This is a genomic window from Nitrosomonas europaea, from assembly GCF_900167395.1.
GTDB lineage: Bacteria > Pseudomonadota > Gammaproteobacteria > Burkholderiales > Nitrosomonadaceae > Nitrosomonas > Nitrosomonas europaea.
Map to the genome: position 1 here is coordinate 1 of NZ_FUWK01000005.1, position 57,671 is coordinate 57,671.

Here is a 57,671-nt window from a genome sequence, read left to right on the forward strand (position 1 = left end):
CCGAACGTCTGGCACAAGCCGGTATTGAACCGTCTGTCGGCAGTCGCGGTGACAGTTACGATAATGCGCTGGCTGAAACGATCAATGGCCTGTACAAGGCTGAACTGATACACAGGAGAGCTCCCTGGAAAACCAGGGCTGCTGTGGAGCTGGCAACTTTGGAATGGGTTGCCTGGTATAACCATCAACGCCTGCTTGGATCTATCGGGTATATTCCTCCAGCTCAGGCTGAAGAAAACTACCGACAAACCCAGGATAATAAGACATTGATGGATATTTTACTTTAACCAAATAGCCTCCTCGATTGTCGGGACGGTTCATTGTGATGTTTGGTGGTAATCCCTATGAAGCAACTGCTCTCCGTGGCAGCAAAGAAATGGATTACTGCATCCTCAACACCGTTGGCTTACCCGCCAGAGCCGCCCGCATCGGCAAGCTCTCGTCAGTCGCTCCGGGGCAGCGCGTTTACAGCGTTGGCTCCCCACGAGGGTTCGAGCTGACCATAGCGGAGGGCCTGGTATCCGGGTTACGCAAAAAGGACGGTGTGCCACTGTTCCTAATACAAACATCAGCAGCAATATCCCCTGGCTCGAGTGGCGGCGGACTATTCGACGAGTTCGGGCGCGTTATCGGTATCACTACGTTCCTACTCAAGGATTCGCAGAACATCAACTTTGCTTTGCCAGTCGAGCTTTCCCAAAGGTTTGGGCGTCAATGAGAACTGACCAACTGTTGCAACCCCGACGTCGCAGCTGAATGTGGGCGTCAGGCCGCAACGACACCGATTAGCATCCTGCCAATATCCGAAATGCAATTCCCCACGAGACAAACGTACTGATTCGTAGGTGACGCTCTTCTGGCACAGAGGGTGACCTCTGTCAAACCTACACATATTGCCCAGCTACGTAACCTGAAGACCAAGCCCACTGGAAGTTGAAACCGCCGAGGTGGCCGGTGACATCCACCACTTCGCCGATAAAGAACAGGCGGGGTTGTTTGTTTGCCTCCATGGTTTGTGAGGATAATTCACGTGTATCCACGCCGCCGCGCGTTACTTCTGCTGTTCGATACCCTTCGGTGCCAACCGGTTTGACATGCCAGGCGTTAACCGCGCTAGCCAGCGCTGCGAGTCGGGTATCAGATAAACTGGCCAATGGGCCGCTGCCGTTATGTTCATCGCAAATGCTTTGGGCAAGCCGCCTGGGCAGGATTTCCGCCAGTGCGTTGTTGATATGCAGCTTGGGCTGGCTTTGTTTTTGTTCTTTCAGAAATGCAAGCACATCCGTACCGGGTGCCAGATTGATCACAATCGGCTCTCCTTCCTCCCAATACGATGAGATTTGCAAAATGGAAGGGCCGCTCAATCCACGGTGGGTGAAAAGCAATCCTTCGGCAAAAACCTGTTTCCCGAAGCGTACATCCGCCTCGACTGAAAGCCCGCTCAATGCCTGACAGCACGCCAGCAATGCACCATCGAACACCAGTGGCACCAGCGCCGGACGCGGCGGGATAATATTCAATCCGAATTGTTTGGCTACCTGATAGCCAAACGGCGTGGCCCCGATCTTGGGAATCGAAAGCCCACCCGTCGCGATCACCAGTGAAGTACAGGTTCGTTCGCCCTGGCTGGTATTGAGCCGATAACCGCCTGCAATGGTTTCGATGGTACTCACCTGCACCGGGTTTTCCAGTTTCACGCCCGCTTCACGCGCTTCTGCTAACAGCATGGCGATGATCTGTTTGGCGGAATCATCGCAAAATAACTGCCCCAGCTTTTTTTCATGAAAAGTGATGCCATGCTTGCGTACCAGCGCAATGAAATCCTGCGGTGTATAGCGCCTGAGTGCCGATTTGCAGAAATGCGGATTCTGAGAGAGGTAGCACTGGGGCTGGGTATGCAGATTGGTGAAATTGCAGCGCCCACCGCCGGAAATGCGGATCTTCTCCGCAATTTTGACGCTATGGTCGATCAGCCACACCTTGCGCTCACGCTTGCCAGCCTCGATTGCACACATCAGCCCGGCTGCACCGGCACCGATGATGATCACATCAAAGGAATGAGTCATGTGTAAAAATAGTTAAAAATATGACGGACTCCATATTGATTCAAAGAAAACTGGACAATGAATAAGTGCTCTCATACCACCTTGCCCTTAATACTGGGTGTATTTCTGCTAATCGCCTTTACCAATCCGGCTTATGCACAAGTCAATGTAGTTGAAGCATTGATCGAATTCAAAAATCTGGATGGACTCGTCAAATCTCTAAAGCCAGAAGAACTGAATACCCTCGCCCGGCAGAAAACTTTGAAAGTTTTTGAAGTACACGAAGGTAGGGAGCGGCAATATAAAGTTTATCCAGCACAATCCGTTTTTGACCAAATGTTCGGTCCAAGCTGGCGAATAGCGGATGAAATCATCTTCACCTGCCAGGATGGCTACCGGCCCAGTATTCCGGTTGCAAAATTCCTCACTTACGATGCTTATCTCGCCGTTGCCAGCGCAGACAGCAAACCCTTTACACTCAGTAACGCACTCCAGAATCATGAAGTTGTAGCACTGGGACCCGCTTACCTGATATGGGATAACCTGAAATCTCCCGCTCTGCTCGATGAAGGTGCTTCCGATATGCCTTATCAGATTGCCCGTATTGAGCTGGCTTCTTTTGCGGCACGTTTTCCGGGAATGTTTCCACCAGCAGGTGCATCTGCAGAAACCAAGCGAGGGTTTCTGCATTTTCGCAAATACTGTATGGCGTGCCATACGATCAATGGCCAGGGAGGTGGCAAAGCACCCGAACTGAATTACCCGGTCAGCGTGATCGAATACTTCAAACCCGGATATCTGAAGCAATGGATCGATAACCCGGCCAGCCTACGCTACAACACCACCATGCCAGCTCTGACTGTAGCAATACCGGAACGGGAAAAGGTCATAGAAGAAATCATTGCCTATCTGACAGCCATGAGGGATGTGAAGCGCATGCGGCCTGCAGGAAACAGTAAGCAATAAACAACACTGGAAATCCTTACCGCCTGCCCGATAAACTTGATCCGGCCATTTCTTCCGTAACCGGAAGCGCATCCGGAAATCACTCTTTTAACCGGATATCAACTTTGCCATCCGTCACCTGGATGTGTTCAACGCCCTCGGAAAAAGATTTCCAGAAACCGGGATCCATACCAAATTCGCTGACCAGATCGATATTTTTCAATCCACCCAGCCAGGCATTAGGAACGGGAACTCCCATGATACTGACACCCTTGAGGATGATGACGGGCTTATCGTTGCGATAAGCCATACCGAGACCGGCGTTCAGGCGCAGCGTTTTCCCGCCCAGTACCGGAAAATCCTCATCGAGCGGAAGGAGCAGACGTGCACTTACCAGATCATCGGCAAAATCGATCGCCAGTTTTTGTGCAAGATCGGTATTTTTGGCCAGCAATGCGTTTATTTCCCGCTCGGTAAAGTTGACTTCACGTTTTGCCCCCTGCTCGGAATACGCTTGAGGTTTCAGAAAACCTTCCTCATCGATTTCACCTTTGAGATCATCATTCCGCTTTGCTGTCGGTGACGAAAATGAAAAATCGTAACCGATCGTCCGGAGCTTTTGCTCCAGCGTTTTTTCTTCCTTTTTGCTCAAAATAACCGGTTCAAAGGATGAAACAAAAACATAGGTTGTGAGCACCCAGTAAGTACCGGCCACAGTCAGCACAATCGTAGCCAGAACGATCAGCAGCACATGTGACCAGTGCAAACGAGCGTTATTACTCGTATTTCCGGTTGAATTCATCTTTGTCCGTCCAAGTTATTCAGCCGAAATTATAGCTGTTGCTCTATAAACCTGTACGCTACTATGCAAATAATGCCAACCGGTAGAATCACTACGGTAACCGGTCTTGGTAAGGCATACGAATACAGGCTTTCAAACCGGGAAATATTATCGGCAGATCAGCCATTTATTCCTATAGCACTCCGATTTTTTGTACATCTGATGTTTCATTCTGAATGCTGCCGAAAGTACGTCATACTGGACCTTAACTTCTAAATTTTTTAATACTGTTGCCGGATCTGGAGGAAAATCATAAAGAAGATTTACTTATTTCAGTTCCGGTACCATCAAATGCGTATAATTCTTGTTTGCATATAATCAGAAGATACAGGTGAATTCACGGCGGTAGGATCAGGGTTATTTCTCATCAAATGATAACGAACCCTGTAATTGATCCTTACGACAATCGTATTTTTAATTCACACAACTAAAGGAGAAAAACTGAAATGAATCTTCCATTCCAGAATGATGCACTGGGTAAATTAACCCTGCGACTCACTGTAGGTGTACTCATACTCCTTCATGGCGTACATAAAATATTTAACCCGGGTTCTCTTGACTACATCAGCACACTGCTGGCAAATGTAAATCTGCCTCAGATACTGGCTTACGGGGTTTATCTGGGGGAAGTCATTGCACCGCTGATGATCATACTGGGAATATTTTCCCGAATTGGCGGCTTGCTCGTTTTTGGTAATACCGTATTTGCGATAGGGTTGGCACATCGCAGTGAACTATTCGCATTCACTGACCATGGCGGATATGCGTTGGAGTTGCAGGCTTTCTTTTTACTGACAGGGCTCGCGGTATTCTTTCTCGGAAGTGGCAGATTCGCCATTAAACCTGATTAAATATCTGAAAATTTACCAGTAGTCGTCTGTACAAGAGTATTCAGTCAACATGCACAAACGACTGCCTGTCGAATGCCGGTTTGTGCTACGTAATAACTGGAACCATCGTCGACAACGGTGTTGCCGACGAGCCATACATTCATAGTTGTTTCAGTGGCTTGCAGGAACCGACACTGGTTTTGGCGCTGGAACGACAGTCGATACCGGTTCAGGAGAAGCCACAGATCCATTCTCCACTCCTTCCTTTGCCGCAGGCTGAGGAGGCTTGTCATCCTCGGTTTTCTGACCGTCAGCAATTTCCTCTGCAGGGGATGCAGAAGGAATCTCTTGTGCAGTACTTGCTTCTTCTGTGCCAATTTCTGCTTTATCCGACAAGAAATGCTTTTTCAACGTGTCGACAGTACCCTGATTGAGGTAGCCACTGTGAAAAAGATAAGCAATGCTTCCCAGCAGGAGCAGAACGAAAAGATAGAATTTCCACGGACGTTTTTTCTCTGCATAAGGATCGGTCAGGGAGCGCTGCGCGCCGGCAGGCAATGTCGCCATTTGAGTCAATGAGATGCCAAACGGAATATTGATGATTGCCCGTGTATTGATTGCCCAACCATTCCCGTCAAGTAACGGTGCCAGATTACGTTTTCTGAGCTTGAGAAAAGCAATCAGTACGGAAGGACCGGATATTACGAGAATCAGGCCAAGAACCGTGAGTGGCATTTGCCACCAGGCCAGACCCAGGAAGCCGGTTACGACCGATGCAATCGCAGTACCGATTGCACCGATTGCAAGACCGATCGCAGCAAAAATCCCTGCAAACTTACCTACATCGAAGGGCGCTGCCGCGGGTGGTTTACCTGCTTCCGCTTTTTGTGAAATATCCGCAATCCCTGCTGCCGCCTGATCCTGTACCGATTTTTCACGCGCACTGGCCACTTTCTCGATCTGTTCACCGATCATTTTGCCGATGCGCTTGTACGGATACCAGAAGGCCTGACGTACGCTGATGGGATGCTCGACGATCTTGACGATGGTGGCATCCCAATCCTGCCCTCTTCGATCATAGAAAATACCGTTCCGGCCAACCATCAAATTGTCTGCATCACCATTCGTAAACGCAGCCGCAATATTCATTTTTTCGCTGCCGCCCCTGCGCTGACATTCGCAATAGGCCAGATAGATGCCACTCAGACCGGCCATGCTGCTGTGCTTTTCGATATCGTCGACACGCAGGCAAAAATCACAGTTACGGCCATCCAGATACAGTGAACCTGCCTGAAAAACTGCCTTGTTCTGTGCAGTATAAAAATCACGAAACGAAACGAAATTGTTCAACAGCTGAAAAAGATTTCGCTGATAGCGAATCAGCTTTTCAACTGAATCGATCGCATCGGATGCGCTGGCAAGCGACTGATCTTTCTGCAGTAATGCACTGATCTCATCCTGATACCTTCCTGCCAGGATCGAACGAATACGATTGATTCCGAGAGATTCTACCGTTGCCCCCCGTTTGGTATCCAGCCAGGCCTGATGGGCAGTAAATCTGTCACAAAGCGCCTGCCATTCATCTGCGCTCAACTGTTCTTTATCGGCCAGTAGAGGTTGAACGACTTGTCGTTTCAGTGCATCGATCGCACCGACCCAGGCCGGATTGATGCCTTCATTGAGTGACAGTGGTTTTTTTGCCTCGATTTTTGCAAGCGGTAATGTGGCAAGTTGCTCAGTGGTGCTGGAGAGATCGGTATTGGTGAGTGCTTCATAATCCGATAACGCCGGATTCAGCGGATCCCCCGCTTTCTGGTCAAATTCAGCCAGCTTACAGCGGGTAAAGTAGTCATCTATTTTTGCTTTGACTGCATCAAAGGCCGCCTTTGCGGCTTCAGTATTTTCTCCCAGCGGTAATATGCTGGTAGCATCCCGTTCCGCATCCTGCCACCATTCCGAGTACGCTTTCGCTTCAGTAAAAAATTGTTCGATCAGTTCTGCTGAAACCCCCGGCAGACCGGATCGGTCCTGAACCGATCCGACACACTTCATCATATCTTCAATGACGGCCCGGGTTTCGGCATCGCTGGCAGCAGTGGCCGGAATGATGCCATCACCATTGAAGCGGGTACTGGCAAAAATTCTGTTGAGATCAGCCGTATCTTCGACTGTAATCACCTCTTCATCTTTTTTACCGATGTTGAGCAAAATCTGTCTGGCTGACGCGAGCAGCGCCGCACCTTCCGGAGTACTGTCATCGATCGCACTCAGTTGCAGCGCTTCTGATCCAGAAGTGAGATCCCCGGGATTTTTCAGAACGGAAGACACCCATTCGACTGCAGCAATGATTTCCGGGACACGGATATGGCCATCATGATCAGTATCAATGAACTCGAGTGTTTTATCATCGAATTCCAAATTGCTCGTCGGGCAACTGAGCGCAGCCCACAGCTTGGGATCGAGCGTTCCGAGCGATTCGACATCCGCTCCGGTTTCCAGACGCACCTGATCAAAACCACCTGATCTGAAAAAACGCCATTTATGAGCTGTATTCATTATTTTTCCTCTTGTGTGAATCAGACTGTCGGGGTGTTACTGTATGGAATAAGCCGTCCCCTTCATACGATGAAACGGCTGCGAACTGCTACTGATCGGCGTCATCGGACTGGCAACAGTTTGCCCATCCTGTTTTTTTTCACATCATGATGTGTTTCACCGGCTGCATTTCTCCTGTCCGGAAGCTCTATTGTTTCACACCAACGATACGAAACATGAATCGATTCTACCGCTCCTCCCTGTTTTCCCGGCATAAATCTTGACAAAATCATCAAATGGCGCAGGATAAAAATGCGCCACTAGAAAGTGGCAGTGTCTGCCACTTTTGAGTGCCTGTCGGTATTATCCGTTGCAAAATCAGTCAATTGCATGAAAGGAGATGTCATTATGAGTACTCCAGGCATTCAACCCGGTTTTCAGCAAGTCACAAGGCACCATACCATTTTTCAGGAACGTGTCGACGATGCCTATAAAATCAAAGGAAAGCTGCCGGAACCGACCATATGCCCGCAATGCAGTGCGTATTCCAGAAAGGATGCTGACCAGCCTTCACCGTCCATTGTGCGTGCAATCGACATGAATCGGCAGATTTATTCCCGACTTTCCAGCTGTTCCCTTGAATTTCCATCAAAGCGCTCAATATTAGCGTCAGTGAATAATTCCTGAGAATGAGTGCCATGGAACAATCCCCCTCTAACCTGCCTGAACTGCCTGCCGATGTCATCGCCCTGGTGCCGATGCGTAATGTCGTGCTGTTCCCGCACGTGATCATGCCCGTTGCCGTCGGCCGCACCCGGTCGATTGCAGCGATTCAGCATACCTTGCAGTCGAAAGTACCTGTCGGCATCGTGCTGCAGAAAAACCCTTCCGTCGATGAACCTGGACTGGATGCACTTTGCCAGATTGGGACCATTGCCAATGTCGTGCGCCATATCGCTTCCGAAGATGGCACACATCACGCTGTCTGCCTGGGAGTCGAGCGCTTCCGCATCGAAGCGCTGGTTGAAGGCTATCCCTTCCTTGCCGCACGGATCCGGCGTATTCCGGAAGCCATTCCGGATACCACACAAGTGGAAGCACTGACATTGCAATTACGCGAACGCGCAATGGAAATTGTATCGCTGCTGCCTAGTGTACCGGCTGAACTGGCACATGCACTGCAGGCGACGCGTGCACCCTCCGATCTGGCAGACATTACTGCCAGCCTGCTCGATACTGAAGTGGCCGAGAAGCAGAAACTGCTGGAAACCATCGATATCGAGGAACGGCTGCACAGCGTGCTGCAAATTCTGGCGCGACGCATCGAGGTCCTGCGACTTTCTCAGGAAATCGGCGAACGTACCAAAGAACAAATGGAGGATCGTGAACGCAAGTTTCTGCTGCGCGAACAACTGAGGACCATCCAGAAAGAACTTGGTGAAGATGGTGAAAATGAGCAGGAAGTCGTCAAGCTAGAGGAAGCCATCACTGCTGCTGGCATGCCGACAGATATCGAACAGCAAACACACAAGGAGTTGCAGCGCTTACAACGGATGCCCGCCGCATCGAGCGAATTTTCCATGCTGCACACCTACCTTGAATGGATGACAGAACTGCCATGGCAACTGCCGGAAGATAAACCGATCGACCTTGATGCTGCACGTACCATTCTCGAGGCTGATCATTTTGGACTGGAACGCATCAAGCAGCGCATCATTGAATTTCTCGCCGTACAAAAGCTGAAACCGCAAGGCCGTGCACCGATCCTCTGCTTCGCCGGCCCGCCGGGCGTGGGAAAAACATCACTCGGGCAAAGCATTGCACGCGCGCTACAGCGCCCGTTCGTCAGAGTATCGTTAGGCGGAGTCCATGACGAAGCGGAAATGCGTGGTCACCGCCGTACCTACGTGGGTGCCATGCCGGGCAATATCATCCAGGGGTTGCGCAAGGCGGGTGCACGCAACTGTGTGATGATGCTCGACGAAATCGACAAAATGACTGCCAGCGCGCATGGTGATCCAGCGGCTGCATTACTGGAAATTCTCGATCCGGAACAGAACTCGACATTCCGTGATAACTATCTGGGTGTCCCATTCGATCTGAGTCGCGTGGTATTCATCGCCACGGCCAATGTCATTGATCAGATCCCGCCACCGGTACGGGATCGCATGGAAATCATCGATCTGCCGGGTTACACCCAGGAAGAAAAACTGCAGATTGCGCTGCGTTATCTGGTGCAACGACAAAGCGAAGCCAACGGTCTGCAGACAGATCAATGCATGCTGACATCGGCAGCTTTGCAAGGCATCATTGCCAACTACACCCGTGAAGCCGGGGTGCGCCAGTTCGAACGTGAAATCGGCCGGATCATGCGTCACGCCGCCCTGCAAATTGCACAAGGCACACAGCAGCAGGTACAGATCGACGCTCAAAATCTGGAAGACATTCTGGGGCCAGAGAAATATGAACATGAACTGGCACTTCACACCGACCTGCCAGGTGTTGCAACCGGTCTGGCCTGGACACCGGTGGGAGGCGACATCCTGTTCATCGAGGCGACGCGTATCAATGGCAGTGGCCGCCTGATCCTGACCGGTCAACTTGGCGATGTGATGAAAGAAAGTGCACAAGCAGCGCTCACCCTGGTAAAAGCACGCGCCGAAGACTTGCACATTCCAACCTCAGTGTTCGAGGGAATCGATGTGCATTTACATGTGCCTGCCGGCGCCATCCCCAAAGACGGGCCAAGCGCAGGTGTGGCAATGTTCATTGCACTGGCTTCGCTGTTTGCCAACCGGCCGGTACGGCACGATGTGGCCATGACCGGTGAAATCAGCCTGCGTGGGCTGGTTTTACCGGTTGGCGGCATCAAGGAAAAAATATTGGCGGCGCAGCGTGCCGGTATTCGAACTGTACTGCTGCCAGCGCGCAACCGGAAAGATCTGCATGATGTTCCGGAAGCAACACGCACTGCCATACAGTTCGTTTTTCTGGAAACTGCCGACAATGCTGTTCAGGCAGCTCTAGGTAAATCCGACAATCTGGAATCCGTTTGAGGACTGTAGCCGCCTGCCAGCCAGTTGCGCGGCAGCGGCAATTTGTCGCATGGCTATTTGGTGAAATCCGGGTTACAGTGTGAATCACCAGGCAGATACTTTTCTTATCTGTCATATATTTGTCTGGTGCAGTTGTTATCCTTGCATTTTGAATCAATGAAAGGAGAAAGCTTTATGCGAAATGAAACACAGACTACGCATTCCCACAGCAAGCATGAGCAACACTGCCAGCATGTGTACGAAACCGGACAGTTACGGCGTGCAAAAATGCATGTCGCACGTCTGACTGGTAATTTTGACAGCAGGAAAATTCTCTCGCCGTCATTACTTCAACTGCTTGAAACCAGCATTATTTTGGAGACAACCGACTCGAAAGTGCTTGCCTCCCGGTTAAAACGTAAACCAGCCGCAATCCGTGCTGACCTGCAGAAAATCTGCCATCTCCTTGCAGAAGAACCAAGGTTATAACAATATCAACCCGGGATCATTACCCGTACTCAAGAAGTTGCAATCGAACTGCCGAAGCCAGATCATTATTTCCAGCCCGGCAAAACCCATGTACCATTCTTTCATGAAGGCTGCACCACGGTCTTAAAAAGACTCCATTTCATGAAAGAACAGGAAAAATGAAATATCTTACAATAGTAGTTTTATCATTGTTGATGATCCCTGCCTCAATCACGGCTGGCGACTTGTCTAATCTGCAGCAGCAAACCAACCAGGCCTACGAACAGATGAAGCAGGCTGAAAGTCAGCTCAGCAACGCCAGGAAGGATGTGCAGGTCAAGCAGGATAATTTGCGCTACCACCAGGAAAAGGCAGCTGAAACCGAGAAGGAGCTCCAGGCCGCACAGCAGGTTTTACAAAGGGCTGAAGAAAATCAGTCGGCAGCCAGGAAAAAATGGAATGAGAATTCCGAGGAGCTTTATCAGAAGTGGCACCGGAAAAAATGAAGTGATGAAGCCAAAACTGCCAGACATCACTGCAACATCACTGTACCTGCGCGAGTACCGTATTTATCCGAAAGGATGGTGAAAAACGATCGTTTCTGTTCGATCAGGACCGGTTGAAATCATGGATATGGGTGTCTGGCAGACTTCTTCCATACGTTTGAGATAGTTTTGTGCTGCCTGGGGCAGCTGATCGAAATTCCGGATACCTGCCGTACGTTCCTGCCAGCCTGGCAGCTCTTCATAAACTGGTTCCGCAGCAGCCAGATCATCCGCTCCAAAAGGCAGGGCGTCATACATCTCGCCTGACTGCTTTGATTTATAACCTACACCGATACGCAGTGTTTCCAATCCATCGAGCACATCGAGTTTAGTGATACACAATCCCGAAACTCCATTGATCTGAATAGAACGCCTGGCAGCCACCGCATCAAACCAGCCACAACGGCGCGGGCGCCCGGTAGTGGAACCGAACTCGTTACCGCGCTGTGCCAGGTGTTCTCCGGTTGCATCCGACAACTCGGTAGGAAAAGGGCCTGACCCCACGCGAGTGGTATAGGCTTTGGTGATTCCCAGCACGTAATTCAGCATCTGCGGCCCGACGCCACTACCCACCGAAGCCGCACCAGCGATACAGTTACTGGAGGTGACAAAGGGATAAGTGCCATGATCGATATCGAGCAAAGCACCTTGCGCCCCCTCGAACAGCAGGTTGTTGTCAGCCTGACTGGCTTCAAACAGCAGTTTTGGAACATCCGCCACCATCGGCCGGATTCTTTCGGCTTTTATCTGACAATCATCCAGGACCTGGTGATAGTCAACCGTTGCAGCGTGGTAGTAATTTTTCAGCAGGAAATTATGATAATCGAGTACTTCTTTCAGTTTGCAGGCAAGCCTTTCAGGACGAAACAGATCCTGCAGGCGTATTGCACGCCGCGCAACCTTGTCTTCGTACGCCGGGCCGATTCCCCTGCCGGTCGTACCGATTTTTTCCATCCCCTTCGCCAGTTCACGAGCACCGTCCACAGCAATGTGATAAGGCAGAATCAGGGGGCAGGTTTCGCTGATACGCAGCCTGCCGGATACATCCACTCCGGCCTGCTCCAGCATATCCACTTCTTCCAGTAAGGCGCCGGGGGAGAGAACCACACCGTTACCAATGTAGCAGGTCACATTCTCACGCAGAATTCCTGAAGGAATCAGATGCAATACAGTTTTCTCACCACCTACCACCAGCGTATGACCCGCATTGTGTCCGCCCTGGAAACGGACGACTCCTGTAGCCCGATCAGTCAGCCAGTCGACGATCTTGCCCTTACCTTCATCTCCCCACTGCGTTCCAATGACTACGACATTCCTGGCCATACACTATTGATCTCTCGAAATTATTCCAAAATAAAGCACCGCACTGTGAACAGCACGGTGCATGAGTATCCTTTTTCAGCGACTGATTACCAGCCTGCTTCTTTTAAAACAGGCAGTTGACTGAATCCGATAAACTTACACTTCCTCTGGTTGACGGGTATCAAGACTCCCCGCTTCCCTACCTCAGTACAGCCGCCCCATCTGCAGGCAAAACCGTTCTCCTCCAGCGTCGTTTATCCTGTAACCGGATCGATTTCCCAGTTACCATTACGGAAAACGAGTTTCCTGTCGCAACCTGTTACTTCCTGATTTTCTTCTCCCGGCAGCTCAGTCACCACGATATGCCCTTCAGCACGTAATTGCCGAACCATTGCTGCCAGTTTCTCATCTTCCGGCTTCCATGGCGCCAGTATTCCCGAAGGATAACCATTCATATCCGTCAGCTGCGACAACTGTTTCAAGTCGAGACTGAATCCGGTTGCCGGCCTCGCTCTGCCAAACGATTTGCCGATTTCATCATAGCGTCCTCCCAGGGCGATGGGCGCAGGACATCCCGGTGTATAAACGGCGAAAACCATACCCGTATGATAGTGGTAGCCCCGCAAATCAGCCAGATCAAACGTTATCCGGTCGACATAAGGTTGCAGTATTCTGGCAACATGTTCCAGTTGATCCAGTGCCTCACCGATTTCCGGGAAATCCGGCAAATGCTGACGCGCACTCAGAAGCACGGTACCGTCCCCATACAGCTCCGGTAACAACAGCAAAGCATTTTGCACCGATCTGGTCAGACGTTTATTCAAGCCTGTACGTACCAGTTCCTTCAGGGAGCTAATATCCTTGGCCCACAATGCAGCATAAAGCTCCATTTCGAACTCGGGCTTGATGCCTGAATCACGAATCAGGCTGCGAAAAACCCTGATATGCCCAAGATCGAGATGAATCGAATGAATGCCTGAAACTGACAGACACTCCAGTAACAAACACTGGATTTCAAGATCACTCTCGATACCGGAATGTCCGTACAATTCGGCACCCACCTGGAATGGCTCACGTGTGCGGGTAATTTCATCCGGTACCGTATGGACCACGCTGCTGGCATAACAAAGCCGCGTCACGCCACTGATATTCAGTAAATGAGCATCGATCCGGGCTGCCTGCGGAGTCATATCCGCGCGCAATCCCATCATTCTGCCGCTGAGCTGATCGACGACCTTGAACATACGCAGATTCATACCGCTTCCGCTCCCGGCCAGCAAGGATTCCACATATTCCAGCAGGGGCGGCATGACAAACTGATACCCGTGGGCAAACAACATGTCCATGATAAGACGGCGGATCTTCTCTATACGATAAGCATCACGCGGCAATACATCTTCAATATATTCAGGAAGCAGCCAGTTGCGCATTTTTCAACATTGACCGGAATGAGTCATATCCGGATCGATAGCAGGAACAATCAAAATTATCAGAGGAAAGATCGATCAGTTGACCAGAAAGAGGATAACCAGGCCGACCAGCATGGTACTGAGGCCCACGAACCTTATCTGGCTGTCTTCCAGTTGCATGAGTTTGAGAAAGGTTTCACGCCAGGCACCAGGAAATGAAAAAGGAAAGATACCTTCCAGTATCAGCATCAGTGCAATTGCTTGCAGAAAGGTATCCCACATATCAGTCTTGAACATCGATTAATGAAACGTTTCCTGATACGCTGCCACTTAAACCTGCCAACCAATATTCTCCAGAACGCCGGTTTTCAGTTTCGCAATCCAGTTTAAGAGGCCGCATATCAGGTTCAAATCTCTATTTTTTACGATCTAACGGGGTTTTCATATATTTGAAAAACTCCGAATTAGGTTCCAGGACGAGAATATCCTCCTTGCTTTTGAAGGATTTTCGATACGCCTCCAGACTCCGGTAAAATTCATAGAATTTCGCATCCTTCTGGAAAGCATCGGCATAAATTGCCGTTGCCTGGGCATCACCATCCCCCATGATTTTCTGAGCTTCGCTATAGGCTTCCGCCAGAATCACTTCATGCTGGCGATCAGCATCAGCACGGATTTTTTCCGCTTCGGCAGCACCGGTCGAACGCAGCTCGTTTGCCACCCGTTTACGTTCCGCTTCCATTCTGCGATAAACGGATTCACTGACTTCCTGGGGCAAATCTACGCGCTTGAGCCGCACATCCACGACTTCCACACCAATCTTTCTGGCATCCGCATTAGCTTTCTGACGCATGATCTCCATGATCTTGTCACGTTCTCCAGAAACCACATCGTGCACGGTCCGGTTACCGAATTCATCACGCATGCTGGAATTGATGGTCTGTGCAAGGCGAGTCTGTGCCAATGTCTCATCTCCGCGAACACTGACATAGTATTGTTTGACATCCACGATGCGCCATTTAACGAACAAATCCACCAGAACGTTTTTCTTTTCCGATGTGATGAAGCGTTCGGGTTCCTCTGAATCCATCGTCAGAATACGAGAATCGAAAAAACGAACATTCTGGGCGACAGGTATCTTGAAATAGACACCCGGAGAAGTTTTGACTCCCACGACCTCCCCCAGCTGGAACAGTAATGCCTGCTCACGTTCGTCAACAATATAGACAGCAGAACTGCCCAATACCGCCAGCACCAGCAGAAGCCCGCCAAATACAGATGAAACTGCTTTCATTATCTCATCTCCCGTTCACGACTACGAAAAGACTCACGCGAACGTGAGCCGACATCTGAGGAAAATTCCTGGGATTCATTTTGTGATCTGGCCGCTGCAACTGAAGATCTCGTCGCACTGGAATCAGCCTGAATCAGCTTGTCCAGTGGCAGATAAAGCAGATTGCTCCCGCCTTTTTCCTGATCGATCAGGATTTTGCTGGTACTGGATAAAACTTGCTGGATCGTATCGAAATACATACGTTCCCGTGTGACCTCGGGTGCTTTGGCATATTCTGTCTGCACCTGCGTAAAGCGGCTGGCATCCCCCTCTGCAGCGGCAACTACCCTTTGCTTATACCCCTGAGCTTCCTCCAGCAAACGTGCGGCTCCCCCTCTTGCTCTCGGTATCACATCATTTGCATAAGCCTGGCCTTCGTTTCTTTGCCGTTCACGATCCTGACCTGCCTTGACGGCATCATCAAAAGCGGCCTGTACCTGCTCAGGCGGCTGCGCATTCTGCATCGTTACCCGGTTGATGGAAATACCGATCTGATAACGGTCGAGAATTTCCTGCATCAGCTCGGTCGTTTTGGCTGTTACCTCTTCACGCCCTTCGTACAGGACAAAGTCCATTTTGCTGGTACCAATGACTTGCCGGATGGCTGTTTCTGCCACCTGCAAGACGGTACTTTCCGGATCACGGTTATTGAAGAGGAAATTCTCGGGACTGTTCAGAATGTACTGCACGGCAAACTGGATATCGACGATATTTTCATCATCCGTAAGTATCAGCGATTCCTTGAGTACCTTGCTGCGAACATTATTACGATAGCCGATTTCCACCGTGCGTACCTGACCAATATTGACAGACTCGACAGCTTCGACAGGCGAAGGAATATGCCAGCGCAATCCCGGCATGGTCGTTTCCACATGTTTACCGAAACGCAGTACCACACCGCGCTGACCTTCATCGACAATGTAAAAACCACTTCCTATCCATGCCAGAGCAAGCAAAGCGACGATTGCTACAAACCCCCTGCCGCTGGGAAGATTAGGGCTTCCCCCGCCAGAGTCTTCATCATCGTTACCCCCTCCCTTTTTGCCGAAAATTTCACTTATTTTCTGGTTAAAGTTACGCATAATGTCTTCAAGGTCAGGAGGCCCTGAGTTGCCTCTTCTTTTTCCCCACTGCGGATCATTCAAGCCCATGTGATTTAGTCCTTCTCATTATTTATAAAAGTGGCACGGACATTGTCGTTCATGCTTTCAGGTGTTGCTGAATGTTGCTCTAACCTCTTCAAATTCTGGTCAAACACCTCTGCCAGTGCGTCGTACAGATAACTAAAACCCGCTCCTGTCCTCGCGCTGAGATGAATGCTTTTGATTCTACCATACTCATCACGCATGTAATTCCCGGACGGATACTGTTCGAGAAGATCAATTTTATTCAGAATCAGAATCTGCGGTATCGTATCGGCACCAATTTCTCGCAATAATTTATTGACTTCGCTGATCTGCGCATCCCGATTGGAACTGGAGGCATCGACTACATGCAGAAGCAAATCAGCTTGTATGGTTTCTTCCAGTGTGGCACGGAATGCCGCAACGAGCGTATGGGGTAATTCGCGGATAAATCCAACTGTATCGGAAATTACTATCGTCCCGCGTCCGGGAAGTGTCAGCCTCCGGGTAGTCGTGTCCAGCGTAGCGAACAACTTGTCGGCAGCATATGTATCCGTTCGTACCAGCCGATTGAACAAGGTCGATTTACCGGCATTGGTATACCCTACTATGGAAACGGACAGGATTTCTGCACGCTTTCTCGCACGCCGCCGTACCTCACGCTGCCGTTTGAGCTTGGTCAGCTTCTCTTTCAAAAGTTTTACGCGCTTCGCCAGCAAACGACGATCCGTCTCCAGCTGCGTTTCACCCGGCCCGCGCAGACCGATACCACCCTTCTGACGTTCGAGGTGAGTCCATCCTCTCACCAGTCGTGTTGAAAGGTATTCCAGCTGGGCCAGTTCGACCTGCAGTTTACCTTCATGACTTTTGGCACGTTGCGCGAAAATATCCAGAATCAGACTGGTACGATCTATGATGCGGCAAGCCAGCACCATGGAAAGATTTCGTTGCTGTACCGGAGACAGCTCATGGTTGAATATCACCATTGCAGCGTGTGTCTGCGCCAGAATCTGGCTGATTTCCTCTGCCTTGCCCTTGCCGATAAAGGTGGCAGGGTCAGGTTGCTTCCGCGTCCCTTCAACTACAGCGACCACCGAGAGCCGATCGCTGCGAGCAAGCTCCCGCAGCTCTTCCAGGCTTTCTTTATCTCCTTCACCAAAATCGATGTCTACTAATATCGCGGTGTTATCAGCCACCGTTCCAGTAGCAACATCATGGCTCATCTTGCTCAGTCTGGGTGTCGGCAGGTATCGGAATTGAAATAGCTTTGGCCGGAACTATGGTGGAGATGGCATGTTTATAAACCATCTGCGTGACAGAATTTTTCAACAGAACGACATACTGATCAAAGGAATCAATTTGACCTTGTAACTTGATGCCGTTGACCAGATAAATGGAAACCGGAATACGCTCCTTGCGCAAGATATTCAGAAAAGGATCCTGCAGTAACTGCCCTTTGACGCCCATTGTTCATCCTCCCTGGTGAATTTTTTTAGTTATCTGATAAGAATAAATACCCTTCTGGGTTGGTCGGCCGTTTCCGGCAGTATTTTTGTCATGATCCGAGAATCTGACTGCATCATCAGATCGACAGAAAGAAATCAAAAATTCATAAAAACTCATCCCGGGTATTTTGATGTTACTAAAGTATAAGTCGCGCAAAACCATAAGTCTAACACGGTGTATCTCGCCGTCTACGCGATACAGTATTTTTGATTTACCTGAAAAAGGAAATCGCAGAAAAAACCAGAACGGTAGCCGACAGCATGAAATATCATCCTGCTTTACTGATACAAAGCTCTCAGGCAGCAGAATTCTGTTTCGTATGTTCTGGAGAAGAGCTGATCACTGGCGCGGTTTCGGCCGGTAGCACACGATTACTCGGAAACCATATCCTGAAAATGCTTCCCGCTCCAGGCTGGCTGGTAATTTCCATACTCGCCTGATGACGATTCAGAACATGCTTGACTATGGCAAGACCGAGACCGGTTCCGCCGGTTTCACGGGAACGGCTGCGATCCACCCGATAAAAACGTTCCGTCAACCGGGGAATATGATTTGGCTCGATGCCGATCCCGCTGTCCTGGACGTAAAACAACCCTTTTCCATTTTCCACTACCCAATTCAGGGAAATTATCCCGCTCTCCGGGGTATATCGCACAGCATTACTGATCAGATTCTCAAATGCGCTGCGCAGTTCATCTTCACTGCCGAGCAACATGGCATGACTGGCAAGATTGAGAGAAATGACATGACGCCCTGCACTCAGTGACTGGGCTTCCTGGTAAAGTCCCTGCAACAGTTTGACGACATCCACCTGTTCTTCTGTCAGGTTGTTTCCGGCGTTCTCCAGCCGGGACAACGTCAGCAAATCCTCTACCAGGCGACGCATGCGGATGGCCTGGTCGGACATCAGCCGCAGTGCATTTTTCTCCATTTCGCCGGATATTTTATTTTCTTCCAGCAGTGTTTCAAGGAACCCGCCAATCACTGTCAGGGGTGTACGCAATTCATGCGAGACATTGGCAACGAAATCCCGCCGCATGATTTCAATTTTCTCAAAACGCGTCACATCCTGGCTGATCAGCAGTTTTTCCCTGTCACCATAAGGCACGATCTGGATGGAGAGCAGGACATCACGCAAGCGTGACTGATTGAGTAAAAAGGGTTTACTGAAATCTCCCATGTCGAGATAGGCCACGAACCTCACCTGGCGCACCATACGGGTAATGTGCTGGCCGGCATCCATTTCGAGATTGAGGCCCAGATGCCGCTCGGCGGCTGAATTGCACCACTCGATCTGATCCTTGTCACCCAGAATGACAATACCTTCCGGCAGTGCAGATGTCGCGCGCTGCAATCGTTCCAGGGAAGTATTCAATCCCAGGCGCTCCTTGTCATGACGCCGCACGAAGCGTGCCAGCCTGGCGAATACCACACCCCATAAGCCTGATCTGTCAGGTACCGTCGCGTAGGAAAGATCCGAATGATGCAGCCATTGTTCCAGACAATACAACGTATGAATATGGTAAATGACGATCCCTAACAGAATGATGCTGTACAGGCCGAATACGATTGCAGCATTGAACAGTATCCCCACCGGTATGGCAATGATAGTCAGCCATAAAACAGGAGCAAGGCTCAACCAGAAGGAGTTCATATGGTTATGGAGCAGTAGTGGAATCGATTTCCCTGATTATTCTGCTCAACCATGGTGGTATCTGTTTTTTCGGGCTCATTCTTCATCCCGGAATAGCATCCAGGCCACATAACGATGAAAAAAATTCTATGATACGTTGTGGCAGCCAATCCAGTTTTCCCGGAAAAGTACCTTGTATGAAACCAACATGTCCTCCCTGCTGTGGAAATTCCAGTGAAACGAAGGAAGAAACCTCGGATTTTTGCGGCAACACGCTCTCGGGCAGGAACGGGTCGTTACGCGCATTGATCAGTAATGTCGGTACCTGAACCGATCCAAGCCATGGTTTGCTGCTGGACTGGCGCCAGTAATCGTCCGTATCCCGAAAACCATGCAGCGGTGCCGTCACCAGATTATCAAATTCATACAATGAGCGACAGGCTGCAACGGCTCTGGCATTCAGCAAGCCGGGAAATTGTCTGTTTTTCTCCAGTGCCTTGCGTTTGAGGGTAGTCAGAAAATGATGGGTGTAAACCCGGTTGAAACCGGAATCGAGTACCTTGCCTGCAGCTGCCAGATCGAGTGGAACCGAAACTGCAACGACCCCTGCAATCTGCCTGGCTGCTTGTGCGCCCTGCTCACCCAGCCATTTCAGCAGTGCATTGCCTCCGAGAGAAACACCCACAACATAACAGGGGGTATTCCATTCATGTGAATCGTTCCGATGCGCTATGTGCCGCAGCATACGATCGATTTCCATCGAATCACCGGCATGGTAAGCACGCGGAAGGCGATTGGAATATCCGGAACAGCCACGAAAATGAACGACGGCACCGCGCCAGCGCAACATCTGCAGGAGATTCATCAGGCTCAGTGCGTAATGACTTTGCGAACTGCCTTCCAGACCATGTAGCATGATGACCAGCGGTTTATCCGATTCACCATCCAGCCAGTCGATATCGATGAAATCTCCATCATCCATTTCCCAGCGCTCGCGCCGGTAGCTGATAATCGGACTCAGATTGATAAAGTAAGGAAAAATGGTTTGCGCGTTACCGCCCGGCAGCCATTTGGGAGCACGATAAGATTCGAGCAATCCGGAATCGGACAGAAAAAAAGGGTCAGTCATTGCAGATAATATAAAACCTTTTCAGGTGAATCCAGCCGGCCAGATCGTTACAGAATAACCAGGTTATCTCTGTGAATAAGTTCATATTCATCCACATAACCCAGCACAGCTTCAATCTGGCTGGTAGGACGACGCATGATCTTGCGTGATTCACGAGCATCGTAATTGATCAGGCCACGAGCGATTTCACGGCCGCTGGCATCGAGGCAGGATATGGCTTCTCCACGTTCAAATTCACCCTTTATCTCCACCACCCCGATGGGCAGCAGACTTTTACCTCCAGACAGCAATGCTCTGCTGGCCCCATCGTCCAGCACTACACTCCCCCGTACCTGGAGATGATCGGCCAGCCACAACTTGCGCGCCACCTTCACTGGCATATCCGCCAGCAGAATGGTTCCGATAGCCTCTCCACCTGCCAGACGAACCAGCACATCCTTCGCCCTGCCTGAAGCGATCACCGTATGCGCACCGCTGCGAGCAGCACGCCTGGCAGCCATTACCTTGCTTTGCATACCACCGCGTCCGATGCTGCTGCCCGCCCCACCGGCCATGACTTCGATATCCGGATCGCTGACGCTGACTTCCGGGATCAGTCTGGCATCGGTATTTTTGCGCGGATCGCCGGTAAAAAGACCTTCCTGGTCAGTCAGGATCACCAGCACTTCGGCTTCGATCAGATTGGCAACCAGTGCAGCCAGATTATCGTTGTCACCAAACCGGATTTCATCGGAAACCACAGTATCGTTCTCATTGATGACCGGAATGATACCCAGATTCAGCAGCGTAAGAATGGTCGAACGGGCATTCAGATAGCGTTTACGACTCGACAGATCATCATGCGTCAGCAGAATCTGAGCCGTCTGTAATTCGTATTCACTGAAACAATCGGCATAGGCCTGGGCAAGCCCCATCTGCCCCACTGCCGCGGCAGCCTGCAGCTCATAAAGCGCCGCAGGACGCATTTTCCAGCCCAGACGCTGCATACCCTCGGCAACGGCGCCGGATGAAACCAGCACGACTTCCTTGCCCATCTGTCTGAGCCGGGAAATCTGTCCGGCCCAGCCTCCCAGTGCACAGCGATCAAGACCGTGTCCTTCATTCGTCACCAGGCTGCTGCCAACTTTTACGACTATCCGGCGGGCGGATTGCAGAATCGATTGCGTCATAAAAATCAGGTTTCTTCGCTATCAGACTGTAACTGTTGCAGATGCCCCATGATGGCATAAATCAATGCCTGGCACCCCCTCCCGGTCAGCGCAGAAATAGCAAACCAGCGCTCCTGCCAGTTCATTGCCTGCAGCAAACGTGTGCAAACAGCCTGCTGCTCATCTTCGGGGAGCATATCCACCTTGTTGAATACCAGCCAGCGGGGTTTACGATAAAGTGTTTCATCAAATTTGCGCAGCTCATCCACCAGCGCTCTGGCCGAATGAACGATATCGACATTCTCGTCAAAAGGAGCCACATCGATCACATGCAGCAGCAGGCGGGTACGGCCGAGGTGCTTGAGAAATCGGTGACCGAGACCGGCTCCTTCTGCCGCACCTTCGATCAGGCCTGGAATATCCGCCATCACGAAACTGTGCCCGGCATCGACCCGCACTACCCCCAGATTGGGATAAAGCGTGGTAAAGGGATAGTCGGCCACTTTTGGACGTGCCGCAGAAACAGCGCGAATCAGGGTGGATTTACCGGCATTGGGCAACCCCAGCAGCCCGACGTCTGCCAGCACCCGGAGCTCCAGCCTGAGCTCGAACTGCTCTCCTGCTTCACCATGGGTAAATTGCCGGGGAGCACGGTTGGTACTGGACTTGAAATGGAGATTACCCAGTCCGCCTCTTCCGCCTTTGGCCAGCAGCACTTTCTGCTGGTCGTGTTCAAGATCGGCAACGAGTTCACCCGTCAGATCGTTGGTAATGATCGTACCTACCGGCATACGCAGCACGATATCTTCCGCTCCTTTACCATAGCAATCGGAGCCGCGCCCGTTTTCTCCCCGTTTTGCCCGGAAAACCGGTGTAAAACGATAGTCGATCAACGTATTGAGATTGTGATCAGCCAGTGCGTAAATACTGCCGCCGTGACCACCATCTCCCCCGTCCGGTCCACCTCTGGGAATAAATTTTTCACGACGAAAGCTGGCAACACCATTGCCGCCATCTCCCGCAGAGATCTGTATTTTTACCTCATCAATGAATTTCATGAGTGCCCCGAAGCAATTATTTTAATTGCGGGCGGAGAATTTATTCCAGTAAAAAACTATAATCAAAGTAAAAAGCCCCATTCAGAAAATGGGGCTTTTCTCCAACTTGCACGGTCGGGCTGATCGGACGATCAGGAGGGAATGACTGCAACTGTTCTCCGGTTCATCCGCCCTTTGACAGCAAAGACAATCTTACCATCCACTTTTGCAAACAGGGTATGGTCACGCCCGATCCCGACATTATCACCGGGATGGAACTGCGTGCCACGCTGACGTACGATGATTCCACCCGCCCGGATGATTTCACCACCATAGCGCTTCACACCCAACCGTTTGGAATGAGAGTCACGCCCGTTTCTGGAGCTGCCGCCCGCTTTCTTATGTGCCATGAATCAATCTCCTTATGCAGAAATACCGGTAATCTGAATTTCAGTATAATTCTGTCGGTGTCCCTGTTGTTTCCGATAATGCTTGCGGCGACGCATTTTGAATATGCGTATCTTGTCATGCCGCCCGTGACTGACCACAGTCGCGCTGACTTTTGCCTGATCGAGTAATGGCGCGCCAGCAGAAATCGCTTCACCATCCGCAATCATCAGAACCTGGTCCAGTTGAATATCACTTCCCACTTCTGCGGGCAGCGTTTCCACCTTCAGCTTATTCCCGACCTCAACCCGGTACTGTTTACCACCTGTCTTGATTACTGCGTACATATACGTCTCCCGTCCTAGAACCGCGCATTATAATGATATCCGCGGATTTTGTGTAATAAATTCAAGTAACACGGCATACTCGTCAAACATTCGCTCCGGCTTTGATCGAGTCTGCCCTGCCGCAGACAGAATCTGCTGGCCCTGGTCAATGCTATAATCAGCCGGTTTATTTCCAAGTTTACGGATATCTCATGCCGGTACCCCACCTCACCCATGCACTGAACGCACCCACCCTGGATCTGGAAAAACGCATCCTGGCTGCCAAACCGACGATCGAGCACTGGTTCCGCAAACAATGGCAGCATCACACCGTGCCGTTCTACTGCTCGGTAGATTTGCGCAACAGCGGTTTCAAACTGGCACCGGTCGATACCAATCTGTTTCCCGGCGGATTCAACAACCTCAACCCGACTTTCATTCCGCTGTGCATTCAGGCAATGATGATCGCTGTCGAAAAAATCTGTCCGAATGCACACAATGTTCTCCTGATTCCGGAGAACCACACCCGCAATGTCTTTTATCTGCAGAACATCGCCATGCTGCAATCCATCATGCAGCAGGCAGGAATGAACATTCGTATCGGCTCGTTGCTGCCCGATCTTGACCAACCCCTGCCTGTCCTGCTACCCAATGGTGATTCCCTGTTGCTGGAACCGGTACAGCGTGAAGGAAACAGACTGTTTACCCGGGATTTCGACCCCTGTGCCATCCTTCTGAATAATGACCTGTCTGGCGGCATACCTGAAATTCTGCAAAATCTGGAACAGATCATCATTCCACCCCTTCATGCAGGCTGGGCCACTCGCCGCAAATCCTGGCATTTCAGTGCCTATGACAATGTGGCGCAGGATTTCGCCGATCTGATAGGCATCGATCCCTGGCTCATCAACCCTTATTTCATTTCTTGCGGAAAAGTCGATTTTCATGAAAAAGAGGGTCTGGATTGTGTCGCGGCCGGCGTAAACGAAATTCTGCATCTGATCAGAGAAAAATATGCCCAGTACGGGATCAGTGAAAAACCGTTCGTCATCTGCAAGGCAGACTCGGGCACTTACGGCATGGGTATCATGAGTATCAAGGACGGCGCCGAGCTCTATAAACTCAACCGCAAGCAGCGCAACAAAATGGCAACCATCAAGGAAGGACTCGTTGTCAAGAACGTGCTGGTACAAGAAGGGGTACACACGTTCGAAAGTATCCATCAGGCTGTAGCCGAACCCGTTATCTACATGATCGATCGCCATGTAGTAGGTGGATTCTACCGGGTACATACCGGCCGGGGGATCGATGAAAACCTGAATGCACCGGGCATGCACTTCGTACCACTGGCCTTTGACACCACCTGTATGCAGACAGACCCCACTGCCCGGCCGGATGCCGCCCCCAATCGTTTCTATACTTATGGTGTCATCGCCAGACTGGCACTACTTGCCTCAGCCATCGAGCTGGAACGGTATCTGCAAACACCCCTGCCTGTATTGGCGGAAGTCTGATGAAACTGGCTTTCATCCTGGATCCGCTCGACAGTATCAAAATCGGCAAGGATTCGAGCTACGCCATGATGCGTGAGGCCGCAGTCCGTCACCATCAGCTGTATACCCTGCAACAGAATGATCTGGCGTGGAAAGATCATCAGGTCATCGGCTTCGCACGACCGCTGACACTCCTCGATCCGCCGGAAGGTGACCACCGCTGGTATGAAGAAGGTGCCATCGAAGAAATTCCGCTGTCCGGGTTTGATGCTGTGCTCATGCGAAAGGACCCTCCTTTCGATACCGAATATATCTACAGCACCTACTTGCTCGAACTGGCTGAACGCCAGGGTGCCTATGTCGTGAACAGCCCGCGAGGAATTCGTGACCACAACGAAAAACTGGCGATTACCGAATTTCCCCGATTCACGCCCCCCTCACTGGTAACCAGCCAGGAACAACTGATTCTCGAGTTTCTGGCCGAACATGAGGACATCATCCTAAAACCCCTGGATGGTATGGGAGGCGCCGGTATTTTCCGTATCCAGAATACCGACCATAACATTGGCGTCATCATCGAGACACTGACACGCTACGGTACGCGCACCATCATGGCACAGCGCTTTCTGCCGGAAATCCGGGAAGGCGACAAACGCATATTGCTGATTGCGGGAAGACCAGTCGATTATGCACTCGCACGCATCCCAAAACCGGGGGAAACACGCGGCAACCTGGCAGCCGGCGGGACGGGTGTGGCACGACCGCTATCAGCCCGTGACAGGGAAATTGCCGAAGAACTGGGACAGATACTCTATGCGCGTGGCCTGATGCTGGTAGGGCTGGATGTCATCGGCAACCATCTGACGGAAATAAACGTCACCAGCCCGACCGGCATGCGAGAAATCTCCGATCAGACCGGAACGAACGTTGCGGGACTAATGATCGATGCGCTGGAACAGAACATTGCCAGGAAAAACCGGTAAAAATATCGCACGGCACTAAACAGCTAATCTCCAACCGGGCCGCGCGCCAGATCAACCATTTTTCTCAATCTCTCGACATCGAGCACGCGCAATTCATGGCCCGTCCGCTGAATCAGCCGGTTCCTGGCAAGTTCACTCAATTCACGGGTAACGGCTTCGCGGTGGGTGCTGACAAAACACGCCAGCTCGGCATGTGTCGGGGCAGGCTTGATAATGGCCGTATTCGGAGAATCCATGTGCTGCCTTGCAAGTCTCAGCAGTTCTGCATGGATGCGATTACGCACCGCCAGCGTACTGAAATCGAAGACCCGTTCAGTCAGACGGCGCACCTGGCCTGCCAGACGCTGCATGATCGCCATGCAGAATACCGGGCTCTCATGCACCAGCCGTATGAACGCCTGGTTTGACATGACCGCCAGCAAAGAATCAGATCGGGCAACGACCGTAGCAGATCTCGGCTGACCATCGATTGCCGTCAGCTCACCGAAAAACTCCCCTTGCGATAAATCGCACAGAATCACTTCATCACCGGAATAACCGAAGTAATGAATCCGCACACCACCTTCAAGCACAAAAAACACATTGTCACTATGATCGAGGTAACGAACGATCTCTTCTCCAGCAAGAAAATGCTGCATTTGCAGAAGCTGCGCCACCATCTCCAGATCTGAAGCGGAAAAATCCCTGAATTCTCTGATGACTGTCAGTTGAGTACCGGTTACCTCTCTGGATTGATTGTAAAAATCATTGGCATAAGTACTCATACTCACCACTCCCTATGAGGCCTGTTGCGCGAATAGCTTCGATCATACGATCCTGCCGCAAATTACCAGGGGATACAGTAAACTTGTCCGCGGAATACCAATACTGACCTGCAGTTATCATCTCCAGCATAGGCATCTGTGCTGCCGCTCCCTAATTGCAGCATCAGTTCTTTTATACTTGAACCCGCTCCGGCTGTCATCCCTGCAAGCCCTTTACCATAAAAAACCAGATCAGCTTGTTCACCATCTTTCTTTTTGATGACAAGCACCCCCTCTGTTCTTTCAGAATCCAATTCGTTCCTGGTTAGCGTTTCCAGGTTCTTAACTGTCAGATCCTGTTTTTCATAGGATACGACCTTTACCGGAATACCCGTCTGGCTTAATTTAAACAGGTAAGCCAGGATTATTACCAACAGTATGATATTAACAAGAAAACTGATTCTGTATCTGGTCAGTAATCCTTCCCGATCATGAGTTCCCATCGTATCTCCCAAGTTAAAAGTTCAAGGTTATTCTGGCAAACAACGTCCGTTCAGGTATATATCTGGGCAAAGCCGGCTCCGACAGATAAAGATACTGATTCCGGTAGTAGAAATGTTTATTCAGTAGATTTCTGACTTCAAAACTCAGCAATCCTTTGCGTTTGGGCAATCTGTACCCTGCAACCATATCCAGCAGAAAAAAATTGGAATCCTTCTTCTCAATCCAGCCAAGCCATGTATCTTCGTCAAATCGCGCCCATTTTACATCCTGCATGACATAAGTGCCGGTCAGCTTCGCCCAGAATCCATTCTGGTCAAAATAGCTCACACTGATCGGCGCTCTCAATGTATGAATATTCGTAGGCAAATCTGCATATCTTTCCTTTCTATCGAATTTCTCGTATTCAGGTTCGATCGCAACAACCCAGTTCGGGCGAAACGTGCCATAAACATAGCCCCGGAGTAATTGTTCTTTCTGCTTATCCCAATAATAATCCCTGTCCGACACACCCAGCTCAGGAATTACCGGCACATCCAGATCACGCTCGGATACCTCCACTCCGCCATAAACGGCATTGGCAAAATGAATATCCAGCCCGACTGCCTTATGTCGTGATTTCGTTCCGGTCATTTCATCATAGAATTGATTAAATCCGGCGATCTGGGTCGGCTCGATTGTCGCCTGACCAATCAGATCCCGCTTCAGCGCTTCAAACCAGGCCATACGCAAACGAACATTTTTGTGGAAATCTACCTGCAGTCCAATTTTGGGATCAAATTCACTGACTTTTCGATTGATTCCTCCAGCATCATTGGAATAGGCTTGATAACTGAAACCCAGCGTGGCCATCACATTTTTGAGTATATTCAGATTCGAATACAGATACGCAACATTCTGTTCCTTATCCGCTTTGGACTTCTCACATCCCATCATCATACAAATCAGCGGTTCGGTATTTTTTCTGAAATCATTCGTCAGATTGGTCCGGTAAATACCACCACCAGTAATCACATTCACCCGATCCTTGCGAAGAATATGTTGTGCTTCAACCTGGTAACCATGGCTGCGCTGATCCCCATAAAACGGGAAATCACTACCCAGATCTTCTATTACATCAGCATCCTGGTGCGTATAAATCGTCGAGAATAGAAAATTCTGCCGAGGTGAAATCCGGTACATCGCCCCTATACGCGCCGTATCTTCTTCGAGATTCAAGCGCGCTACCTCGGAAAATTTCTTTGGATCAAAATCCATCAGCAAATCCCCGTGCTTCTTTTCCCGCCGGCGCAACTCTGCCTGAACATTCAAATCCGGTGTAACCGCATACTGCACGAAAGCATTATAGATATTATGCGTCTGGTCATTGTTGGGCCGGAATCCATCGGTCTGATAATGAAACTGCCCCACACTGACCGAAGCCCGGTCATACACGCCGGACACAACGACTTCATCCCCCAGCGCACCATGATTGCCAACTACACCGGAGGCCACCAGTTGCGCCTTATTGCGCTCCATCAGTGGTGCGAATTCGTTGAACCCCGGTGCTGAGGGGCCTGTACCGGTAATGAGATTGAGGTCAGCTACCGCCATTCTGGGCTGTACCGGATTGACGTTGACTGGCTGCAGCAGTTGAGCCTGCAGCAGTTCGCTCACCCGCGCGATTTCGTGGCGCGGAACATTGGCATAAGCATCGGACAGAAACCGGTGCGCGGAATGACTGGCCGGATCAAAGCTCAGCGACTTGGCCGTTTCCATCAGAGCACGTTTTTCAAACCCGAGATTGTCATAAATCCGTGCCAGGCTGGAACCGCGCGCTGCCTGATCCTGATCCAGCAGCAGTTGCGAACGGTACACCGCACGATTATCGTTCAGCTCAATTGATTTCTGGACATCGCGCAACGCTTCCACTGGCCGGTTCTGGGTCTGTTTCTGGATCGCATCGTACAACCAGGGAGTGGGATCGTTCGGGTCGCGTGCTTTGGCCAGATCAAACTGGGTGCCGGCCAGCGGATAGCGCTTTTCTTCGAAATAGGCTTTCCCGAGATAACTGCGGATCAGCGAATTCGCCGGATCCAGGCTGGCTGCCGTTTCGATATCGATACGTCCGGCTTCGAGTTTATTCTCACGTATCCGGGCAATCCCGATCCCCAACCGGGGCATAGGATCAGCCTGATCGAGCACGGTCGCCCGGGCAAAAGCTACCTGCGCCCGGTGAGTATCAATCTGCAGAAGATGGGCAAAACCCAAAACGGTTTGTGTCCTGCTCAGATCAGGGTCGAGGCTGACAGCTCGTTCGGCTGACTGCAACGCATGGTCGGATTTCCCGGCAGACATCTGCAATTCTGCCAGGCGTGCCCAGGCCAGGGCATTTTGCGAATCGAGCCGGACAGCCTCCTCCGCACTGGCCAAGGCTGTTTCGATCTGAAAATTCGCTTGCTGCGCATAAGAAAGTGCCAGCTTTGCTGCAGATGAAGCCGGATTATTTCTGACAGCCTGTCCAGCCAGTGCCAGTGCTTCCTGCTTACGATTCTGTACCACGAATATCATTGCATGCAATGCCAGTGCATCACTGTTACCGGGTTCAAGCTGCTCTGTTCGTTGCAGATCCGATAAGGCTTCCTTTACCCGACCGGTGGTCAGCAACAGCTCGGAGCGAAGAATCAGAGCATCTACCGTCAATTCTTCGGCCAGCAGATGATCCAGTTCAGCCAGTGCTTCTGCCAGCTTGCCCTGCCGATACTGTTCGATTACATGATGCACCGCAGGTGATTGCTGATTTTCATGACCTGATCGGGAGTACAAATCAATCAGCATTGGATAGTGCAACGCCCACTGCACTGCATCGAGCGGGTGCACCATGACGGTCTTTCGGGCAGGCTGATTTTCCTGAAAAACCGCAGCCTCCTGATTTGCCAGAATCAGATTATCCTGATCACTACCAGCCTTAACCCGGCCTTCATAAACCGCGATCGTTACGCTGGGAGACGAGTCATCCTCGCCGCCTGCATCCACCAGAAATTCGGTTCCATCGACACTGGCATTGACCACAGGTGTTCTGATTTTGAAGGGTTTAGGCGTGCGGGTGATGATGTGCATCACGCCATTCATTAAATCCAGCAGAGTATTCTGCTCGACATCAGGGCCTGAGATAGTAATTGCCGTTCGCTGATTCAGCCGAAGCATGCTTTCGTTACTGAGCCGGAGCGCTGCACGACTGTTGGCGCGCACCCTCACTCTGTCACCGGCACAGAATGTGCTGTTGGAAGCAGCCATGTGCCAGCCCGAATCTCCCGGCCGGTGATATTCCACCACACCCTGCAATGAAACCATCCGTGCTACCGGTGCGTTGCATACCTCCTCCGCAAAGGCAATCGAAACAGCACCAGTCGTCATGAAAAAGCACAATCCCGGCAGAGCTCTGTAAAGTAATTTCAGTGTTGCAGGAATCCACCCGGTACATTGCGCATTTTTCATAAATTTATCATTTCGCCGTTGATAACAGACAATCATAACAAATTGCCGGAATATGGTTTCAATACATCAGCATAACATCGCTACAGATTAACCGGTAAGGTGCTGTATCGACGTGATTTTTGACACAGTTGCCAACAGGAAATCTGCGGGCCGGATGTGCTGTCTGCATCCGGACATCATTTCGATTGTATGGATATGATCAGCTCACCCGCTTCCCGGACTGGAAACAATCGGGGTTCACGGCAATAGGTAAGCATGAATCGGGTGGGGCCATCTTCGGGGAAACGTTCATGGATCATTTCGAATCGATGCAATGCATCCACCCGGTTGCCGGTTTGACAAACGTGCAGTGCTTGCTCATACGCGGCACACAGCTGTCTCTGCGCTGCATTGCTGCCACTCTGACGAGCGACCAGTTCAAACAGGTTGACCGGTTGTGACTTTCCCGGCAGCAGAAACCGCCCGAGCGGACGCAGCAGCAGATCATTCAACCCATTTACTACTTCTTCCGATACCAGCAACCGGGTACCCAGATGCTTATTGACTCCCTGGATACGGTTGGCTGTATTGACGATATCGCCCACCGCACGGTACTCATAATGCTGTCGTGCACCAATGTTGCCTAGTACCATTTCACCAAAATGTAACCCTAGCCGGGTTGGAAGGGGCGGACGGCCGTATCCGCCCTGGTGATTGAAGCGCTCTATCGCGCTGATGATATCCAGGCAAGCCAGGCACGCCCGTTCGCGCACAAGCGGATCAGCAGAACCAGCCGCCCAGATGGCCAGCATGGCATCGCCGATCACATCGGACACTTTGCCCTGATAACGCTCAACCGGTTCAAACAGGCACTCATAATATGCATGCATGAGTGCGGCAAGCTGGCGAGGATCCATAGCTTCAGCAAGCGCAGTATATTTTTCCGCATCTGTCGCCAGGCAGGCTCCATAGACCAGTTGCCCTTCCGTATGGATCGGGCCTGCACCACGAACCATATCCCGCACCACTGGCTCTGGCCGATGTCCACCAAACAGCGCCTCGATCCGCCTGCGTTCCCGGTCAGCTTCAAAATACAGCAGGGTGACGATCCCGATCACACCCACCGGTAACTGCACCATCAGCGGAATAGCCAGAGGAATCCACAATTGCCATTGTCCGAACAGCCATACACTCGCACTGCCATAAGCACAAAACGACAGGATTCCTGCCAGTGCCATTCCCAGCGTATGCACCATGGTATTCCTTGCGGGAATGACAAAGCAGAGCAGACAAACACCCGTTCCCAGCAGCAACAGAATGAGGGCACCATTTACCGGTGCTGCCGGATGGATCGATTCGCCCTCCAGCAAATTGGCAAAGGCAGTCGCGGCAATTTCCACCCCGCTGAGCGTCAACCCGTCCGGCAAAGAGAAAACGGTCTGGTAATCATCTCTGACTTTGTCCTGCCCCGAAACGGTTTCTGCTGAAAAGCCGACAAAGATCGTTTTTCCTGCCAGATCCAGCTCACCGGCCGTTTCCGGTTGACCACCGCCTTCATCCAGCAGCAGATGATAAGGAATAGTCCTGATCGTGCGCGGTGGGCCGTAGAAATTCAAGTAACGCACTTCACTGCCGCCATAAAGATCAATCAGTGCTCGGAGAATACGCTGCTGCGCGGTATCGAGGTTTTCCCCTTCAGCCGATTTCTGCAACAGCTTTTCTGCCAGCACTGGTTTTTGCATGAATAGATTGCGCAAATCGAGAACCAGATTCTCGACATCGGCTTCATTCACACTTGCAGGAAGCTGTCGGATCAAAGCAGGATCGATACCGGCAAGCAAAGTGAGAAAATGCTCGTATACTTCAGCAGATGACAGCTGCAGCAAAAGTGATGGCAACGTAGGCATATCACTGCCACCGGGTCTGAACGTCCAGTAATAACTCACCCAGGAGGATTTTTGCAGCGGAAAAGGCGCATGGGCACGTGCGGCATCCGCAATGATCGGCAGAATCTTTCCGGTATATTCCCGCAGAATATGAGTGTATGACCCATCCGCAGCCATTCCCGGGAACCGGGTTTCCTCGAAATCCAGCCTTTCCACCAGCACCACATTACCCGCATGCTTAAGCGCCGCAGCAAACTGCTTATCATGGCGAGCATCGCTGCCGGGCCTGTCGAATACCAGATCGAACACCACTACTCTTGCCCCCGCCTCCACCAATCTGTCGATCAGACGGGCATGCAGTGCGCGCGACCAGAGGGAAGGTTTGAGCGGCAGCTCCAGATGAGTGGCAGAAGCCTGGTCAACAGCAATGACAACGACATCAGCGGGAGCGGTTCTTTCCCCGCGCAGATGAAATAGCCAGTAAAGGCCGAATTGTTCCTCGATGGCTGTACCCTGCGGTGACAGATATACAGCAGCCCCCAGCAGGCCAATAAACACGGCGAGAGCAAACCGCCAGCGCCACAATTTCATTTAACCCGGATTATCCATTGACTCGCGAGGCAGGAATATAGCAGGTATCCAACAGGTAACCGGACTGGTGATGGTGGCAGTGGAATGTGTAACCGTGATACAAAACAGCCCTCTTTGCAAGGTGAAACGCCAAAGCAATCAGCCAACGTTGAAAAACTGTTTTCTACTACTCAGAAATCTACCGTGATCTCCTGCCAAACAGCCGATAGGAATACTGAGACCTCTTCTCCGCAATACAGTATTGCGTGGTTGAAGAGTGATTCTTCAAAAACTGCAGTCCAAAAAGAAAAGGCCTGTTCAACAGGCCTTTTCAATGGAAAAACCAGGATTAATAACCGCCCTGCCAGGCGTCACCCGATTGTTCTCTGGCCTTCTGAACAAGCGCAACGATATCGCCACATTTTACTCTGACGATTTTCCCGTTCTCGACTTCAGTATGGCTTTTTACGACATCGGTCGGTTTTTTATCTTTGCAGGCCAGATAATCCAGCATATCTTTGGCACTGATCGGCGCCAAAGAAGACTCCAGATTTCCACTGGCAAACGTTGCTGTGGAACCCAGTACAAAAGCAGAAACAAAAGCTGCGACGATCACCTTGTTCATTTGCACTCCTCTTCAAATTTCCCAAAACAAATCCACTACCTGACAATCTTTCAGGCTCCCTCTAACCTGTCCCCTGATCGGCTTCCCGGCCTCTCATCTCAAAAACCGGCTCTGATCACAGATACAGATTACCGGCCGGCACCTTAACCCTCCCGCCGACCTTGGTTAATACAAACCGGCTACATTCTATCAAGTAATTCATTACCTTTGCATCTAAAAACAAGCGATTTTCCGTTTTTACCCCTGCCTTCCGTTTCAAATATTTTTCCATATCCGGTATGCTGCCTCGTCACAGAAAATTTATGGAACATCATGGATCACAACCTGCACCGCCCACGCACCTTGATTCTTCCGCCTGCCCCCTATGCTGCGGCTCTGTTTGCCGGCTGGTGGATCGACCGCAACCTCCAGTCACTCTCCTGGGATTGGGGTACAGTGACACAGTCACTCGGCTGGCTGGGAGTAATCACAGGACTGGCACTGCTGGCATGGACAGCCATTACGCTTTGGCGCCACCGAACCACCGTCAACCCCTACAAAGCGGCCTCCAGTCTGTGCACTACCGGACCGTTCCGCTACAGCCGCAATCCGATCTATCTCGGTGACTGGCTGATTTTCATCGGGATCTCGATGCTGCTGTCGACCTGGTGGCCACTATTCTTCGCACCGCTGATCTGGGCAATGCTGCGCTATGGCGTCATCCGTCATGAAGAAGCCCACCTCGAAGCCAGATTCGGGGAATCCTATCGGGACTACCAAACCAGAGTAAGACGCTGGCTCTGAAACCATACACCCGCTGTATCAAAGCCTTGCCGTGACAAACCCGCACAACTCTTCATCATTCCTGCCATTCACTCGGCACGCAACTATGCTCTCGTTCCATCTTCGCAAAGCTGCAGGCCGGTAGCCCATTGTTTTTTTGTTGAAATCTTGATCAATCTCCGAACACAGCTTCAATCGTCTGAGCAGTCAGGATTCGTTTTCCCCAAACCAGCAATGTTTGCGTATCCGCCGATCCAATCCGCGCGCGTACAGCATCGCTCACCGGGCCAAAACGCTGTTCCAGTAAATACAACAGAAATTCGGATTCTCCTTCCAATCGTCCTTCCTGCCGTCCTTCCAATCGCCCTTCCTGTCGTCCTTCCTGCCGTCCTTCCAATCGTCCTTCCTGGATTCCTATTTGCTTGCCTTCCTCGATGCCTATCTGTTTGCCTTCTTCGATTCCCTGCTGTCTCCAGTCTTTAGTCCATTCCTTGACACGTTCTGAGAGCATGCTTTGTACCTCCTGTAAATCATGAATTTCACTGAAGCTGGTCCCCGGCATTCTGCCCGGCAGGAACACCCGTTTCAACCAGACGGTAAATGATCGCCGCAGTCCGCTTTGTTCGGGAGATTGCAGCCAGGCGATCAGGGCTTGCAGTACCTGCTCGACATCCTGCGGGGTGCGGCTGTTTTCCAGCCGAAACAATGCCGCCGTCAGGTTACGCAAGGTGGCCAGTTCGTGATCACTGTAGCTGCCTTCATCCAGCAGCAGGTAGTTGAGTTGCGGCCGGTAGCGATCCAGCCCGCCGGGTGCCGGGAAGATCAGTCCTTCCATGTTCACCGGTGCCTGCCAGCGGGTATCCCCATTGTACAGAACCACCGGTAGCACCGGCGGCAGCCGTTCACCCGTTCTGATGGATTCGCTGCGGATGAGATCCTGATACAGCAAACCGACATAAGTCATGATCCGTACCGCCATGAACCAGTCCACAGTAGACTGGAATTCGAGCAGCAGATAGACATACAGCCATTCACCCGTTTCGCCTTTCCCCCGGCGCAGGCGCCAGATGATGTCATCCTGCCGTTCTCTCAGGTCATCGCTGATGTAGCTGCCGTTGATTTTCTCCAGCGTGGAAAAATCCAGCTCGTACACCCACTCTTCCCTGACGAAACCACGCAGCAAGTCAGCCACCATTTCAGCGTGGGAAAACAGCAGTTTGTAGCCATGATCATGCTCCATTGGACAAGTGTAACACCATGGCGTTTTCATGAGTCAAACCACACTCACCCTGGCTTGCTTCGGCGTACACTGTTCGAGTCATGAGTGAGGCGGTATGGTTGCAGCTGCTTGCTTCGCCAAGGCGCTCTGGTAATACAATCACGAAAAGGGAGATCAATCATGTGGCAGACAATTTGTCGAGGTGCAATCGCGGGTGGGGTATTGTTGCTTACGGTTCAGCCGGTATCGGCGGCTGAACCGGACCCGGCGCAAGTGGAAAAAACGGTGCAGGCTTATATCGGCAAAGCCAATCAGGAGGCTGCTCAAAACCGTGAATCGGTGGAAGAAAGCCAGGTCGTCACTGCTGATTTGAATGGCGATGGCCGCGCGGAAATCATTTTGTGGTCAACCCGCTATGGCGGCACCTATTCTTTCAATGACGTAACGATATTTACCGATAGCGGCCGGGGTTATCAGGTAGCTGCCGGAACAGAGGATGTGCTGGGCATGGTGGAATCGATCGAAGTCAAAAACGGCCTGATTCATATCCACGCCCTGTGGCCCGGCCCGAACGACCCACGCTGCTGCCCGACAGTCAAGAAAACCGCCGTTTATCAATGGCAGGGCAAAGCACTGGCCGATGTAACCAGCCGGGTTTCCGGCAAAAAGTAAGCTTTGGCGATAACACCGACATGCCGGCGCCGGAATCGGCATGTCGCGCCTGCTTTTGAAATATCAGATTTGTTCGCGATTTATATGGCGAACCACCACTTTTGCACAGCCGCGCTGCTCAGCCTGCCATAAATCATACGCAAGCTGACCTTTCAGCCAGCTTTCCGCGCTCGGCCCATCAAGCCATGCTTCCAGACGCAGAGCGAGATCGACGCTGATACCGGCCTTGCCGTTCAACACGCGCGAGAGGGTAACACGGTTGATTCCCAGCTCTTTTGCCGCTTGGGTTACGGTTAACCCAAGCGCAGGTAGTACATCCTCGCGCAGGGTTTCACCGGGATAAGGGGGGTTGTGCATTCTGGCCATATTGACTCCTGTTCAGTGGTCATCCCGGTAATCAACCAAGATGACATCTTCTCCATCAAATACAAAAATCATCCGCCAGTTACCATTGACCATTACCGACCAATATCCTGACAGATCGCCAGAAAGTGGGTGCAACTTCCAGCCGGGTATATTCATTTCACGCGGATTGACTGCATCATTCAGCTGCCGCAGCTGACGTGCAAGACGTGAGGCATGATCCGGCCGGATACCTGATTTATCTCCTGTTTCAAAGAATAATTGCAACCCTTTATGCTTGAAATGGCGGATCATTTAGAGATTGTAGCGTTATACGCTACAAGAAGCAATTATAAAAAAATACTGGATTGCTTCACTCTTGCAAATCCGCAATGACGGGTAATGAGCTGTTCTTCAAACAATCAGAAAAACGGTAGATCAATCATTTCGCTATTCCAAGGAACACAGCCAGGCAACGCTCAATCTCTACCATAGTATCCGGGTCGATACATCCGAGAACCGGCCCTACTTTGTCGCGTTTCACCGTTATGATCTTGTCCACCATTACCTGCGAAGGTTTTTGCAAACCGTTCTCGGCACCAGGCTGTACAGTGATACGTAGCAATGGCGCAGCAACCAGCATGCTGGTGACAGGTAATACCGTTACGCTGGTATGTTCACTGAACAGGTTAGCCTGAATCACCAGAGCGAATCCGGGTTTACCAAAATCGCCCGGTACAGCGATGGTCACGAGATCGCCGCGTATCATTCCGTCCAGCCATCACTATCGGCCAAAGCTTCATCCATGAACTGTTGCATGGATGTATCCGCTTTGTCCGCCTGAGCTATGAGAAGGCACTGGCGGCGGCATTCTTCTGCAAAATCCGGACGGCGGGTGTCCGGTACCCAGATTTGTACCGGACGTAATCCGGCCATGCGTAGTGTGTCACGGTGCTTTTTAACACGAGCATTAACATGCGTGGTTCCCATGTGGAGTCCTCCTGATGCGTTACATGCAACATTATGCCTAAATACACATGTTACATGCAACAAAGCTGTTGCATCCTTGCTCATCATCTGCCCCCGGTGCGAGTTCAAATCTCTGCACTGCAGTAAATAGCGCGATTGAAGCAAGGTTCGCCATCCATAATTTCATGGATCAACCGGTACCTGACATCAAAGCAGTTTTGCATGATCCTGAGTCTGGCAATCGGATACGCGCGATCGAAGGTTGCGAACAAAGTGTGGCGGGGCGGGGTCGGCGCTTCTATTACCAGCTACTGGATTGCTTCACCCTTGCAGATTCGAAAAGACAAATTACCAATGCATAAGTAAATGTTAGTTATCAAAAACTATAGAGAATAAAAAAACCGCCCAGGGTTTCCTAAGGGCGGTCATAATTAATACGAAGCTCTCTTTAAGGAGTAGGAGTAACGCCAGGACAGCTCTTTGGAGCATATTTATTATCCGCATCAGTAGCACATGACCAAGTTCCATCAGTACGCGTCAAGGTAATTTTTTTACCACTCACTTGAGATGGAGCGTTCGTAAGCGTACATTCAATGGTAGTTCCAGAAGTAACAATAGTACAGTTACTAGTCGGTGTTTTAAGACCAATAACCGTAGGATCCGTGCCAACTGTATCACCGTTATTGACACGTTCCTCAAATGCGGTCTTTCCTGCTGAAATTTCAGCAAGACCAGCAGTCACTTTCGATTTAGCCTGATAATCTGAATAAGCCGGAATCGCCACGGCCGCCAAAATACCGATGATCGCAACGACGATCATCAATTCAATCAAAGTAAAACCTTTTTGGGTATGTTGCATGGTTCAGTTCTCCATCGGGTTGAAAAAGAAAACAGGATTCTCAGAGTATTGCCTGCTTCATGAATACTGCTGGGGAGTATAACGACTGCTGCCATTCTGGCTTTAGAAAAATTTTGAGGCACCCTCGTTTTTGACGGCTCTCTACCTATCCATGCCGATACGAACTGATCAGGTTGCTACTGGCGTATATTCGGGCACAGCGCGATCATTCCCGCGCCCACGCCGGATTTGCACTGACAAGCTGTAGAAACGTTACAAACCCTCATCAGCGCAAGCAATGTATCCATCATCACCGTCATCGAAGGTAAACAAAGCGGCTCGGCTGATTATTCTCTGCAAAATGTTCTGGATGCGCTGGAAAAGAAGACTAGATGGGATTGTCCACCCTTATATGGAAGGCCAGGGACGAATTACTTGCCATTGGATGTTATACAAGTAAAAAACGAGGGAAACTTAACAAGTACACTACCGACTCAATAACTATATTTCCCCGTTTTTGACCATTCTTCTGACAACAAAAGCCACAACAAGTGATACAACAGTCGTTCCTCCCAGTATCCTGCCAAAACAGGGTACCCTATAAACGCGGAGAATACAGATGCGCTGATTGCGGAGAGCCCTCTATTAAAAAACCAGGAATCTGACCTCGTGCTGCCTGTTTTTTGATGCCTCAAGCAGTGCATTATCATACTGCTGCTGATGTTTCATACTCGACTCTGCCATGATTAATATCCTTTCAGCAGCACCAGGTACTATTTTTTCATACCCTTCCAAGATAGCCGGGTGCGGTATCGGACCTAAAAACGTAGCTGACTGAATTTCGGCAGAAACTCTAGTAGAGACATTATTTTCGTTTCTATTATTGCTGGAGTGAGCAGATGTACTTCTATTATTTTTGGATGGATGAGACTTGGGCATCATTCTCGAATTTGTTGCAGGCATCCTTCAATGCCATTCCCACGCGAACGAAATGTGAAGCAACGTCATTTGCTGCATGCTGACGTGCGGCTGATTTTCGGAACGTATCTGATGGCATGATATCCACCAGACTCCCGACCCCGTATAAGATATTTCTTGTCACTCTTTTCATGTTTCAACTCTAACATATCAACAACGGTTAGGGAACCTCTGAAAACCGTCAGCGAGGTAGTCAGTTCAAGGCAAAAATCAGCGAAGAAACGGAGTTTATACATAGAGCATTTTGATGCCGACTTTTAACGCAGAAATAGCAACGCAGGTAGTTTTTCAGAGGTTCCTTAGGCTAATAACTCTATCAAGAGTCCTGATCCGAGAAGGTAAGAACATCGTTATTATTCAGGTTTTAAACCAATTTTGTGCCTAAGCTCTCGTGGCCAGTTGCTATAAGACAGTCTCATCCTCCATGTCAGCAGCGGGCGCACTGAGCCTTCGTACTGTCAGGGCACAGCGTTGCTCGATCAAGATCACAATTTGCTCAACCACGGCATGGCCAGCAAAGCCATGCTCACGGCTGGACTGAAGCTCACGCGCCGTCGGCGGCATCGACTTTGCCAAGGCCAGAATCCGCTTTCTGGCCTGCGCCTTGCCAAGGCCAACAGCTTCAGAAAATTGGTCCCAGTGCCGTGTCTGTACTTCGCTGAATTTGTACTTGCTGCCGATTTTCATCGCCATCTTGGGCGTCAGAGTCGGATAGATCGCCGTCGACAGCACGTCGTAGAACGGCGCCAGGATGGCAGACTTACCCGCATACAGCAGTGAGAAATTCTTGGCATGCGCGTCATGATTGCCGATCAGCGCGTTGAAGATCACATAGTCGAACAAGCGCAGGATCTGTGGTGCGCTGGGCCGCGTGATGCGCCGAACCAGATCGAAACATTGCACCAGATCCGGGCCGCCTTCGTTCTGGTACTTCATTTCCGGCACCACGCCCAGCGCCTGGCAAAAGTCCTCTTGGTGCAGGCGCTGCCGCTGGCCTTGTGCATCGACCACCCGGTCGTAGCGCTCGATCAGCAGGAACTGTCGCCCCAACACGGAATGCACCTGTGACTTCGCTGGCTTGAGCTGCATGGCTTCAGCCAACGCCAGACAGAAGCCTTCGTTGGTGACCGTGTCCATCAGGGTACGGATGGCGGGCTTCAAGATATGTGAGCTGGGCGATCCATTTCTCGGCAGACCGATCCGGGCGCCATCGGACACCACCGGCAGTTTGTCTTGAGTGCCCGCTAGTGAGAGCCGCACGCCATCCTTGCCGGCTAACATCGGCCGATGTGGCAGTTCATCGAGAATGGCAACAATCTCTTCCTCGCTCAGCCACTGAACGTCGTCGCCTTGCCCAGGACTGGACAACGACTGCCCTGGCTCCAGCAAGGTAACAGCCCCGGCACACTCCCCACCGATGTGATCGAGCAACGCAAAATCATTCTGGCTCGACACCTGAAATTGCTGTGCAATGAGGCGCCGGAGTTGCCCCTCTGGCAAAAGTCCCCCAAAGAAGGGCCGCGTGTGGTGATCGTCGAATGATTCTGCTTGCAGATGCAGTGAGCTGGAGAGGGTCGCTGCATCTGGGCGTGAGAGCCAATCCGGGCTGTAACGGAAATTCAACCTGTCCTCGATCAGGGCCAGGGTTCCAATCCGTTCGGCGAACAGCCAGACTTCCAGCTCACGCGCCATGCTGGTTGCCCTCAGGGTGATTTTCGGAGTCTGAGGATGACAAGCCGGTGATTTGGAGCGCTCCACCCAACGCGTCGATCACGCGCAGCACGTTTTCCAGACGCAGAGTGGGCTTGCCTGCTTCAAGGTCGACGATGAAGCGCACACCAACCCCTGCCGCCAAAGCCAACTGGGGCTGTGTTAAGCCCAGCTGTTTGCGTGCAGCACGCAGTGCGTCACCGAGTTGTTCTGTGGTTCGTATGGAACTCATCACTGGCCTTGTTTCCCGTTCGGGAAATTATCGATCAGTTTGAAGAAGGAGGCAAGTAATATTTCCCGATCGGGAATTTTCAAGCAATCGTGCGCTTAGAAACCAAAAACTTCCCGATCGGGAAGTTCCAGTGACTGCGAGGAGCAATGAGGACAAATGCGGAAGGATGCATACAGGTTGGGACTATTGCGGAAATATTTTTTCGATGAGTTTTGAAAAAGAAAACCCCTGCCACTAGGGGAACAGCAGGGGTCAATGACTACTAATTCCATTTCTAAATCAAAACTAACTTTGTCGGCTTCGCCTAGCCGTATTATTTATACTGTCTGCGGCTCGCCTTCGTGTCATTTTTGATTTGGGAATAGAATAACTAAAGAGAGATCGTGAGTCGCCTCACACGAATATATTACCCACTATCAGAATTGTTATCATTAACAATGAAGGGTTTTTACCGCCTTTATCTACGTTATGAAATACATACTTTTATGGCAGAGGAAATCATAACGGCCGTTTGGGAGATTTTGACAAATCTTGAGAAGCTACTGGTTACGGGGTGGATTGAAGTAGAGGAAACCCTGAGTTGCATCTACCCAAGACAGGAATGGGAAGGTTGGTAATGCAGGGTGAACAGCAAAAAAGCCCAGCTTTTTAAGGGCTGGGCTTTTATCAAATCAAGCCTTAATCAAGGAGCTTGAATATTGGATGCCTGCTTGCCCTTTTGACCTTGTGTTACATCAAAAGAAACTTTCTGACCTTCTCTAAGCGTCTTAAACCCATTCATATTGATTGCAGAAAAATGCGCGAATAGATCTTCACTACCATCGTCAGGAGTAATAAACCCAAAACCTTTTGCATCATTAAACCATTTAACTGTACCTGTCGTCATGCGAATACTCCTGTGTCAATAAACGGAAAAGCTTCCGTAGAGCTATTTGAATCTAAGATTGCACATGGAATACCAACAGGAACGCCAATGACTGCAAAAGCTTTGAAACAAATTCGTTGTGATGATTACTTATACTCTGAGTAGAACTGAAAGTCGAGGAAGTAAAAATCTTGGTTATCTCAAATCACCATTCACAACCATCCGGTAATTTCGGATAATTGCCTGCCCCCTGATCTGCTCGTTCACCTTGTCCAGGCCACCGCCTAATCGGATAATTTCTGCTGCAGCACCTGATTTGTATGAGGCTCTCCATGAAATCATTAGTCCACTCGCCCAAAATGATGAAGAGGGATTGATCGAGCATACGGAAACGATGGTGAAAGCAAGAGAAGCACTTGCGAAAGCGACTGGAAGAATAATGAAATCAGAGTTTGCGGAAAAACCACTTACCCGATTTATCGAATAAGTGGCTGATTTAAATGGTGGCCAAGGGCGGAATCGAACCACCGACACAAGGATTTTCAGTCCTCTGCTCTACCGACTGAGCTACTTGGCCTTTAAGTAAACAATGACTTATCAGATTGATATCGTTTTGAAATACACAATATCCGTTCTTCTGGCGCGCCCGGCAGGATTCGAACCCACGACCCCTTGGTTCGTAGCCAAGTACTCTATCCAACTGAGCTACGGGCGCATCTCATCTTCTTCATACGGGAAATCATCCATCTCCCGGTTCATTACTTTATTCCACAACCATTCCAGGAAATGGCGCCCGGTGTATCCGGGGAGCTGTGCATGATGTTACATTCAGGTGTTTTTGTCAAGAATCCGGCGGTTTCTCCGGGATCAGCGGCCTTCTGCAGGGTACTTAATGGCTGCATTGAACAACAAAATACCCGAAATCAGTTACAACTGTGCCGGCTTCTTCGAAAGTTTGCGCTGCAACGTTCTGCGGTGCATATTCAATACCTTGGCCGTAACAGAGACGTTATTGTCGTTTTCCATGAGGATACGGTGAATGTATTCCCACTCCAGCCGTTCCACTGAAAGCGGATGAGGGCTGATAGGGGTTTCGGTATCTCCACTCGTGCGCTCGAATGCCGCCATGATGTCATCCGCATCCACCGGTTTTGCCAGGTAGTGGGTGGCCCCCAGCTTGATGGCTTCAACTGCCGTTGCAATGCTGGCATAACCGGTCAGCACGATGATACGGGTTCCGGGATCCAGTTCCCTTATTTTCTCGACCAGTAATAAACCGGATTCATTTCCCAGCTTGAGGTCGATGATGGCGTATTCGGGCATCAGTACTTCCGCCTGCTCGAGCGCAGTTTTGATGTCATGCATGCAGGTGGTGTCAAACCCGCGCTTTACCATCGCTCTTGCCAGCACTTCACAGAAAGTTTCATCATCATCTACAATCAGCAGACTGGGGCGATCCATGGAATTATTCACAGGCATTCTCCTTTATAGTGAAGTACTGGTCGTTCCGTGCAAAACCGGCAGGGTGACATGAGTGCATGCCCCGCCTTCCGGACGATTGAATAAGCGCACACTTCCGCCGAAACGCTCGATATTGGTGTTGGCAAGAAATAATCCGATACCAAAGCCCTGCCCCGGCCCTTTGCTGGTAAAAAATGGCTCTCCCGCGTGTTCAGCGGCTTCCGCATCCAGTCCCGGCCCGTCGTCGAGTATTTCGAGATGCAATTGTTTTTCATCCCAGCGGCTGATGACGGTCACTTGCCGGGTCGAGGCATCAGCTGCATTATTCAGCAGATTCAGGATGGATTGGCTCAGCAAACGGGTATTCATGATGATTGGCACCGGCTGCACTCCTTCACTCTGACTGGTAAATCTGATCGAGGGGCGGATCAGTTGCCATTTGTCGATCACCTGCTGCAGAAAAATATCGACAGGCTGACTGTTTCCCTCTTCTACTCTGGCCTGCCCGGCATCGGCCAGCAGATGGGTCAGCGTCTGTTTGCACAGGGAAATCTGGTTACGCAAAATGCGGATATTGTTCTGAAATTCGGTATTCCCGGGCAGTTCCTGCTGCAGCTCACCGGTGATGATGGCCATGGTCGATAGCGGCGTACCCAGTTCATGCGCCGCACCAGCAGCCAACGTTCCCAAGGCAATGATCTGTTCGTTCTGCAATGCCTGCTCACGCGATCTGGACAGTTCCTTGTCACGATCCCGGATCGAGGCATTCATTTTGACGACGAATGAGGTGATGAGTAAGGTACTCAGCACAAATGTCAGCCACATTCCCGAGATATGCAGGTTAAATTCGAACATGTGGCGGCTGTGGTCATCGAGATGATCATGCGGAAGCGGAATGAACTTGAACAACAGAAAGGTGTAGCAGGAAATGGTAATGGCCGCCATGGTCCAGGTGTAATGCCAGGGCAGCACAGTCGCTGCAATGGTAAGCGGAAGCAGATAAAGTGAGATGAAAGGATTGGTTGAACCGCCGCTGAAATACAGTAATGCGGTCAATCCGGCGACATCGATCAGCAACTGGGTAAAAAATTCAGGATTGGTCACCGGCCAGGAATAGCGCAGACGAATCCAGGTAAGAAAGTTCAGAACCGCGAGCAGGGAAATCGTCACGATAATCGCTGTCCAGGGCAGTTCGAGTTCGATGATGCTGTAAACTGTCCAGAAAATGATGATCTGGGAAATGATAGCGATGATTCTGAGCAGGAACAGGCGCTGCAAATTCTTAGCGGAAGGAGACTGGTTCAGGATATTGAGAATGCCCATCGATCCGTTTTTTACTCCATTCGTCTGTTTTGTCTCCGTGTCACGAAGATCAGATACGGCCCGGAATACGAAGTTACCTGTTTCAGCCATGCCGGCCTCTGTAAACCTCTGGTACGCCGTCTTTACATCATGCAGGCATCCGGCCGCTCCTCCATGATGGAGCGCGGCCGGACATTTCAGGAAAACCTGCCAGAAACAGGAATTCTCCTGGCAACATCACTCATACGGCTGAGAACGTGGTGTATCGTTATTGGAAGGTGGCAGAATCGGCAACTTGAAGTCAGGCTGATCGCCGGTCAGGGTTTTCAGGAAAGCAACGATTTTGGAAACTTCATCCTTGTTGAACTCACGGTTCAATTGGATTCTTCCCATGGTCTCCACTGCCTGTTCCAGCGTTGCGGCCCCTCCATCATGAAAATAGGGGTAGGTCAGCTCGATATTTCTCAACGTTGGCACTTTGAATACATTACGATCAGCTTCATTGCCGGTCACATCCATCCGCCCCGCGGCCGGGTTTTTGGTCTCATAGGGTTTAAAAACACCCATTTTCTGATAAGAACTTCCACCCACGGCTGGTCCATTATGACATTGCACGCAACCGCTGCCCTTGAACAGGTTGTAGCCTTCCAGCTCATCCTGATTCAGTGCGTTTTTATCGCCTTCCAGCCATTTGTCGAATTTTGAACCCGGTGTCACCAGCGTTTCTTCAAATTGGGCAATTGCGGTGGTGATGCGATCGATCGTCACTTCATCGGAACCAAAGACTTTCTTGAATCGCTCACGATATTGAGGCATGGAAGCGACCACTTTTTCTGCTATCTCATGGGTAGAGGCCATTTCCTTCGGGTTGGCAATCGGGCCGGCAGCCTGTTCTTTCAGGTCTTTGGCTCTGCCATCCCAGAATTGCGCCAGATTCATGCTGGAATTCAGGACAGTCGGAGCATTGATCGGGCCTTGCTGCCATTTGTGCCCGATCGAGGTGGTAATATTATCGGTTCCGCCCATGCTCAGGTTATGACAGGAATTGCAGGAAATGAACCCCGATTTGGAAAGTCTGGGGTCAAAAAACAGCATTTTCCCCAGCTCTGCCATATCGGCATTCTCCGGAGTCACCGCCTTAATCGGTTGTATCGGTTCATTGGCAGCCATTACACCGGCAGACGCAAACATCGCCCCCAGACTTAATGACAGCAGCGAAACAGTCAGTGTACGCTTGATCATTGCACTCTCCTTGTGATTTGAATAATTGTAACGGCTGACATGGCGCAGCCGCTTACGCCTTGAATTCCTCCATCTGACTCAAAACTTCGGGCAAAAACCAGAATCAGCTCTGCCTGGTATCAGAAGATTTCTTTCTATTTTTTTCAACCGGCTCCAGTGGTTCCCGATAAGCCCGGTCATTACCCAGGCCGGCTTCATGATCCAGCAGTCGCGAAAGCTCTGTCAGCGCCTGGCGATAAACCTGCCGCTTGAACTCAACTACGGATTCCAGCTCGACCCAGTACTGATTCCAGCGCCAGGCATCGAATTCGGGATGTGCGCAGGTTTCGAGTGATACATCACTGTCTCTCCCCAACAGACGCAGCAAAAACCAGATCTGTTTCTGTCCCCGGTAGTTTTTGCGCCAGTCCCGGCGAGTCCAGCAGGCGGGTACGTCGTAACGCAGCCACTCCCTCGTCCGCCCCAGAATTTCCACGTGTACGGGTTGCAGACCTGTTTCTTCCGCCAACTCCCGATACATCGCCTCAGTGGGTGTTTCTCCCGACTTTATCCCACCCTGCGGAAACTGCCATGAATCTTGCCGGGCACGCTTTCCCCAGAAAACCTGGTTTTGTGAATTCAGGAGAATAATACCGACATTTGCTCTATATCCATTACGGTCTATCATCCGATTCGCCCATCAATTTAACTTAATCTGCTTGAACTGCCGATAATTCTTCCATATTTCGATAACGATTTATAGTGCAGAACCTGGCGGCACCACAAATCACCGCAATTTTCACGATTACCCTGCTTTGACTCCCGGAACAGCGGCCAATTCCTGTCGAAATACGCTGAAGCACGCCGGATTACGACGATTTCAAGGTAAAATTCCTGATTACCTACAATGATAATGGAATCCCATCATGCGCGTTTCTCAATTCTTCCTTGCGACACTCAAAGAAGCTCCTGCTGAAGCCGAGCTGATCAGTCACCGGCTGATGCTGCGAGCCGGGCTGATCAAGCGTCTGGGCAGCGGATTGTATACCTGGATGCCGCTGGGTCTGAGAATTCTACACAAGATCGAGCATATCATCCGCGAGGAAATGAATAACAGTGGCGCACTGGAGCTTCTAATGCCTGCCGTTCATCCGGCTGAGCTCTGGCAGGAAACAGGTCGGTGGGATGTATTCGGCCCGCAAATGCTGAAAATTCAGGATCGACACAAACACGACTTCTGCTTTGGCCCGACGCATGAAGAAGTCATCGTCGATATCGCACGCCGTGAAATCAAAAGCTACCGGCAGCTACCCATCAATTTCTACCAGATTCAGACTAAGTTTCGTGATGAAATCCGTCCGCGATTTGGCGTGATGCGCGCGCGGGAATTCATCATGAAGGATGCTTATTCCTTTCATGCCGATGTGGATAGTCTGGAGCAGACCTATCGTCTCATGCAGGAAACGTACAGCAGAATTTTTACCCGGATCGGCCTGAAGTTCCGTGCAGTCGCTGCTGATACCGGCGCAATAGGCGGCAGCGGATCGCATGAATTTCACGTTCTGGCCGATTCCGGTGAAGATGCCATCGCCTTCTGCCCTGCTTCCGATTATGCCGCCAATATCGAACTTGCCGAAGCCGTGCCTCATGGTATTCCACGCAAGGAGCCGGCAGGAATCATGGCGAAAATCGCCACCCCCGATCGCAAATCCTGCCAGGATGTGGCTGACTTTCTGGGTATTCCGGTTGAACAGACACTCAAAGCGCTGGCTGTAACCGCAGGAGGTAAGTTTTACTTACTATTGCTGCGGGGCGATCATCAGCTCAACGAAACCAAAGTCAGAAAAATCCCGTTTCTGGGTGATTTCGAGTTTGCTGAAGAAAGCAGGATCATTGCCGAGATGAGTTGCCCACCGGGATACCTCGGACCGGTGGGTGTAAAAGCAGAAATCATCGCTGACCGGGCCGTTCTGGAAATGAGCGATTTCACCTGTGGTGCAAACGAGGAAGGCTTTCATCTGAGTCATGTCAATTTCGGGCGTGATCTGCCGTTGCCGGACCAGGTATTCGATATTCGCAACATAGTGGCAGGCGATCCTTCACCCGATGGCAAGGGCGTACTTGAAATCTGCCGAGGTATCGAAGTCGGTCATGTTTTTCAGTTGCGCACCAAATATTCGGAAAAAATGAAGGCTACCTATCTGGATGAGTCCGGACAAACCCGAATTATGGAAATGGGCTGCTATGGCATTGGTGTTTCACGTATCGTCGCTGCAGCCATTGAGCAAAACTATGATGAACGAGGCATTATATTTCCACAAACGATCGCCCCGTTCCAGTTGTCGATCATTCCGGTCGGTTATCATAAAAGTCAGCAAGTCCGGACTGAAGCCGAAAAACTTTATCAGGCCTGTCGTTCAGCAGGTATCGAGGTATTGCTGGACGACCGCGAGGAGAGACCCGGCGTCATGTTCGCAGATCAGGAACTAATTGGAATCCCGCATCGTATCGTGATCGGTGAACGGAATCTGCGGGAGGGTATGGTGGAATATCAGGGGCGACTGGACAAAACACCTCAAATGCTCTCACTGTCGGAGGCAGCTTCCATCATCAGTAAAATATGTGGCGATTGATATATTCTCTGTTATTTCTGATACCCGGTGCAGCGATGGCCGGAGCACAGGTATATGAGCCCTTATCGGCCAGTACCCGTACCGTATTGCATCGCACCATCAGCGACCAGGCAGTGCCCATGCTCGTCACCCTCCCCGGGCCTGAAGCAAAAGACTGGTTAGACAGCATGACGAAACGCCTGGAAAAACGGATATCTGACATCGAGGAACGCAGGGCATTTCTGATCACCGTTCACTATGAAGCTACTCGCGCCGGGCTCGATCCCGAACTGGTGCTCAGCATCATCCAGGTCGAAAGTAATTTCAGAAAATACGCGGTCTCTTCTGCCGGAGCACGCGGGTATATGCAGGTCATGCCGTTCTGGGTAGATACGATCGGCAATCCGGAACACAATCTGTTTCATCTGCGCGTCAACCTGCGTTACGGTTGCACCATCCTTCGCCACTATCTCGATCTGGAACAGGGGGATTATTTCAGGGCACTGGGAAGATATAACGGCAGTCTGGGCAAGGCCGGCTACCCCAATCTGGTATTCAACGCCTGGCACCGCCACTGGACTTACTCCACGGCTTCACAATAGCCAGATTCATATATCGTCTAGTGAGTGTTGATGAAAGCTTCGATTTCAGCGCGGGTAATCAGCCCGATTTTACGTGCTGCGGGCTTTCCATCAGGATCGAACAGATACGTACTTGGCAACATCGAAAGCTCATCTCCGAGTTGTGCTGCTGCAGTTCTGTCACCCAGCACGATCGGATAGGGAATCGTCATCTTCTCCACAAATTTCATGACATCTCGAGCATCGTCATACTCCATCGCAATCCCGATGATGACGATGTCGTTTCTTTCCCGGGACAACTCGGACAAATCAGGAATTTCTCTCAGGCAGGGTGGACACCACGTTGCCCAGAAATTGACCAATACCCATTTCCCCTTATAACCCGACAAAGTATGCGTTTTGCCTGAACTGTCCTCGAAGCGGAAACCATAGGCTCCCGCCTCGAAAACAGGCAGATACCCGATCAGCACAAGCAGGAAAATTGTAAACCACCGTTTCATCGACTATTCCGACAGAATTGACCGGAGCAGTTCATCCTGCAAGACCGGTTGTGATCTTTTCCGGGAAACCGCGCTACAAGAACCATATCTGTACCGCAAATCATGATCTGCTCTGGTTATTTTCATGCAATCAATTCTGGCAGTCAGCAATTTTCAGTGGCTCCTATCCTCAACTAAATCTGGGGATGGGTTCGTTCCAGACTGGAGTGCAATTTATTGCAGGCACTCAGATAGGCTTTGGCAGAAGCCGCAATGATATCGGTATCTGCTCCATGACCATTGACGATCCGCCCGGCTTTCTGCAGGCGAACAGTTACTTCACCCTGTGCATCCGTCCCGCTGGTGATATTGTTCACGGAGAACAATTGCAGCTCTACTTTACTGTCCAGTATTTTCTCGATCGCGCGAAATGTTGCATCTACCGGGCCACTCCCTTCGGATACGGCCTGTTTTTCACTGCCTCCCACGGCAATGACGACCTGGGCCGAGGGTATTTCTCCGGTTTCACTGACTGCATGCAGTGAAAGCAGGCGATAGTGCTCCTCGGGAATCTGTGCCTCATCCGAGACCAGCGCATGCAGATCCTCATCGAAGATTTCATGCTTCTTGTCTGCAAGATCCTTGAAGCGCAAGAATATGGCATTCAGTTTCTCTTCTGATTCCAACCCGATTCCCAGTTCTTTCAAACGACTGCGAAACGCATTCCGGCCAGAATGTTTACCCAGCAGCAATTTGTTTGCTCCCCAGCCCACATCTTCTGCACGCATGATTTCATAGGTTTCACGGTGCTTGAGTACTCCATCCTGATGAATACCTGATTCATGGGCAAAGGCATTGGCACCGACAATTGCCTTGTTGGGCTGCACCGGAAACCCGGTAATCCCTGAAACCAGCTTGCTGGCGGGTACGATCTGCGTTGTATCGATACGTGTATCGCATGGAAAATAATCCTGCCGTGTACGCACGGCCATCACGATTTCTTCAAGTGCAGCATTACCGGCCCGCTCACCCAGACCATTGATGGTACATTCCACCTGGCGTGCACCATTCATGACCGCGGACAGTGAGTTAGCCACTGCCAAACCGAGATCGTTATGGCAGTGAACCGAGAATATAGCCTTGTCAGAATTCGGAATGCGCTCTCGCAGCGTACGGATCAGACCACCAAACTGATCCGGCATGGTATATCCCACCGTATCCGGAATATTCAGTGTCCGTGCACCTGCATCGATCACTGCTTCCAGCACTCGGCACAGAAAATCGATCTCGGATCGCCCGGCATCTTCAGGGGAAAATTCGACGTTATCAGTGTACTGACGTGCCCACTTTACTGCCTTGATCGCCTGATCGATGACCTGATCGGGCGACATGCGCAGCTTGTTCTTCATATGGATCGGAGATGTCGCGATGAAGGTATGAATACGCACATTCTGATTGACCTGCAAAGCTTCCCCGGTACGATCGATGTCGGCCTCCATCGCACGGGCAAGACCACACACCGTACTGTTGCTTACTGCCTCTGCCACTGCCCGGACCGCTTCAAAATCACCTCTCGAAGCAGCCGGGAAACCCGCTTCTATCACATCCACACCCATACGCTCCAACTGCCTGGCGATGCGTACCTTTTCTTCCATGGTCATGGATGCGCCGGGACTCTGTTCCCCGTCACGCAAAGTCGTATCAAAAATAACCAAATGCTCTTTCATTGTTCCACTCCACTATTATTCTGGCTAAAACGGACAACCGGCTGGCGGTGTACCAGCCCACATGCTTCAAAACAGATTAAGAAATGATTGAAATAATTAGCGCGCAAGGCGCAGCAGTCGGCCAGTCAGATACAGCCAGGCTGTCAGACGGAAAGGATGAAAGGCGGGAGTAATTTCAGTAAATTGCATCATGCCGGCAAATATAAAACGTTTACCTTCATTTCGCAACAGCAGATGTTCAAGTTTCTTTACGGATTTCGTTACGTTTTCTGTTCTTGTACAGCCGCCAGATCTTCATGCCATATCCGGATAACGCATAAGTCAGAAATACCCCGAACAACACCAGCGGTGGATGACTCGGAATCAGAACGAAAAAGAACAGAAGCAGCAGCAAAACCACAAAAAATGAAACTTTCTTGTGCAGATTGAATTCTTTACCGCTGTAGTAAGGGATATTGGTCACCATGGTCAAGCCGGCAAACAGTGTCATGGCCCACGCCAGCCATGTGATATCGGCAGCATCTACCTGGAAACCCAGTACTACCCAGATCATTCCGGCGATCAGAGCAGCCGCAGCCGGACTGGGCAAGCCTTGAAAATATTTCTTGTCGACGACTTCGACCGTTACATTGAAACGGGCAAGGCGCAACGCTGCACAAGCACAATAGATGAATGCAGCGATCCAGCCCAGTTTCCCCAGATCTCTCAACGCCCATTCGTACACAATCAATGCAGGAGCCACACCAAACGAAACCATATCAGACAGGCTATCGTACTCTGCACCGAATTCACTTTGCGTATGCGTCAGGCGTGCCACCCGGCCATCCAGGCCATCAAATACCATGGCCACAAAAATGGCAATGGCAGAATGCTCATAATGACCATTCATCGCCTGGACAATCGCATAGAAACCGGCAAACAGCGCCGCAGTCGTGAAGAGATTGGGCAGCAGATAGATACCCCGTCTCCTCCACCGCGGGCCTGTGACGGGCAGTTGCTCTGGATCAGATTCCTGCATAAACTGACATAGGCATAGATCGGAGATAATCAGTGAAATTCAGCCAATACCGTTTGAGTGGCATAAACCTTGTCACCAATTGCGACATTGACTTTCGTTCCCAACGGAAGATAGACATCGACACGTGAACCGAAACGGATGAAACCGAAACGCTGTCCGCGAGCAAGATGTTCCCCCGGGTGGACATGGCAGACGATCCGCTTTGCGATGAGGCCAGCTATCTGCACACATGTCACATCCTGCCCTCCGTCGGTTCTGATCCACAAAGCATTGCGTTCATTCTCCAGCGAAGCTTTGGGCAGGCTTGCGTTCAGAAAATTTCCGGGAAAGTACCATCGATTGCGTATTTCACCATCCACCGGACTGCGGTTCGAGTGCACGTTGAAAACATTCATGAAAACACTGACTTTCAGCGCTTCACGCGGCAGATAAGGATCCTGCACCTTATCCACAGCAACGATACGCCCATCTGCCGGGGCAAGTACAGCCCCGGCAAGAGCCGGCACCACCCGTGGAGGATCGCGAAAGAACTGCAGAACGAACAGCGCAATCAGCCAGAATGGCAGTGCCCATAACCAGCCTGCCATAAACTGCACCAGTAACGCCACAGCAAATGCACCGGCGATGAAGGGCCATCCTTCACGTGCAATGATCGGATGAGGGTAGTAAGGAGTCGACATACGCTCAGTTCTTCGCCTGATCGACCAGTTTGTTTTTGCTGATCCACGGCATCATGTCACGCAGTTTGGCGCCTACTGTTTCAATCGGATGCTCCGAAGCGAGGCGGCGGCTCGATTTGAGCACGGGTGCGCCGGCACGGTTTTCCAGGATAAACTCGCGTGCATATTCGCCCGTTTGAATCTCGCGCAGGATTTTACGCATTTCATTACGGGTCGCATCGGTGATGATACGGGGTCCTCTCGATACATCACCATATTCCGCATTGTTGGATACGGAATAGCGCATGTTGGCGATACCCCCCTCGTAGATCAGATCCACGATCAGCTTGACCTCATGCAGACATTCAAAATAGGCCATTTCCGGTGCATAGCCTGCTTCCACCAGCGTTTCGAACCCGGCCTGGATCAGTGACGTCAAACCACCGCACAACACGACCTGTTCACCGAACAGATCGGTTTCCGTTTCTTCCTTGAATGTGGTTTCAATCACACCACCACGTGTACCGCCATTCGCAGCCGCGTAGGAAAGTGCCAGATCACGCGCCTTGCCGGATTTGTCCTGATGAACGGCAATCAGAGATGGAACACCTCCTCCCTGAGTATAAGTGGAACGTACCAGATGGCCCGGCCCCTTGGGAGCGACCATGATCACATCCAGATCTTCGCGCGGAATAATTTGCCCGTAATGAACATTGAAACCGTGTGCAAAAGCCAGCGTGGCATTCTTCTTCAGAACCGGTTCGACTTCGGTCTGGTAAACCGATGCCATCTGTTCATCCGGCAGCAGCAGCATGATTACATCGGCATCCTTGACAGCAGCGCCTACTTCTTTCACGGTCAGACCGGCTTTTTTTGCTTTATCCCAGGATGCACCACCCTTACGCAGACCGATGGTAACCTTGACCCCCGAATCATTCAGATTATTGGCATGCGCATGACCCTGCGAACCGTAGCCGATGATGGCTACTTTCTTTTTCTTGATGAGGGACAAATCCGCATCTTTATCGTAATAGACTTTCATTATTTTCCTTCCAGAGTATTGAATGGGGTGCAGCCACATCGGCAGATGAGGCCTATCGATGAAATCAGAATCCGCTGTCAGATTCCGCTAAAAAATTACAGCTTTAAAACCCGTTCTCCACGGCTGAGACCCGAAACACCTGTTCTGGCTATTTCCAGAATCAGATTGCAATCTACTGCCTGCAAAAAACCATCCAGTTTCGACCGGGTTCCCGTAAGCTCGATTGTGTAGAGCTCGTTGGTAACGTCGATGATATTGCCTCGAAATATATCAGCAAGCCGCTTCATCTCCTCACGATCCTTACCCACCGCCCTTACTTTTACCAGCATGAGTTCCCGCTCGACATAACCTTCACTGCTCAAATCAATCAGTTTGACGACTTCAATCAGTTTATTGAGCTGTTTGGTGATCTGTTCGACGATTTCATCCGGCCCATTGGTGACCAGCGTCATACGGGACAATGTCGGATCTTCAGTAGGCGCGACAGACAGAGACTCAATATTGTAACCACGAGCAGAAAACAGGCCTGCCACCCGCGACAGGGCACCGGCCTCGTTTTCCATTAACAAAGAAATAATATGTCGCATACTGTTATACCAGAATCATTTCGGACAAACCTTTGCCACCAGGTACCATAGGAAAAACATTCTCGGTCTGATCCGTAATGAAATCCATGAATACCAGTTGTTCTTCCAGTTTGAAGGCTTCTCTCAACGCACCATCGATATCTTCCGGTTTATCGATCCGCATGCCGACATGCCCGTAACTTTCTGCCAGTTTGACAAAATCGGGTAATGCATCCATATAGGATTCAGCGTAACGGTTGCCATGGAAAAACTCCTGCCATTGACGCACCATCCCCATGTAACGGTTGTTCAAATTGATGATCTTGATGGGCAGACGATACTGTTTACAGGTGGATAACTCCTGAATGCACATCTGGATACTTGCCTCTCCGGTAATACAGGCCACCGTACTGCCCGGGTTGGCCATCTGTACCCCCATCGCAGAAGGCAGACCGAATCCCATCGTACCCAAGCCACCGGAATTAACCCAGCGGCGCGGTTTATCAAATTTGTAAAACTGGGCTGCCCACATCTGATGCTGCCCGACGTCAGAAGTAATGAAGGCGTCTCCGCCGGTTATTTCATACAGTTTTTCCACCACCAGCTGCGGCTTGATAACGCTGGCCGACCGGTCATATTTCAGGCAATCACGTGCCCGCCACAACTCGACCTGCTCCCACCATTTGTTCAAAGCATGGACATCAGTCGTCTCCCTGCCGGCTCTCAGCAGCATGATCAACTCTTTCAGTACCGCAGATACACTGCCGACGATAGGAACATCCACCTTGACCCGCTTGGAAATCGATGATGGATCGATGTCGATATGGATGATTTTCCGTTCTTCGCTGTAGAAATGCTTGGGATTTCCGATGACGCGATCATCAAAACGAGCACCGACTGCGATCAGCACATCGCAGTATTGCATGGCCATATTGGCTTCGTAGGTACCATGCATGCCCAGCATCCCGACAAATTGCCGGTCAGTCGCCGGATATCCTCCCAACCCCATGAGGGTACTGGTACAGGGAAAATTCAGCATCTGCACGAGTTCTGTCAATTCTGCCGCAGCATCATCCAGAATCACCCCGCCACCGGTATAGACCATGGGACGCTTGGCTTCCAGGATCATCTGGACGGCTTTCCTGAGCTGTTGGGCATCCCCGTTGATTACCGGTGAGTAGGAACGCAATGAGATACTGGCAGGATAATGAAATTCCGCCTTCTGCTGGGTGACGTCCTTGGGAATATCCACCAATACCGGTCCTGGACGACCGGTTGAAGCAATATAAAAAGCTTTTTTGATTGTGACCGCCAGCTCCGATACATCCTTCACCAGAAAGTTGTGTTTGACACAAGGCCGTGTAATTCCCACGGTATCCACTTCCTGGAAGGCATCCTGACCAATGGCAGCCGTGGGAACCTGCCCACTGATAATCACCATTGGGATGGAATCCATGTAAGCGGTAGCAATACCCGTTACGGCATTGGTCACCCCCGGGCCAGATGTCACCAGTGCTACACCGACCTTGTTACTGGAACGCGCATAACCATCCGCTGCATGGAGGGCAGCCTGTTCATGGCGAACCAGAATATGCTTGACTTTATCCTGCTTGAACAATTCATCATACAGGAACAATACGGCACCGCCGGGATAGCCAAAAATATGACTTACCCCCTCCTCCTGCAGACAACGTATCGTAATCTCGGCACCTGTCAGTTCAGTACTCATACCAGGGAATCCCCAGACTCAAAATAATTTTTCTTCATCTCATCATTAAAACCAATATTTGCTTTGTATCGATTCCGATTACAAAACCATAAAACGCTTTGGAGCACCCTGCATTCGGTGCGCACAAATAAAAAATGCGAGACCCCTGTCCAAACGATCGGAGGACAGTGTATCTCCCGGATTTTTCCTGACCGACAGCAAAGGGAGCAAGATACGAAACAAATAACCCTTGTCTCTGTTACCAGGATTATATATTGACTTCCGGCAAATATCTCGGTAATACCACAACTATATTAATGGTTTCAGCATGCGGAACTATCCGTTCGTCCCCCCGACCGTCAACCCATCTATCCGCAAAGTCGGTTGTCCGACACCTACCGGCACACTTTGTCCTTCCTTGCCGCAGGTACCAACACCCGGGTCCAGCGCCAGATCATTTCCAATCATGGAAACGCGGGTAAGTACATCCGGGCCATTACCAATCAAAGTAGCCCCTTTCACCGGATAGGTAATTTTACCATTTTCGATCATATAGGCTTCCGCAGCCGAGAATACGAATTTACCACTGGTGATATCAACCTGCCCTCCACCGAAATTGGCGGCATACAAACCCTGCTTGACAGAAGCAATGATTTCTTCCGGTTCTTTATTACCATTCAACATACAGGTATTGGTCATGCGCGGCATGGGGATATGGGCAAATGATTCACGCCGGCCATTACCGGTAACACGCTGATTCATCAGCCGGGCATTCAGATTATCCTGCAGATACCCCTTGAGGATGCCATCCTCGATCAACGTAGTACATTGTGTCGGATTGCCCTCATCATCGATGTTCAACGATCCGCGACG

Annotated in this window: 57 protein-coding genes and 2 tRNA genes (1 of these 59 running past the window's edge); 14 read left to right on the plus strand and 45 right to left on the minus strand. The window is 50.7% G+C overall.

Annotation, left to right across the window (positions count from 1 at the left end):
- Both B5D58_RS03045 and B5D58_RS03050 read left to right on the plus strand, forming a co-directional pair.
- On the plus strand, nt 1-287 hold a 287-nt coding region (locus B5D58_RS03045), incomplete at its 5' end, for an integrase core domain-containing protein (RefSeq protein ID WP_143779543.1).
- A gap of 17 nt (nt 288-304) precedes the next feature.
- On the plus strand, nt 305-718 hold the full coding sequence (locus B5D58_RS03050; RefSeq protein ID WP_143023676.1) for a S1 family peptidase: 414 nt from the start codon (nt 305-307) through the stop codon (nt 716-718).
- 166 nt (nt 719-884) lie between these two features.
- On the opposite strand, the gene B5D58_RS03055 is transcribed toward B5D58_RS03050, so the two are convergent.
- Nucleotides 885-2,066: a BaiN/RdsA family NAD(P)/FAD-dependent oxidoreductase gene (locus B5D58_RS03055; RefSeq protein WP_011111851.1), complete on the minus strand. Its 1,182-nt coding sequence runs from the start codon at nt 2,064-2,066 to the stop codon at nt 885-887.
- 57 nt (nt 2,067-2,123) lie between these two features.
- Here B5D58_RS03055 and B5D58_RS03060 point away from each other — a divergent pair, with 57 nt between their 5' ends.
- Nucleotides 2,124-3,011 carry a c-type cytochrome gene (locus B5D58_RS03060; protein ID WP_011111852.1) on the plus strand — a complete coding sequence of 296 codons (888 nt, stop codon included), beginning with the start codon at nt 2,124-2,126 and terminating at the stop codon, nt 3,009-3,011.
- Nucleotides 3,012-3,090: 79 nt separating this feature from the next.
- Here the strand turns inward: B5D58_RS03060 and B5D58_RS03065 are convergent, their stop codons facing one another.
- Complete coding sequence (locus B5D58_RS03065; RefSeq protein ID WP_011111853.1) at nt 3,091-3,792, minus strand: hypothetical protein; 702 nt, start codon at nt 3,790-3,792, stop codon at nt 3,091-3,093.
- A 485-nt stretch (nt 3,793-4,277) separates the two neighbouring features.
- Here B5D58_RS03065 and B5D58_RS03070 point away from each other — a divergent pair, with 485 nt between their 5' ends.
- Nucleotides 4,278-4,682: a DoxX family protein gene (locus tag B5D58_RS03070; RefSeq protein ID WP_011111854.1), complete on the plus strand. Its 405-nt coding sequence runs from the start codon at nt 4,278-4,280 to the stop codon at nt 4,680-4,682.
- Between the two features lie 150 nt (nt 4,683-4,832).
- Here the strand turns inward: B5D58_RS03070 and B5D58_RS03075 are convergent, their stop codons facing one another.
- Nucleotides 4,833-7,217, minus strand: coding sequence for a hypothetical protein (locus B5D58_RS03075; protein WP_011111855.1), 2,385 nt, complete (start codon nt 7,215-7,217; stop codon nt 4,833-4,835).
- 677 nt (nt 7,218-7,894) lie between these two features.
- Here B5D58_RS03075 and lon point away from each other — a divergent pair.
- The 3 genes from lon to B5D58_RS03095 all read left to right on the plus strand — a co-directional run bounded on the left by lon (nt 7,895) and on the right by B5D58_RS03095 (nt 11,205).
- The gene (gene lon / locus B5D58_RS03085; protein WP_041357159.1) at nt 7,895-10,252 is read left to right on the plus strand and encodes an endopeptidase La; all 2,358 of its coding nucleotides are present in this window, start codon (nt 7,895-7,897) and stop codon (nt 10,250-10,252) included.
- Between the two features lie 174 nt (nt 10,253-10,426).
- The gene (locus B5D58_RS03090; RefSeq protein ID WP_041357160.1) at nt 10,427-10,720 is read left to right on the plus strand and encodes a hypothetical protein; all 294 of its coding nucleotides are present in this window, start codon (nt 10,427-10,429) and stop codon (nt 10,718-10,720) included.
- A 158-nt stretch (nt 10,721-10,878) separates the two neighbouring features.
- Nucleotides 10,879-11,205 carry a hypothetical protein gene (locus B5D58_RS03095; RefSeq protein WP_011111858.1) on the plus strand — a complete coding sequence of 109 codons (327 nt, stop codon included), beginning with the start codon at nt 10,879-10,881 and terminating at the stop codon, nt 11,203-11,205.
- A 63-nt stretch (nt 11,206-11,268) separates the two neighbouring features.
- Here the strand turns inward: B5D58_RS03095 and B5D58_RS03100 are convergent, their stop codons facing one another.
- From B5D58_RS03100 to rplU, 13 genes are all read right to left on the minus strand, one after another.
- Complete coding sequence (locus B5D58_RS03100) at nt 11,269-12,567, minus strand: adenylosuccinate synthase (RefSeq protein ID WP_011111859.1); 1,299 nt, start codon at nt 12,565-12,567, stop codon at nt 11,269-11,271.
- 233 nt (nt 12,568-12,800) lie between these two features.
- Entirely contained in the window at nt 12,801-13,976 is a 1,176-nt protein-coding gene (locus B5D58_RS03105) for an ATP phosphoribosyltransferase regulatory subunit (RefSeq protein ID WP_011111860.1), read from the minus strand.
- A 75-nt stretch (nt 13,977-14,051) separates the two neighbouring features.
- Nucleotides 14,052-14,252, minus strand: coding sequence for a DUF2065 domain-containing protein (locus B5D58_RS03110; protein ID WP_011111861.1), 201 nt, complete (start codon nt 14,250-14,252; stop codon nt 14,052-14,054).
- A 118-nt stretch (nt 14,253-14,370) separates the two neighbouring features.
- Complete coding sequence (gene hflC, locus B5D58_RS03115) at nt 14,371-15,249, minus strand: protease modulator HflC (RefSeq protein WP_011111862.1); 879 nt, start codon at nt 15,247-15,249, stop codon at nt 14,371-14,373.
- Complete coding sequence (gene hflK, locus B5D58_RS03120; protein ID WP_011111863.1) at nt 15,249-16,439, minus strand: FtsH protease activity modulator HflK; 1,191 nt, start codon at nt 16,437-16,439, stop codon at nt 15,249-15,251. The genes hflC and hflK overlap by 1 nt, the downstream gene beginning before the upstream one ends.
- Before the next feature lie 5 nt (nt 16,440-16,444).
- Entirely contained in the window at nt 16,445-17,635 is a 1,191-nt protein-coding gene (hflX, locus tag B5D58_RS03125; protein ID WP_011111864.1) for a GTPase HflX, read from the minus strand.
- Complete coding sequence (gene hfq / locus B5D58_RS03130) at nt 17,625-17,879, minus strand: RNA chaperone Hfq (protein WP_011111865.1); 255 nt, start codon at nt 17,877-17,879, stop codon at nt 17,625-17,627. The genes hflX and hfq overlap by 11 nt, the downstream gene beginning before the upstream one ends.
- Nucleotides 17,880-18,213: 334 nt before the next feature.
- Nucleotides 18,214-19,572, minus strand: a complete 1,359-nt coding sequence (phoR, locus tag B5D58_RS03135) for a phosphate regulon sensor histidine kinase PhoR (protein ID WP_011111866.1) — start codon at nt 19,570-19,572, stop codon at nt 18,214-18,216.
- Between the two features lie 82 nt (nt 19,573-19,654).
- The gene (locus tag B5D58_RS03140) at nt 19,655-20,680 is read right to left on the minus strand and encodes a YheT family hydrolase (protein WP_011111867.1); all 1,026 of its coding nucleotides are present in this window, start codon (nt 20,678-20,680) and stop codon (nt 19,655-19,657) included.
- A gap of 47 nt (nt 20,681-20,727) precedes the next feature.
- Nucleotides 20,728-21,849 carry a glutamate 5-kinase gene (gene proB / locus B5D58_RS03145; RefSeq protein WP_011111868.1) on the minus strand — a complete coding sequence of 374 codons (1,122 nt, stop codon included), beginning with the start codon at nt 21,847-21,849 and terminating at the stop codon, nt 20,728-20,730.
- Nucleotides 21,850-21,854: 5 nt separating this feature from the next.
- Entirely contained in the window at nt 21,855-22,886 is a 1,032-nt protein-coding gene (gene cgtA / locus B5D58_RS03150) for an Obg family GTPase CgtA (RefSeq protein ID WP_011111869.1), read from the minus strand.
- A 131-nt stretch (nt 22,887-23,017) separates the two neighbouring features.
- Complete coding sequence (rpmA, locus tag B5D58_RS03155) at nt 23,018-23,275, minus strand: 50S ribosomal protein L27 (protein ID WP_011111870.1); 258 nt, start codon at nt 23,273-23,275, stop codon at nt 23,018-23,020.
- Nucleotides 23,276-23,287: 12 nt separating this feature from the next.
- Nucleotides 23,288-23,599 (minus strand): 50S ribosomal protein L21, encoded by a 312-nt coding sequence (gene rplU / locus B5D58_RS03160; RefSeq protein ID WP_011111871.1) that lies wholly within the window; start codon nt 23,597-23,599, stop codon nt 23,288-23,290.
- 191 nt (nt 23,600-23,790) lie between these two features.
- Between rplU and gshA the strand changes: the two genes are divergently transcribed.
- The gene (gshA, locus tag B5D58_RS03165; RefSeq protein ID WP_011111872.1) at nt 23,791-25,092 is read left to right on the plus strand and encodes a glutamate--cysteine ligase; all 1,302 of its coding nucleotides are present in this window, start codon (nt 23,791-23,793) and stop codon (nt 25,090-25,092) included.
- Entirely contained in the window at nt 25,092-26,054 is a 963-nt protein-coding gene (gene gshB, locus B5D58_RS03170) for a glutathione synthase (RefSeq protein ID WP_011111873.1), read from the plus strand. Before gshA ends, gshB begins: the two co-directional genes overlap by 1 nt.
- A gap of 23 nt (nt 26,055-26,077) precedes the next feature.
- On the opposite strand, the gene B5D58_RS03175 is transcribed toward gshB, so the two are convergent.
- From B5D58_RS03175 to B5D58_RS03195, 5 genes are all read right to left on the minus strand, one after another.
- Entirely contained in the window at nt 26,078-26,818 is a 741-nt protein-coding gene (locus B5D58_RS03175; RefSeq protein ID WP_050731255.1) for a Crp/Fnr family transcriptional regulator, read from the minus strand.
- 62 nt (nt 26,819-26,880) lie between these two features.
- Nucleotides 26,881-27,300 (minus strand): hypothetical protein, encoded by a 420-nt coding sequence (locus B5D58_RS03180; protein ID WP_011111875.1) that lies wholly within the window; start codon nt 27,298-27,300, stop codon nt 26,881-26,883.
- Between the two features lie 13 nt (nt 27,301-27,313).
- Nucleotides 27,314-30,775, minus strand: coding sequence for a TonB-dependent receptor domain-containing protein (locus B5D58_RS03185; RefSeq protein WP_234988980.1), 3,462 nt, complete (start codon nt 30,773-30,775; stop codon nt 27,314-27,316).
- Between the two features lie 176 nt (nt 30,776-30,951).
- Nucleotides 30,952-33,231 (minus strand): CHASE2 domain-containing protein, encoded by a 2,280-nt coding sequence (locus B5D58_RS03190; protein WP_011111877.1) that lies wholly within the window; start codon nt 33,229-33,231, stop codon nt 30,952-30,954.
- 328 nt (nt 33,232-33,559) lie between these two features.
- Nucleotides 33,560-33,835, minus strand: coding sequence for a hydroxylamine oxidoreductase (locus B5D58_RS03195; protein ID WP_011111878.1), 276 nt, complete (start codon nt 33,833-33,835; stop codon nt 33,560-33,562).
- 312 nt (nt 33,836-34,147) lie between these two features.
- Here B5D58_RS03195 and B5D58_RS03200 point away from each other — a divergent pair, with 312 nt between their 5' ends.
- Complete coding sequence (locus tag B5D58_RS03200) at nt 34,148-34,618, plus strand: methyltransferase family protein (RefSeq protein WP_011111879.1); 471 nt, start codon at nt 34,148-34,150, stop codon at nt 34,616-34,618.
- A 151-nt stretch (nt 34,619-34,769) separates the two neighbouring features.
- On the opposite strand, the gene B5D58_RS03205 is transcribed toward B5D58_RS03200, so the two are convergent.
- Nucleotides 34,770-35,867, minus strand: a complete 1,098-nt coding sequence (locus tag B5D58_RS03205) for an Rpn family recombination-promoting nuclease/putative transposase (protein ID WP_011111880.1) — start codon at nt 35,865-35,867, stop codon at nt 34,770-34,772.
- A 129-nt stretch (nt 35,868-35,996) separates the two neighbouring features.
- On the opposite strand from B5D58_RS03205, the gene B5D58_RS03210 reads away from it, so the two are divergent.
- A complete protein-coding gene (locus tag B5D58_RS03210) occupies nt 35,997-36,488 on the plus strand; it encodes an FG-GAP repeat domain-containing protein (protein ID WP_011111881.1) in 492 nt (163 codons plus the stop codon).
- 63 nt (nt 36,489-36,551) lie between these two features.
- Here B5D58_RS03210 and B5D58_RS03215 read toward each other — a convergent pair whose 3' ends face one another.
- The 9 genes from B5D58_RS03215 to cspE all read right to left on the minus strand — a co-directional run bounded on the left by B5D58_RS03215 (nt 36,552) and on the right by cspE (nt 42,443).
- Nucleotides 36,552-36,854 (minus strand): HigA family addiction module antitoxin, encoded by a 303-nt coding sequence (locus tag B5D58_RS03215; protein WP_011111882.1) that lies wholly within the window; start codon nt 36,852-36,854, stop codon nt 36,552-36,554.
- A 12-nt stretch (nt 36,855-36,866) separates the two neighbouring features.
- A complete protein-coding gene (locus tag B5D58_RS03220) occupies nt 36,867-37,145 on the minus strand; it encodes a type II toxin-antitoxin system RelE/ParE family toxin (protein ID WP_011111883.1) in 279 nt (92 codons plus the stop codon).
- Nucleotides 37,146-37,272: 127 nt separating this feature from the next.
- The gene (locus B5D58_RS03225; RefSeq protein WP_011111884.1) at nt 37,273-37,599 is read right to left on the minus strand and encodes a type II toxin-antitoxin system PemK/MazF family toxin; all 327 of its coding nucleotides are present in this window, start codon (nt 37,597-37,599) and stop codon (nt 37,273-37,275) included.
- Complete coding sequence (locus B5D58_RS03230) at nt 37,596-37,820, minus strand: antitoxin MazE family protein (protein WP_041356736.1); 225 nt, start codon at nt 37,818-37,820, stop codon at nt 37,596-37,598. Before B5D58_RS03230 ends, B5D58_RS03225 begins: the two co-directional genes overlap by 4 nt.
- A 427-nt stretch (nt 37,821-38,247) precedes the next feature.
- On the minus strand, nt 38,248-38,658 hold the full coding sequence (locus tag B5D58_RS03235; protein WP_011111886.1) for a pilin: 411 nt from the start codon (nt 38,656-38,658) through the stop codon (nt 38,248-38,250).
- Nucleotides 38,659-39,282: 624 nt separating this feature from the next.
- Nucleotides 39,283-39,600 carry a DUF2335 domain-containing protein gene (locus B5D58_RS14405; protein WP_078737646.1) on the minus strand — a complete coding sequence of 106 codons (318 nt, stop codon included), beginning with the start codon at nt 39,598-39,600 and terminating at the stop codon, nt 39,283-39,285.
- A gap of 417 nt (nt 39,601-40,017) precedes the next feature.
- Nucleotides 40,018-41,307, minus strand: coding sequence for a type II toxin-antitoxin system HipA family toxin (locus B5D58_RS03245; RefSeq protein ID WP_011111888.1), 1,290 nt, complete (start codon nt 41,305-41,307; stop codon nt 40,018-40,020).
- Complete coding sequence (locus B5D58_RS03250; RefSeq protein WP_041356737.1) at nt 41,297-41,557, minus strand: helix-turn-helix transcriptional regulator; 261 nt, start codon at nt 41,555-41,557, stop codon at nt 41,297-41,299. The genes B5D58_RS03245 and B5D58_RS03250 overlap by 11 nt, the downstream gene beginning before the upstream one ends.
- A 682-nt stretch (nt 41,558-42,239) precedes the next feature.
- On the minus strand, nt 42,240-42,443 hold the full coding sequence (cspE, locus tag B5D58_RS03260) for a transcription antiterminator/RNA stability regulator CspE (protein ID WP_011111890.1): 204 nt from the start codon (nt 42,441-42,443) through the stop codon (nt 42,240-42,242).
- A gap of 295 nt (nt 42,444-42,738) precedes the next feature.
- Here cspE and B5D58_RS13820 point away from each other — a divergent pair, with 295 nt between their 5' ends.
- The gene (locus B5D58_RS13820; RefSeq protein ID WP_158297464.1) at nt 42,739-42,909 is read left to right on the plus strand and encodes a hypothetical protein; all 171 of its coding nucleotides are present in this window, start codon (nt 42,739-42,741) and stop codon (nt 42,907-42,909) included.
- A 14-nt stretch (nt 42,910-42,923) separates the two neighbouring features.
- Here the strand turns inward: B5D58_RS13820 and B5D58_RS03265 are convergent.
- From B5D58_RS03265 to B5D58_RS03290, 6 genes are all read right to left on the minus strand, one after another.
- Nucleotides 42,924-42,999, minus strand: a tRNA-Phe gene (locus tag B5D58_RS03265).
- Between the two features lie 61 nt (nt 43,000-43,060).
- Nucleotides 43,061-43,137: transfer RNA gene (locus tag B5D58_RS03270), tRNA-Arg, on the minus strand.
- 212 nt (nt 43,138-43,349) lie between these two features.
- On the minus strand, nt 43,350-43,883 hold the full coding sequence (locus B5D58_RS03275; RefSeq protein ID WP_011111891.1) for a response regulator transcription factor: 534 nt from the start codon (nt 43,881-43,883) through the stop codon (nt 43,350-43,352).
- Between the two features lie 24 nt (nt 43,884-43,907).
- Nucleotides 43,908-45,296, minus strand: a complete 1,389-nt coding sequence (locus B5D58_RS03280; protein WP_011111892.1) for an ATP-binding protein — start codon at nt 45,294-45,296, stop codon at nt 43,908-43,910.
- A 126-nt stretch (nt 45,297-45,422) separates the two neighbouring features.
- A complete protein-coding gene (locus B5D58_RS03285; RefSeq protein ID WP_011111893.1) occupies nt 45,423-46,427 on the minus strand; it encodes a cytochrome-c peroxidase in 1,005 nt (334 codons plus the stop codon).
- 103 nt (nt 46,428-46,530) lie between these two features.
- Nucleotides 46,531-47,094, minus strand: a complete 564-nt coding sequence (locus B5D58_RS03290; RefSeq protein ID WP_011111894.1) for an RNA pyrophosphohydrolase — start codon at nt 47,092-47,094, stop codon at nt 46,531-46,533.
- A gap of 238 nt (nt 47,095-47,332) precedes the next feature.
- Here B5D58_RS03290 and B5D58_RS03295 point away from each other — a divergent pair, with 238 nt between their 5' ends.
- Both B5D58_RS03295 and B5D58_RS03300 read left to right on the plus strand, forming a co-directional pair.
- Nucleotides 47,333-49,039 (plus strand): proline--tRNA ligase, encoded by a 1,707-nt coding sequence (locus tag B5D58_RS03295; RefSeq protein ID WP_011111895.1) that lies wholly within the window; start codon nt 47,333-47,335, stop codon nt 49,037-49,039.
- Nucleotides 49,027-49,620: a lytic transglycosylase domain-containing protein gene (locus tag B5D58_RS03300; RefSeq protein WP_011111896.1), complete on the plus strand. Its 594-nt coding sequence runs from the start codon at nt 49,027-49,029 to the stop codon at nt 49,618-49,620. Before B5D58_RS03295 ends, B5D58_RS03300 begins: the two co-directional genes overlap by 13 nt.
- A gap of 17 nt (nt 49,621-49,637) precedes the next feature.
- Here the strand turns inward: B5D58_RS03300 and B5D58_RS03305 are convergent, their stop codons facing one another.
- The 8 genes from B5D58_RS03305 to tldD form a co-directional block, all read right to left on the minus strand.
- Nucleotides 49,638-50,099, minus strand: coding sequence for a TlpA family protein disulfide reductase (locus tag B5D58_RS03305; RefSeq protein ID WP_011111897.1), 462 nt, complete (start codon nt 50,097-50,099; stop codon nt 49,638-49,640).
- Nucleotides 50,100-50,272: 173 nt separating this feature from the next.
- The gene (locus tag B5D58_RS03310) at nt 50,273-51,805 is read right to left on the minus strand and encodes a 2-isopropylmalate synthase (RefSeq protein ID WP_011111898.1); all 1,533 of its coding nucleotides are present in this window, start codon (nt 51,803-51,805) and stop codon (nt 50,273-50,275) included.
- 238 nt (nt 51,806-52,043) lie between these two features.
- Nucleotides 52,044-52,823 (minus strand): CDP-diacylglycerol--serine O-phosphatidyltransferase, encoded by a 780-nt coding sequence (pssA, locus tag B5D58_RS03315; protein ID WP_011111899.1) that lies wholly within the window; start codon nt 52,821-52,823, stop codon nt 52,044-52,046.
- 29 nt (nt 52,824-52,852) lie between these two features.
- The gene (locus B5D58_RS03320; RefSeq protein ID WP_011111900.1) at nt 52,853-53,503 is read right to left on the minus strand and encodes a phosphatidylserine decarboxylase; all 651 of its coding nucleotides are present in this window, start codon (nt 53,501-53,503) and stop codon (nt 52,853-52,855) included.
- Nucleotides 53,504-53,507: 4 nt separating this feature from the next.
- On the minus strand, nt 53,508-54,524 hold the full coding sequence (gene ilvC, locus B5D58_RS03325; RefSeq protein ID WP_011111901.1) for a ketol-acid reductoisomerase: 1,017 nt from the start codon (nt 54,522-54,524) through the stop codon (nt 53,508-53,510).
- Between the two features lie 95 nt (nt 54,525-54,619).
- The gene (ilvN, locus tag B5D58_RS03330; RefSeq protein ID WP_011111902.1) at nt 54,620-55,111 is read right to left on the minus strand and encodes an acetolactate synthase small subunit; all 492 of its coding nucleotides are present in this window, start codon (nt 55,109-55,111) and stop codon (nt 54,620-54,622) included.
- 4 nt (nt 55,112-55,115) lie between these two features.
- Nucleotides 55,116-56,819, minus strand: a complete 1,704-nt coding sequence (locus B5D58_RS03335; protein ID WP_011111903.1) for an acetolactate synthase 3 catalytic subunit — start codon at nt 56,817-56,819, stop codon at nt 55,116-55,118.
- Between the two features lie 315 nt (nt 56,820-57,134).
- Nucleotides 57,135-57,671: the final stretch of a metalloprotease TldD gene (gene tldD / locus B5D58_RS03340; protein WP_011111904.1), read on the minus strand. 918 nt of this gene lie beyond the right edge of the window; 537 of the gene's 1,455 nt are visible here — the last part of the coding sequence; the start codon falls outside the window, past its right edge; its stop codon occupies nt 57,135-57,137.

Bases quoted from the DNA above. Each gene is read 5' to 3' on its own strand.
- B5D58_RS03055 (WP_011111851.1), bottom strand. From the start codon at position 2,066: ATGACTCATTCCTTTGATGTGATCATCATCGGTGCCGGTGCAGCCGGG.
- B5D58_RS03060 (WP_011111852.1), top strand. From the start codon at position 2,124: ATGAATAAGTGCTCTCATACCACCTTGCCCTTAATACTGGGTGTATTT.
- B5D58_RS03065 (WP_011111853.1), bottom strand. From the start codon at position 3,792: ATGAATTCAACCGGAAATACGAGTAATAACGCTCGTTTGCACTGGTCA.
- B5D58_RS03070 (WP_011111854.1), top strand. From the start codon at position 4,278: ATGAATCTTCCATTCCAGAATGATGCACTGGGTAAATTAACCCTGCGA.
- B5D58_RS03075 (WP_011111855.1), bottom strand. From the start codon at position 7,217: ATGAATACAGCTCATAAATGGCGTTTTTTCAGATCAGGTGGTTTTGAT.
- lon (WP_041357159.1), top strand. From the start codon at position 7,895: ATGGAACAATCCCCCTCTAACCTGCCTGAACTGCCTGCCGATGTCATC.
- B5D58_RS03090 (WP_041357160.1), top strand. From the start codon at position 10,427: ATGCGAAATGAAACACAGACTACGCATTCCCACAGCAAGCATGAGCAA.
- B5D58_RS03095 (WP_011111858.1), top strand. From the start codon at position 10,879: ATGAAATATCTTACAATAGTAGTTTTATCATTGTTGATGATCCCTGCC.
- B5D58_RS03100 (WP_011111859.1), bottom strand. From the start codon at position 12,567: ATGGCCAGGAATGTCGTAGTCATTGGAACGCAGTGGGGAGATGAAGGT.
- B5D58_RS03105 (WP_011111860.1), bottom strand. From the start codon at position 13,976: ATGCGCAACTGGCTGCTTCCTGAATATATTGAAGATGTATTGCCGCGT.
- B5D58_RS03110 (WP_011111861.1), bottom strand. From the start codon at position 14,252: ATGTTCAAGACTGATATGTGGGATACCTTTCTGCAAGCAATTGCACTG.
- hflC (WP_011111862.1), bottom strand. From the start codon at position 15,249: ATGAAAGCAGTTTCATCTGTATTTGGCGGGCTTCTGCTGGTGCTGGCG.
- hflK (WP_011111863.1), bottom strand. From the start codon at position 16,439: ATGGGCTTGAATGATCCGCAGTGGGGAAAAAGAAGAGGCAACTCAGGG.
- hflX (WP_011111864.1), bottom strand. From the start codon at position 17,635: ATGAGCCATGATGTTGCTACTGGAACGGTGGCTGATAACACCGCGATA.
- hfq (WP_011111865.1), bottom strand. From the start codon at position 17,879: ATGGGCGTCAAAGGGCAGTTACTGCAGGATCCTTTTCTGAATATCTTG.
- phoR (WP_011111866.1), bottom strand. From the start codon at position 19,572: ATGAACTCCTTCTGGTTGAGCCTTGCTCCTGTTTTATGGCTGACTATC.
- B5D58_RS03140 (WP_011111867.1), bottom strand. From the start codon at position 20,680: ATGACTGACCCTTTTTTTCTGTCCGATTCCGGATTGCTCGAATCTTAT.
- proB (WP_011111868.1), bottom strand. From the start codon at position 21,849: ATGACGCAATCGATTCTGCAATCCGCCCGCCGGATAGTCGTAAAAGTT.
- cgtA (WP_011111869.1), bottom strand. From the start codon at position 22,886: ATGAAATTCATTGATGAGGTAAAAATACAGATCTCTGCGGGAGATGGC.
- rpmA (WP_011111870.1), bottom strand. From the start codon at position 23,275: ATGGCACATAAGAAAGCGGGCGGCAGCTCCAGAAACGGGCGTGACTCT.
- rplU (WP_011111871.1), bottom strand. From the start codon at position 23,599: ATGTACGCAGTAATCAAGACAGGTGGTAAACAGTACCGGGTTGAGGTC.
- gshA (WP_011111872.1), top strand. From the start codon at position 23,791: ATGCCGGTACCCCACCTCACCCATGCACTGAACGCACCCACCCTGGAT.
- gshB (WP_011111873.1), top strand. From the start codon at position 25,092: ATGAAACTGGCTTTCATCCTGGATCCGCTCGACAGTATCAAAATCGGC.
- B5D58_RS03175 (WP_050731255.1), bottom strand. From the start codon at position 26,818: ATGAGTACTTATGCCAATGATTTTTACAATCAATCCAGAGAGGTAACC.
- B5D58_RS03180 (WP_011111875.1), bottom strand. From the start codon at position 27,300: ATGGGAACTCATGATCGGGAAGGATTACTGACCAGATACAGAATCAGT.
- B5D58_RS03185 (WP_234988980.1), bottom strand. From the start codon at position 30,775: ATGAAAAATGCGCAATGTACCGGGTGGATTCCTGCAACACTGAAATTA.
- B5D58_RS03190 (WP_011111877.1), bottom strand. From the start codon at position 33,231: ATGAAATTGTGGCGCTGGCGGTTTGCTCTCGCCGTGTTTATTGGCCTG.
- B5D58_RS03195 (WP_011111878.1), bottom strand. From the start codon at position 33,835: ATGAACAAGGTGATCGTCGCAGCTTTTGTTTCTGCTTTTGTACTGGGT.
- B5D58_RS03200 (WP_011111879.1), top strand. From the start codon at position 34,148: ATGGATCACAACCTGCACCGCCCACGCACCTTGATTCTTCCGCCTGCC.
- B5D58_RS03205 (WP_011111880.1), bottom strand. From the start codon at position 35,867: ATGAAAACGCCATGGTGTTACACTTGTCCAATGGAGCATGATCATGGC.
- B5D58_RS03210 (WP_011111881.1), top strand. From the start codon at position 35,997: ATGTGGCAGACAATTTGTCGAGGTGCAATCGCGGGTGGGGTATTGTTG.
- B5D58_RS03215 (WP_011111882.1), bottom strand. From the start codon at position 36,854: ATGGCCAGAATGCACAACCCCCCTTATCCCGGTGAAACCCTGCGCGAG.
- B5D58_RS03220 (WP_011111883.1), bottom strand. From the start codon at position 37,145: ATGATCCGCCATTTCAAGCATAAAGGGTTGCAATTATTCTTTGAAACA.
- B5D58_RS03225 (WP_011111884.1), bottom strand. From the start codon at position 37,599: ATGATACGCGGCGATCTCGTGACCATCGCTGTACCGGGCGATTTTGGT.
- B5D58_RS03230 (WP_041356736.1), bottom strand. From the start codon at position 37,820: ATGGGAACCACGCATGTTAATGCTCGTGTTAAAAAGCACCGTGACACA.
- B5D58_RS03235 (WP_011111886.1), bottom strand. From the start codon at position 38,658: ATGCAACATACCCAAAAAGGTTTTACTTTGATTGAATTGATGATCGTC.
- B5D58_RS14405 (WP_078737646.1), bottom strand. From the start codon at position 39,600: ATGCCTGCAACAAATTCGAGAATGATGCCCAAGTCTCATCCATCCAAA.
- B5D58_RS03245 (WP_011111888.1), bottom strand. From the start codon at position 41,307: ATGGCGCGTGAGCTGGAAGTCTGGCTGTTCGCCGAACGGATTGGAACC.
- B5D58_RS03250 (WP_041356737.1), bottom strand. From the start codon at position 41,557: ATGAGTTCCATACGAACCACAGAACAACTCGGTGACGCACTGCGTGCT.
- cspE (WP_011111890.1), bottom strand. From the start codon at position 42,443: ATGACGACAGGTACAGTTAAATGGTTTAATGATGCAAAAGGTTTTGGG.
- B5D58_RS03275 (WP_011111891.1), bottom strand. From the start codon at position 43,883: ATGGATCGCCCCAGTCTGCTGATTGTAGATGATGATGAAACTTTCTGT.
- B5D58_RS03280 (WP_011111892.1), bottom strand. From the start codon at position 45,296: ATGGCTGAAACAGGTAACTTCGTATTCCGGGCCGTATCTGATCTTCGT.
- B5D58_RS03285 (WP_011111893.1), bottom strand. From the start codon at position 46,427: ATGATCAAGCGTACACTGACTGTTTCGCTGCTGTCATTAAGTCTGGGG.
- B5D58_RS03290 (WP_011111894.1), bottom strand. From the start codon at position 47,094: ATGATAGACCGTAATGGATATAGAGCAAATGTCGGTATTATTCTCCTG.
- B5D58_RS03295 (WP_011111895.1), top strand. From the start codon at position 47,333: ATGCGCGTTTCTCAATTCTTCCTTGCGACACTCAAAGAAGCTCCTGCT.
- B5D58_RS03300 (WP_011111896.1), top strand. From the start codon at position 49,027: ATGTGGCGATTGATATATTCTCTGTTATTTCTGATACCCGGTGCAGCG.
- B5D58_RS03305 (WP_011111897.1), bottom strand. From the start codon at position 50,099: ATGAAACGGTGGTTTACAATTTTCCTGCTTGTGCTGATCGGGTATCTG.
- B5D58_RS03310 (WP_011111898.1), bottom strand. From the start codon at position 51,805: ATGAAAGAGCATTTGGTTATTTTTGATACGACTTTGCGTGACGGGGAA.
- pssA (WP_011111899.1), bottom strand. From the start codon at position 52,823: ATGCAGGAATCTGATCCAGAGCAACTGCCCGTCACAGGCCCGCGGTGG.
- B5D58_RS03320 (WP_011111900.1), bottom strand. From the start codon at position 53,503: ATGTCGACTCCTTACTACCCTCATCCGATCATTGCACGTGAAGGATGG.
- ilvC (WP_011111901.1), bottom strand. From the start codon at position 54,524: ATGAAAGTCTATTACGATAAAGATGCGGATTTGTCCCTCATCAAGAAA.
- ilvN (WP_011111902.1), bottom strand. From the start codon at position 55,111: ATGCGACATATTATTTCTTTGTTAATGGAAAACGAGGCCGGTGCCCTG.
- B5D58_RS03335 (WP_011111903.1), bottom strand. From the start codon at position 56,819: ATGAGTACTGAACTGACAGGTGCCGAGATTACGATACGTTGTCTGCAG.